The sequence below is a fragment of the Cellulosimicrobium sp. NPDC030954 genome, from assembly GCF_055571305.1.
In genome coordinates this window covers 738,934-794,998 of record NZ_JBVIFN010000001.1, presented here as the reverse complement: position 1 = coordinate 794,998, position 56,065 = coordinate 738,934, and the positions used below count along the sequence as shown (strand labels likewise).

At 71.6% G+C, this 56,065-nt stretch carries 61 protein-coding genes and 1 tRNA gene (1 of these 62 cut by a window edge); 12 read left to right on the top strand and 50 right to left on the bottom strand.

All coding sequences use genetic code 11. From position 1 onward, the window contains the following. The 42 genes from rplQ to ACZ402_RS03145 all read right to left on the bottom strand — a co-directional run. A protein-coding gene (gene rplQ / locus ACZ402_RS03350) for a 50S ribosomal protein L17 (RefSeq protein ID WP_253050813.1) crosses the window boundary here: on the bottom strand, positions 1-277 show its start. It extends 287 nt beyond the left edge of the window; only the first 277 of its 564 coding nucleotides appear in the window; the start codon lies at positions 275-277; the stop codon falls past the left edge of the window. Positions 278-351: 74 nt separating this feature from the next. Further along, complete coding sequence (locus ACZ402_RS03345; RefSeq protein WP_253050812.1) at positions 352-1,368, bottom strand: DNA-directed RNA polymerase subunit alpha; 1,017 nt, start codon at positions 1,366-1,368, stop codon at positions 352-354. 217 nt (positions 1,369-1,585) lie between these two features. Then, positions 1,586-1,990: a 30S ribosomal protein S11 gene (rpsK, locus tag ACZ402_RS03340; RefSeq protein ID WP_021479759.1), complete on the bottom strand. Its 405-nt coding sequence runs from the start codon at positions 1,988-1,990 to the stop codon at positions 1,586-1,588. Positions 1,991-2,103: 113 nt separating this feature from the next. Then, positions 2,104-2,478: a 30S ribosomal protein S13 gene (rpsM, locus tag ACZ402_RS03335; RefSeq protein ID WP_021479758.1), complete on the bottom strand. Its 375-nt coding sequence runs from the start codon at positions 2,476-2,478 to the stop codon at positions 2,104-2,106. Between the two features lie 237 nt (positions 2,479-2,715). Continuing rightward, positions 2,716-2,829, bottom strand: coding sequence for a 50S ribosomal protein L36 (gene rpmJ, locus ACZ402_RS03330; RefSeq protein ID WP_009740505.1), 114 nt, complete (start codon positions 2,827-2,829; stop codon positions 2,716-2,718). 95 nt (positions 2,830-2,924) lie between these two features. Then, the gene (gene infA / locus ACZ402_RS03325; RefSeq protein ID WP_012867920.1) at positions 2,925-3,146 is read right to left on the bottom strand and encodes a translation initiation factor IF-1; all 222 of its coding nucleotides are present in this window, start codon (positions 3,144-3,146) and stop codon (positions 2,925-2,927) included. 314 nt (positions 3,147-3,460) lie between these two features. Beyond that, positions 3,461-4,297 carry a type I methionyl aminopeptidase gene (gene map / locus ACZ402_RS03320; protein ID WP_375822260.1) on the bottom strand — a complete coding sequence of 279 codons (837 nt, stop codon included), beginning with the start codon at positions 4,295-4,297 and terminating at the stop codon, positions 3,461-3,463. Positions 4,298-4,337: 40 nt separating this feature from the next. Beyond that, positions 4,338-4,949 carry an adenylate kinase gene (locus tag ACZ402_RS03315; RefSeq protein WP_375822261.1) on the bottom strand — a complete coding sequence of 204 codons (612 nt, stop codon included), beginning with the start codon at positions 4,947-4,949 and terminating at the stop codon, positions 4,338-4,340. Beyond that, the gene (secY, locus tag ACZ402_RS03310; RefSeq protein WP_375822262.1) at positions 4,946-6,244 is read right to left on the bottom strand and encodes a preprotein translocase subunit SecY; all 1,299 of its coding nucleotides are present in this window, start codon (positions 6,242-6,244) and stop codon (positions 4,946-4,948) included. The genes ACZ402_RS03315 and secY overlap by 4 nt, the downstream gene beginning before the upstream one ends. Positions 6,245-6,553: 309 nt before the next feature. After that, positions 6,554-7,120 carry a 50S ribosomal protein L15 gene (gene rplO / locus ACZ402_RS03305; RefSeq protein ID WP_253050809.1) on the bottom strand — a complete coding sequence of 189 codons (567 nt, stop codon included), beginning with the start codon at positions 7,118-7,120 and terminating at the stop codon, positions 6,554-6,556. Between the two features lie 2 nt (positions 7,121-7,122). Continuing rightward, positions 7,123-7,305: a 50S ribosomal protein L30 gene (gene rpmD / locus ACZ402_RS03300; protein ID WP_021480439.1), complete on the bottom strand. Its 183-nt coding sequence runs from the start codon at positions 7,303-7,305 to the stop codon at positions 7,123-7,125. Next, the gene (gene rpsE, locus ACZ402_RS03295) at positions 7,305-7,961 is read right to left on the bottom strand and encodes a 30S ribosomal protein S5 (RefSeq protein WP_021480438.1); all 657 of its coding nucleotides are present in this window, start codon (positions 7,959-7,961) and stop codon (positions 7,305-7,307) included. Before rpsE ends, rpmD begins: the two co-directional genes overlap by 1 nt. Before the next feature lie 40 nt (positions 7,962-8,001). Next, the gene (gene rplR / locus ACZ402_RS03290) at positions 8,002-8,373 is read right to left on the bottom strand and encodes a 50S ribosomal protein L18 (protein WP_154799240.1); all 372 of its coding nucleotides are present in this window, start codon (positions 8,371-8,373) and stop codon (positions 8,002-8,004) included. Positions 8,374-8,375: 2 nt separating this feature from the next. Next, positions 8,376-8,912: a 50S ribosomal protein L6 gene (gene rplF / locus ACZ402_RS03285; protein ID WP_375822263.1), complete on the bottom strand. Its 537-nt coding sequence runs from the start codon at positions 8,910-8,912 to the stop codon at positions 8,376-8,378. A gap of 19 nt (positions 8,913-8,931) precedes the next feature. Further along, positions 8,932-9,330, bottom strand: a complete 399-nt coding sequence (rpsH, locus tag ACZ402_RS03280; RefSeq protein ID WP_087471318.1) for a 30S ribosomal protein S8 — start codon at positions 9,328-9,330, stop codon at positions 8,932-8,934. An 82-nt stretch (positions 9,331-9,412) separates the two neighbouring features. Next, positions 9,413-9,598, bottom strand: coding sequence for a type Z 30S ribosomal protein S14 (locus ACZ402_RS03275; RefSeq protein WP_021480434.1), 186 nt, complete (start codon positions 9,596-9,598; stop codon positions 9,413-9,415). A 1-nt stretch (position 9,599) separates the two neighbouring features. Further along, a complete protein-coding gene (rplE, locus tag ACZ402_RS03270; protein ID WP_087471317.1) occupies positions 9,600-10,169 on the bottom strand; it encodes a 50S ribosomal protein L5 in 570 nt (189 codons plus the stop codon). Next, positions 10,169-10,510, bottom strand: coding sequence for a 50S ribosomal protein L24 (gene rplX / locus ACZ402_RS03265; RefSeq protein ID WP_087471316.1), 342 nt, complete (start codon positions 10,508-10,510; stop codon positions 10,169-10,171). The genes rplE and rplX overlap by 1 nt, the downstream gene beginning before the upstream one ends. 2 nt (positions 10,511-10,512) lie before the next feature. After that, positions 10,513-10,881 (bottom strand): 50S ribosomal protein L14, encoded by a 369-nt coding sequence (rplN, locus tag ACZ402_RS03260; RefSeq protein ID WP_021480431.1) that lies wholly within the window; start codon positions 10,879-10,881, stop codon positions 10,513-10,515. Positions 10,882-11,087: 206 nt separating this feature from the next. Continuing rightward, positions 11,088-11,378, bottom strand: a complete 291-nt coding sequence (gene rpsQ / locus ACZ402_RS03255) for a 30S ribosomal protein S17 (protein WP_375822264.1) — start codon at positions 11,376-11,378, stop codon at positions 11,088-11,090. An 11-nt stretch (positions 11,379-11,389) separates the two neighbouring features. Continuing rightward, positions 11,390-11,626, bottom strand: a complete 237-nt coding sequence (gene rpmC / locus ACZ402_RS03250; RefSeq protein WP_021480429.1) for a 50S ribosomal protein L29 — start codon at positions 11,624-11,626, stop codon at positions 11,390-11,392. Next, complete coding sequence (rplP, locus tag ACZ402_RS03245) at positions 11,626-12,045, bottom strand: 50S ribosomal protein L16 (RefSeq protein ID WP_047233815.1); 420 nt, start codon at positions 12,043-12,045, stop codon at positions 11,626-11,628. Before rplP ends, rpmC begins: the two co-directional genes overlap by 1 nt. A gap of 3 nt (positions 12,046-12,048) precedes the next feature. Beyond that, a complete protein-coding gene (rpsC, locus tag ACZ402_RS03240) occupies positions 12,049-12,894 on the bottom strand; it encodes a 30S ribosomal protein S3 (RefSeq protein ID WP_375822265.1) in 846 nt (281 codons plus the stop codon). Beyond that, the gene (rplV, locus tag ACZ402_RS03235; RefSeq protein WP_021479879.1) at positions 12,894-13,265 is read right to left on the bottom strand and encodes a 50S ribosomal protein L22; all 372 of its coding nucleotides are present in this window, start codon (positions 13,263-13,265) and stop codon (positions 12,894-12,896) included. The genes rpsC and rplV overlap by 1 nt, the downstream gene beginning before the upstream one ends. Positions 13,266-13,323: 58 nt before the next feature. Continuing rightward, a complete protein-coding gene (gene rpsS, locus ACZ402_RS03230) occupies positions 13,324-13,605 on the bottom strand; it encodes a 30S ribosomal protein S19 (RefSeq protein WP_021479878.1) in 282 nt (93 codons plus the stop codon). Between the two features lie 15 nt (positions 13,606-13,620). Continuing rightward, a complete protein-coding gene (rplB, locus tag ACZ402_RS03225) occupies positions 13,621-14,457 on the bottom strand; it encodes a 50S ribosomal protein L2 (protein WP_047233812.1) in 837 nt (278 codons plus the stop codon). Between the two features lie 31 nt (positions 14,458-14,488). After that, positions 14,489-14,779 carry a 50S ribosomal protein L23 gene (gene rplW / locus ACZ402_RS03220; protein ID WP_021479876.1) on the bottom strand — a complete coding sequence of 97 codons (291 nt, stop codon included), beginning with the start codon at positions 14,777-14,779 and terminating at the stop codon, positions 14,489-14,491. Next, positions 14,776-15,480 (bottom strand): 50S ribosomal protein L4, encoded by a 705-nt coding sequence (gene rplD / locus ACZ402_RS03215; protein WP_047233829.1) that lies wholly within the window; start codon positions 15,478-15,480, stop codon positions 14,776-14,778. The genes rplW and rplD overlap by 4 nt, the downstream gene beginning before the upstream one ends. Positions 15,481-15,485: 5 nt before the next feature. Further along, a complete protein-coding gene (rplC, locus tag ACZ402_RS03210; protein ID WP_375822266.1) occupies positions 15,486-16,148 on the bottom strand; it encodes a 50S ribosomal protein L3 in 663 nt (220 codons plus the stop codon). 14 nt (positions 16,149-16,162) lie between these two features. Continuing rightward, entirely contained in the window at positions 16,163-16,471 is a 309-nt protein-coding gene (gene rpsJ / locus ACZ402_RS03205) for a 30S ribosomal protein S10 (protein WP_012867945.1), read from the bottom strand. Positions 16,472-16,987: 516 nt separating this feature from the next. Next, the gene (gene tuf / locus ACZ402_RS03200) at positions 16,988-18,184 is read right to left on the bottom strand and encodes an elongation factor Tu (protein WP_375822267.1); all 1,197 of its coding nucleotides are present in this window, start codon (positions 18,182-18,184) and stop codon (positions 16,988-16,990) included. A 127-nt stretch (positions 18,185-18,311) separates the two neighbouring features. Then, the gene (gene fusA, locus ACZ402_RS03195; protein ID WP_375822268.1) at positions 18,312-20,414 is read right to left on the bottom strand and encodes an elongation factor G; all 2,103 of its coding nucleotides are present in this window, start codon (positions 20,412-20,414) and stop codon (positions 18,312-18,314) included. 117 nt (positions 20,415-20,531) lie between these two features. Next, positions 20,532-21,002, bottom strand: coding sequence for a 30S ribosomal protein S7 (gene rpsG / locus ACZ402_RS03190; protein ID WP_047233808.1), 471 nt, complete (start codon positions 21,000-21,002; stop codon positions 20,532-20,534). After that, positions 21,002-21,376 carry a 30S ribosomal protein S12 gene (rpsL, locus tag ACZ402_RS03185; RefSeq protein WP_021479869.1) on the bottom strand — a complete coding sequence of 125 codons (375 nt, stop codon included), beginning with the start codon at positions 21,374-21,376 and terminating at the stop codon, positions 21,002-21,004. The genes rpsG and rpsL overlap by 1 nt, the downstream gene beginning before the upstream one ends. 456 nt (positions 21,377-21,832) lie before the next feature. Next, positions 21,833-25,714 (bottom strand): DNA-directed RNA polymerase subunit beta', encoded by a 3,882-nt coding sequence (locus ACZ402_RS03180; protein WP_375822269.1) that lies wholly within the window; start codon positions 25,712-25,714, stop codon positions 21,833-21,835. A 115-nt stretch (positions 25,715-25,829) separates the two neighbouring features. Continuing rightward, a complete protein-coding gene (gene rpoB / locus ACZ402_RS03175; RefSeq protein ID WP_375822270.1) occupies positions 25,830-29,342 on the bottom strand; it encodes a DNA-directed RNA polymerase subunit beta in 3,513 nt (1,170 codons plus the stop codon). Positions 29,343-29,866: 524 nt separating this feature from the next. Continuing rightward, on the bottom strand, positions 29,867-30,256 hold the full coding sequence (gene rplL, locus ACZ402_RS03170; protein WP_021483444.1) for a 50S ribosomal protein L7/L12: 390 nt from the start codon (positions 30,254-30,256) through the stop codon (positions 29,867-29,869). 114 nt (positions 30,257-30,370) lie between these two features. Further along, positions 30,371-30,901 (bottom strand): 50S ribosomal protein L10, encoded by a 531-nt coding sequence (gene rplJ, locus ACZ402_RS03165; protein WP_021483443.1) that lies wholly within the window; start codon positions 30,899-30,901, stop codon positions 30,371-30,373. A gap of 286 nt (positions 30,902-31,187) precedes the next feature. Then, positions 31,188-33,755: a CHAT domain-containing protein gene (locus ACZ402_RS03160; RefSeq protein WP_375822271.1), complete on the bottom strand. Its 2,568-nt coding sequence runs from the start codon at positions 33,753-33,755 to the stop codon at positions 31,188-31,190. Between the two features lie 8 nt (positions 33,756-33,763). Continuing rightward, on the bottom strand, positions 33,764-35,569 hold the full coding sequence (locus ACZ402_RS03155) for a S8/S53 family peptidase (protein ID WP_375822272.1): 1,806 nt from the start codon (positions 35,567-35,569) through the stop codon (positions 33,764-33,766). 143 nt (positions 35,570-35,712) lie between these two features. Continuing rightward, entirely contained in the window at positions 35,713-36,210 is a 498-nt protein-coding gene (locus tag ACZ402_RS03150; RefSeq protein ID WP_375822273.1) for a hypothetical protein, read from the bottom strand. After that, positions 36,207-36,842, bottom strand: coding sequence for an RNA polymerase sigma factor (locus ACZ402_RS03145; RefSeq protein WP_047233802.1), 636 nt, complete (start codon positions 36,840-36,842; stop codon positions 36,207-36,209). The genes ACZ402_RS03150 and ACZ402_RS03145 overlap by 4 nt, the downstream gene beginning before the upstream one ends. 453 nt (positions 36,843-37,295) lie before the next feature. Here ACZ402_RS03145 and ACZ402_RS03140 point away from each other — a divergent pair, with 453 nt between their 5' ends. After that, positions 37,296-38,591 (top strand): glycosyl hydrolase family 18 protein, encoded by a 1,296-nt coding sequence (locus tag ACZ402_RS03140; RefSeq protein WP_375822274.1) that lies wholly within the window; start codon positions 37,296-37,298, stop codon positions 38,589-38,591. A gap of 99 nt (positions 38,592-38,690) precedes the next feature. On the opposite strand, the gene rplA is transcribed toward ACZ402_RS03140, so the two are convergent. The 5 genes from rplA to ACZ402_RS03115 form a co-directional block, all read right to left on the bottom strand. Beyond that, a complete protein-coding gene (gene rplA / locus ACZ402_RS03135) occupies positions 38,691-39,407 on the bottom strand; it encodes a 50S ribosomal protein L1 (RefSeq protein WP_047233800.1) in 717 nt (238 codons plus the stop codon). A 164-nt stretch (positions 39,408-39,571) separates the two neighbouring features. Next, positions 39,572-40,003 (bottom strand): 50S ribosomal protein L11, encoded by a 432-nt coding sequence (rplK, locus tag ACZ402_RS03130; RefSeq protein ID WP_047233799.1) that lies wholly within the window; start codon positions 40,001-40,003, stop codon positions 39,572-39,574. A gap of 96 nt (positions 40,004-40,099) precedes the next feature. Beyond that, positions 40,100-40,927: a transcription termination/antitermination protein NusG gene (gene nusG / locus ACZ402_RS03125; RefSeq protein WP_375822275.1), complete on the bottom strand. Its 828-nt coding sequence runs from the start codon at positions 40,925-40,927 to the stop codon at positions 40,100-40,102. A 116-nt stretch (positions 40,928-41,043) separates the two neighbouring features. Then, a complete protein-coding gene (gene secE, locus ACZ402_RS03120) occupies positions 41,044-41,271 on the bottom strand; it encodes a preprotein translocase subunit SecE (RefSeq protein WP_253055143.1) in 228 nt (75 codons plus the stop codon). Between the two features lie 160 nt (positions 41,272-41,431). Next, a tRNA-Trp gene (locus tag ACZ402_RS03115) sits at positions 41,432-41,504 on the bottom strand. Between the two features lie 206 nt (positions 41,505-41,710). Between ACZ402_RS03115 and ACZ402_RS03110 the strand changes: the two genes are divergently transcribed. From ACZ402_RS03110 to ACZ402_RS03075, 8 genes are all read left to right on the top strand, one after another. Then, positions 41,711-42,727, top strand: coding sequence for an ABC transporter ATP-binding protein (locus tag ACZ402_RS03110; protein WP_375822276.1), 1,017 nt, complete (start codon positions 41,711-41,713; stop codon positions 42,725-42,727). Continuing rightward, entirely contained in the window at positions 42,724-43,596 is an 873-nt protein-coding gene (locus ACZ402_RS03105; protein ID WP_375822277.1) for an ABC transporter permease, read from the top strand. The genes ACZ402_RS03110 and ACZ402_RS03105 overlap by 4 nt, the downstream gene beginning before the upstream one ends. Next, positions 43,583-44,896: a sensor histidine kinase gene (locus tag ACZ402_RS03100; protein WP_375822278.1), complete on the top strand. Its 1,314-nt coding sequence runs from the start codon at positions 43,583-43,585 to the stop codon at positions 44,894-44,896. The genes ACZ402_RS03105 and ACZ402_RS03100 overlap by 14 nt, the downstream gene beginning before the upstream one ends. After that, positions 44,893-45,564: a response regulator gene (locus tag ACZ402_RS03095; protein ID WP_375822279.1), complete on the top strand. Its 672-nt coding sequence runs from the start codon at positions 44,893-44,895 to the stop codon at positions 45,562-45,564. Before ACZ402_RS03100 ends, ACZ402_RS03095 begins: the two co-directional genes overlap by 4 nt. A gap of 101 nt (positions 45,565-45,665) precedes the next feature. After that, positions 45,666-46,685, top strand: a complete 1,020-nt coding sequence (locus tag ACZ402_RS03090) for an adenosine deaminase (protein WP_375822280.1) — start codon at positions 45,666-45,668, stop codon at positions 46,683-46,685. A 54-nt stretch (positions 46,686-46,739) separates the two neighbouring features. Next, positions 46,740-47,057, top strand: coding sequence for a hypothetical protein (locus ACZ402_RS03085; RefSeq protein WP_375822281.1), 318 nt, complete (start codon positions 46,740-46,742; stop codon positions 47,055-47,057). Then, positions 47,054-48,742 carry a sensor histidine kinase gene (locus tag ACZ402_RS03080; protein WP_375822282.1) on the top strand — a complete coding sequence of 563 codons (1,689 nt, stop codon included), beginning with the start codon at positions 47,054-47,056 and terminating at the stop codon, positions 48,740-48,742. Before ACZ402_RS03085 ends, ACZ402_RS03080 begins: the two co-directional genes overlap by 4 nt. Further along, complete coding sequence (locus tag ACZ402_RS03075) at positions 48,739-49,407, top strand: response regulator transcription factor (protein WP_375822283.1); 669 nt, start codon at positions 48,739-48,741, stop codon at positions 49,405-49,407. Before ACZ402_RS03080 ends, ACZ402_RS03075 begins: the two co-directional genes overlap by 4 nt. A gap of 176 nt (positions 49,408-49,583) precedes the next feature. Here the strand turns inward: ACZ402_RS03075 and ACZ402_RS03070 are convergent, their stop codons facing one another. Both ACZ402_RS03070 and ACZ402_RS03065 read right to left on the bottom strand, forming a co-directional pair. Then, complete coding sequence (locus tag ACZ402_RS03070; protein ID WP_375822284.1) at positions 49,584-49,988, bottom strand: hypothetical protein; 405 nt, start codon at positions 49,986-49,988, stop codon at positions 49,584-49,586. A 64-nt stretch (positions 49,989-50,052) separates the two neighbouring features. Further along, positions 50,053-51,414 carry a phosphotransferase family protein gene (locus tag ACZ402_RS03065; RefSeq protein WP_375822285.1) on the bottom strand — a complete coding sequence of 454 codons (1,362 nt, stop codon included), beginning with the start codon at positions 51,412-51,414 and terminating at the stop codon, positions 50,053-50,055. Between the two features lie 129 nt (positions 51,415-51,543). Here ACZ402_RS03065 and ACZ402_RS03060 point away from each other — a divergent pair, with 129 nt between their 5' ends. From ACZ402_RS03060 to ACZ402_RS03050, 3 genes are all read left to right on the top strand, one after another. Further along, entirely contained in the window at positions 51,544-52,509 is a 966-nt protein-coding gene (locus tag ACZ402_RS03060; RefSeq protein ID WP_375822286.1) for a hypothetical protein, read from the top strand. Then, positions 52,496-52,897 carry a GntR family transcriptional regulator gene (locus ACZ402_RS03055; RefSeq protein ID WP_375822287.1) on the top strand — a complete coding sequence of 134 codons (402 nt, stop codon included), beginning with the start codon at positions 52,496-52,498 and terminating at the stop codon, positions 52,895-52,897. Before ACZ402_RS03060 ends, ACZ402_RS03055 begins: the two co-directional genes overlap by 14 nt. 270 nt (positions 52,898-53,167) lie before the next feature. After that, the gene (locus ACZ402_RS03050) at positions 53,168-54,178 is read left to right on the top strand and encodes a L,D-transpeptidase family protein (RefSeq protein WP_375822288.1); all 1,011 of its coding nucleotides are present in this window, start codon (positions 53,168-53,170) and stop codon (positions 54,176-54,178) included. An 80-nt stretch (positions 54,179-54,258) separates the two neighbouring features. On the opposite strand, the gene ACZ402_RS03045 is transcribed toward ACZ402_RS03050, so the two are convergent. Beyond that, positions 54,259-55,503 carry a UDP-N-acetylmuramate dehydrogenase gene (locus ACZ402_RS03045; RefSeq protein ID WP_375822738.1) on the bottom strand — a complete coding sequence of 415 codons (1,245 nt, stop codon included), beginning with the start codon at positions 55,501-55,503 and terminating at the stop codon, positions 54,259-54,261. Between the last annotated feature and the right edge of the window lie 562 nt (positions 55,504-56,065).

The following is a 56,065-nucleotide window of genomic DNA, read 5'->3' as shown; positions in this document are numbered from 1 at the left end:
CGCCCTCACGCTCCGCCATCTGCGGGGCGATCTCGGTGAACAGCGTGTGCACCACGGACTTGTCGCGCACGACGCGCAGGACGCGACGACGCGCGTGCAGGTCGCCACGCTTGGCGAACGTGATGAGGCGCTCGGCCACCGGGCGCAGGCGCTTCGCCTTGGTCTCGGTGGTCGTGATGCGGCCGTGCTCGAAGAGCTGGGTGGACAGGTTCGCGAGCATCAGGCGCTCGTGAGCCGGTCCGCTGCCGAGCCGGGGGCCCTTGGCGGGGGTAGGCATGGGATGTGCTCCTTGGGAAGTGTTCGCGCCGCAGGTGCGGACCCGGACGCGCTGAGGTGTCTAGAGCCGCAGGCTCAGTACTGCTGCTCGGTGTCCGAGAACGTCGCCTCGTCGTCGCCGTCGTAGTACGCGGCGGCCGACGGGTCGAAGTCGAGCGGCGAGTCCTTGAGGGACAGGCCGAGCTCGGCGAGCTTCTCCTTCACCTCGTTGATGGACTTCGCACCGAAGTTGCGGATGTCCAGCAGGTCCGCCTCGCTGCGTGCGACGAGCTCGCCCACCTGGTGGATGCCCTCGCGCTTGAGGCAGTTGTACGAGCGGATCGTGAGGTTGAGCTCCTCGATCGGCAGCGCCAGGTCCGCGGCGAGAGCCGCGTCCGTCGGCGACGGTCCGATCTCGATGCCCTCGGCCTCGACGTTGAGCTCACGGGCCAGGCCGAAGAGCTCCACCAGCGTCTTGCCGGCCGACGCGAGCGCGTCGCGCGGCGAGATCGCCGGCTTCGTCTCGACGTCCACGACCAGCTTGTCGAAGTCCGTGCGCTGCTCGACACGCGTCGCCTCGACCTTGTAGGTCACCTTGAGGACCGGCGAGTAGATCGAGTCGACCGGGATGCGCCCGATCTCGGCGTCGAACGACTTGTTCTGCGAGGCCGAGACGTACCCACGGCCGCGCTCGACGGTCAGCTCGATCTCGAGCTTGCCCTTGTCGTTGAGCGTGGCGATGTGCAGCTCGGGGTTGTGGACCTCCACACCCGCGGGCGGGACGATGTCCGCCGCGGTGACCGCACCAGCACCCTGCTTGCGCAGGTACATCACGACGGGCTCGTCGTTCTCCGAGGAGACGACGAGGTTCTTGATGTTGAGGATGACCTCGGTCACGTCCTCCTTCACACCCGGCACGGTGGTGAACTCGTGGAGCACACCGTCGATGCGGATGGAGGTGACCGCCGCGCCCGGGATGGACGACAGCAGCGTGCGACGCAGCGAGTTGCCGAGCGTGTAGCCGAAGCCGGGCTCCAGCGGCTCGATGGAGAAGCGCGAACGGTTCTCCGAGATGACCTCTTCGGTCAAGGTGGGGCGCTGTGCGATCAGCACTGGTGGTTTCCTTTCGGTGAGCGTCCGCCATATGACGCTGCACGGTTCAAGGCGAGGTGCGTGCCTGCGGCACGCGGCCCCGGCCGGGACTCTGTCCACCCGGCCAGGAAGGGTGCGTCGACCCCGTCAGGAGGCGGCTGCCCCGTGACGGGCGCCGTCGACGGGCTCGGCCGGTCGGTGACCGGGCGGCCCGTCGACGGCACGCCGACGACGAGGGTCAGACGCGACGACGCTTGGGCGGGCGGCACCCGTTGTGCGCCTGCGGCGTGACGTCCTGGATCGAGCCGACCTCGAGGCCGGCCGACTGCAGCGAGCGGATCGCCGTCTCGCGACCCGAGCCCGGGCCCTTGACGAAGACGTCGACCTTCTTCATGCCGTGCTCCTGCGCCTTGCGGGCAGCGGCCTCGGCCGCGAGGCCGGCGGCGAAGGGGGTCGACTTGCGCGAGCCCTTGAAGCCGACGTCGCCGCCGGAGGCCCACGCGATCACGGCGCCCGACGGGTCCGTGATCGACACGATCGTGTTGTTGAACGTGCTCTTGATGTGCGCCTGGCCGGCGGGGACGTTCTTCTTGTCCTTGCGACGAGGCTTGCGCCCAGCGGCGGCGCGAGTCTTGGGAGGCATCTTTCGTTTCTCTCCTGGTCTGAGGTGGTCTGACCGCGGGGATCTCCGACCGGGACGACGTGGACCGTGCGGCCGACGTCAGCTCCCGAGCGGGGCCCGCCCTGCGGACTGGCTCAGCGGGCCTTCTTCTTGCCGGCCACGGTGCGCTTGGGTCCCTTGCGCGTACGCGCGTTGGTCTTGGTGCGCTGGCCGCGCACGGGCAGGCCGCGGCGGTGACGCAGGCCCTGGTAGGTGCCGATCTCGACCTTGCGGCGGATGTCGGCGGCCACCTCACGACGGAGGTCACCCTCGAGCTTGTAGTTGCCCTCGAGGTAGTCGCGGAGCGCGACGAGCTCGGCGTCGCCGAGGTCCTTCACGCGCGCGTCCGGGCTGATGCCGGTCGCGGCCAGCGTCTGCTGGGCGCGGGTACGGCCGACGCCGTAGATGTAGGTGAGCGCGACCTCGAGCCGCTTGTCGCGGGGGAGGTCGACGCCGATGAGACGTGCCATGTGCCTTTCGGCTCCTCGTGCTTCGTCGGAGGTCTGTCGCACCGCCCTCCCACGGGGAGCTCCGTGGGCCCCGGCCTCCGAGCCGGGGGTTCCCCTGCCTGTGGCGTTCTCCTCCCGGACTCGCGTCCGGGGTGCCGAGCAGGTTCGTGGTGGTGCGCTGGTGGTCGTCCGTCGTCGTGACGGGCGACCTGGTGACCGCGGTCCCGAGGGACCGTCACCCGTGGCGCAGGCGCGGGCTCAGCCCTGGCGCTGCTTGTGCCGCAGGTTCTCGCAGATCACCATGACGCGACCGTGCCGGCGGATCACCTTGCACTTGTCGCAGATCTTCTTGACGCTGGGCTTGACCTTCATCTTCGTTCCCTCAGTGGTGCCCCGCTCCGGGCGCGACCGACGAGCGGTCCCGGGATCCGGGTGGCGAGGCGGGTGAGTGGGTGGACGCGTGGCGACTACTTGTAGCGGTAGACGATCCGGCCGCGGGACAGGTCGTACGGGCTCAGCTCGACCACGACCCGGTCCTCGGGGAGGATCCGGATGTAGTGCTGGCGCATCTTGCCCGAGATGTGCGCGAGAACCTTGTGACCGTTGGCCAGCTCCACGCGGAACATCGCGTTCGGCAGGGCCTCGACCACGCTGCCCTCGATCTCGATGACACCGTCCTTCTTTGCCATGTCCTCCGCTAACTCTCGTCTGAACTGCTGGTACTCCCGCGCACGCCCGACCCGAGGGTCGTCCGTTCGAGGGAGGTGCGTGGAGCCGCGTGCGGGGTCGGTCGCCCGGGTCCCGAGGGACGGGGGCCGGTCGAACGACGTGCACGGACTACACCCGACGGACCATCCTACGGCATCCGGCAAGAGTCGCGAAACCGTGGCGGGCGCCGGAGGTCGTGCGACGCGTCACTCCCCGCCGTGCGCCGAGCCGGGCAGGTGCCCGTGCGGACGCCGGGCCGCGCAGGCGCGGGGCAGGTGCCGGACGGGTCGAGGCGTCAGGCCGCCAGGGGCGCGACGCGGACGCCGAGCTCCGCGAGCTCGGCCGCGCCGCCGTCGGGGGCGGTGAGCACCCAGATCCCCTCGTCGAGGATCGCGACGCTGTGCTCCCAGTGCGCGGCACGGGCGCCGTCGTCGGTCACGACCGTCCAGTCGTCCTCGCAGACCTCGGTGAACCGGTCGCCGAGCGTGAGCATCGGCTCGATCGCGAGGCACATGCCCGGGCGCAGCCGCGGGCCCTTCTCGCGCGTGCGGTAGTTCGGGACGTCGGGCGGCTGGTGCATCGCGGAGCCGATCCCGTGGCCCACGTACTCCTCGACGATCCCGTAGGAGACGCCGTCGGACTCCCCCGAGACCCGGACCGAGTCCTCGATCGCGGCACCCACGTCGCCGAGCCGCTCGCTCGTCGCGAGCGCGGCGATGCCCGCCCACATCGCACGGCGCGTGGCCTCCACGAGCGCCTCGTCCCGCGGCTCGCCCTCGCCGAGCACGAACGAGACGGCCGAGTCGCCGTGCCAGCCGTCGACGATCGCCCCGCAGTCGACGGAGACGATGTCGCCCGGGCGCAGCTCGCGCGGACCGGGGATGCCGTGCACGACCTCGTCGTTCACCGACACGCACAGCGACGCCGGGTAGCCCTCGTAGCCGAGGAACGACGGCGTCGCACCGGCGTCGGCGATCACCGCGGCGGCGAGCGCGTCCAGGTCGGCCGTCGTCATGCCCGGGCGGACGGCCTCACGGACCGTCTCGAGCGCCCGCGCGACCACGAGGCCAGCGCTGCGCATGGACCGGACCTGGTCGTGCGTCTTGTACTCGATGCGCTCGCGACCGAACACCCTGCTGCTCCTCAGAACCTGACGGACGAACTCGCGGCGCTCAGCCGACGAGCGCGGTCAGCGCCGAGACGATGCGTCCGGTGATCTCGTCGACGTCGCCGATGCCGTCGACACGGACGAGCAGGCCGCGCGCGTCGTAGGCCGACGTGAGCGGCGCCGTCTGCTCGGCGTAGATGTCGAGGCGGCGCGCGATGGCCTCCTCGGTGTCGTCCTCACGACCCTCGATCTCCGCGCGCTTCGCCAGGCGGGCGAGGAGCTCGTCGCGGTCCGCCGTGAGCTCCACGACGCCGTCGAGGGAGACACCGAGGTCGGCGAGGATCGCGTCCAGCTCGACGACCTGGGCCGCGTTGCGCGGGTAGCCGTCGAGGATGAACCCCTGCGCCGCGTCCTCCTGGACGAGGCGGTCGCGCACCATCGCGTTCGTCACCGAGTCGGGGACCAGGTCGCCCTTCGCGGTGTACTCCTGCGCGAGCCTGCCGAGCTCCGTGCCGCCCTTGATGTTCGCCCGGAAGATGTCTCCGGTCGAGATCGCGGGGATGGCGAGCTGCTCGGCGAGCCGGGCGGCCTGGGTCCCCTTGCCCGCGCCCTGCGGGCCCATGATGACGAGGCGCGCGGGACGCGAGGTGGACTGGCCGTCGGTGGCGTTGCTCAACGGAGGAACCCTTCGTAGTGGCGCTGCTGCAGCTGGGAGTTGATCTGCTTGACCGTCTCCAGGCCGACACCGACGACGATGATGATCGACGAGCCGCCGAACGGGATGTTCGTGCTCACGCCGAGCCCGATGAGGACCAGCGTCGGCAGCAGGGCGACGAGCGCGAGGTAGATGGAGCCCGCGGAGGTGATGCGGGTGATGACGTAGTCGAGGTACTCGGCGGTCGGCCGGCCGGCACGGATGCCGGGGATGAAGCCGCCGTACTTCTTCATGTTGTCCGCGACCTCGTCCGGGTTGAACGTGATCGACGTGTAGAAGAAGCAGAAGAAGATGATCATCAGCACGTACAGCGCGATGTGCAGCGGCGCGGCCGGGTCGGCCAGGTTCGTGCTGACCCAGATGACCCAGTCGGCGCTCTGGTCGCCGAACTGCGCGATGAGACCCGGGACCGCGAGCAGCGAGGCCGCGAAGATCACCGGGATGACGTTGGCCATGTTGATCTTGATCGGGATGTACGTGCTCGAGCCGCCGTACATGCGACGCCCGACCATCCGCTTGGCGTACTGGACCGGCACGCGGCGCTGCGACTGCTCGACGAACACGACCAGGCCGATGACGACCACGATGACCGCGATCATGATGATGAAGTTCGTCGCGCCGTTCGCGCCACCGGCGATCGACCACAGGGCGGTCGGGAAGCTCGCGGCGATCGACGTGAAGATGAGGAGCGACATGCCGTTGCCCACGCCGCGCTCGGTGATGAGCTCACCGAGCCACATGATGAGGCCGGTGCCGGCCGTCATGGTGATGACCATGAGCGCCATCGTCAGGAAGCTGCCGTCGGGGATCACGTCCACCGAGCAGCCCTGGAAGAGCAGGCCGTTGCGCGCCGTCGTGATGACGGTCGTCGACTGGAGGATGGCGAGCGCGATCGTCAGGTAGCGCGTGTACTGCGTGAGCTTCGCCTGGCCCGACTGGCCCTCCTTGTGGAGCGCCTCGAAGCGAGGGATCACGACGCGCAGCAGCTGGACGATGATGCTCGCGGTGATGTACGGCATGATGCCGAGCGCGAAGATCGACAGCTGGAGCAGGGCGCCACCGCTGAAGAGGTTGACGAGGCCGAGCAGGTCGTTGCCCTCGGCGGTCTCCTCGATGCACTGCTGCACGTTGGGGTAGTCCACACCCGGTGTGGGGATGAACGACCCCACCCGGAAGATCGCCATGATCGCGATCGTGAACAGCAGCTTGCGCCGCAGGTCGGGCGTCCGGAAAGCCCGGGCGAATGCGCTGAGCACCTATCCTCCTGGCCCGCCGAGGCGGGATGTCGTGTCGCCGGGAGGCCCGGCGAGGTGTGACGCACGGCACGGGCGCCAAGAGGCACCCTAGCCGTAGCGCCGCGTCGAACGGCAAGTCGGTCCCGACGACCGGACGGACCGACCGTGGACCTGAGAGTGACGGCGGTCACCCCGGGGTGCGGGGAGACAACCGTCGGAGAGTCTAAACCGTGGCGCGCTGCCGGACGGACCACGGGTCGTGCGGGAGGGCCTCCCCAGACGCGGACAGGGCCGACGGCGCGAGCGCGCCACCGGCCCTGTCCGGGGGTGTCAGTCCTCCGAGACCGAACCGCCGGCCGCGAGGATCTTCTCGCGAGCGGCGCCCGAGAGGGCGTCGACCGCGACCTCGAGCTTGACGGTGATCTCGCCCGTGCCGAGCACCTTGACGAGCTGGCCCTTGCGGACCGCGCCCTTCGCGACGAGGTCCTCGACGGTGACCTGGCCACCCTCGGGGTACAGCGCCGCGAGCTTGTCCAGGTTCACGACCTGGTACTCGGTGCGGAACGGGTTCTTGAAGCCGCGCAGCTTCGGGAGGCGCATGTGCAGAGGCATCTGCCCGCCCTCGAAGCGCTCGGGAACCTGGTAACGAGCCTTCGTACCCTTGGTACCGCGGCCCGCCGTCTTGCCCTTCGACGCCTCACCACGACCCACGCGGGTCTTGGCCTTCTTGGCGCCGGGAGCCGGACGCAGGTGGTGGATCTTGAGCGTGCCGCCGGCACCCTCGGTCTGCTTGCCCGACTGCTTCTCGGCAGTCGCGGCCTCCGCCTTCGCGGGGGCCTTCGCAGCAGCCTTCTTCTTGGGAGCCTCGGCGGTCTCCTTGGTGGCCTTCTCAGCCATGGTCACTCGACCTCCTCAACGGTGACGAGGTGCGCCACCGTCGCGACCATGCCGCGGATCTCCGGGCGGTCCTCCTTCACGGCGGTGTCGCCGATCCGCTTGAGGCCCAGAGTGCGCAGCGTGTCGCGCTGGTTCTGCTTGCCGCCGATGGCGGACTTCGTCTGGGTCACCTTGAGCCTGGCCATCAGGCGTTCACCCCCGCAGCACGGGCACGCAGGAGCGCGGCCGGGGCCACGTCCTCGAGCGGGAGACCACGACGCGCGGCGACAGCCTCAGGCTGCTCCAGGTTGCGCAGGGCCTCGACGGTCGCGTGCACGATGTTGATCGCGTTCGACGAGCCGAGCGACTTGCTCAGCACGTCGTGGATGCCGGCGCACTCCAGCACGGCGCGCACCGGACCACCGGCGATCACACCGGTACCCGGAGCGGCCGGACGGAGGAAGACGACGCCGGCGGCGGCCTCACCCTGGATGGGGTGCGGGATGGTGCCCTGGATGCGCGGGACCTTGAAGAAGTTCTTCTTGGCCTCCTCGACACCCTTGGCGATCGCCGCGGGCACCTCCTTCGCCTTGCCGTAGCCGACACCGACGGTGCCGTCGCCGTCGCCCACCACGACGAGCGCGGTGAAGCTGAAGCGGCGGCCGCCCTTGACGACCTTGGAGACGCGGTTGATGGTGACGACGCGCTCGACGAAGGCGTTCTTCTCGGCTGCGTCGCCACGGCGACCGTCGCGACGGTCACCGCGACGGTCGTCGCGGCGCCCCCCGCGCGCGTTCTGGTCGCTCGACTCGTTGGCGGCACCCGTGGGGGCGCCGGTGTTGCTGCGCTGCCCTGCAGCCATCAGAGAATCCTTTGCTTCCGTGTGGGGATGGTCGGCGTCGTCACAGGGACAGACCGCCCTCGCGAGCGCCGTCGGCGACCGCAGCGACCCGACCGTGGTACTTGTTGCCGCCACGGTCGAAGACGACCGCGTCGACGCCCTTGGCCTTCGCGCGCTCGGCGACGAGCTCGCCGACCTTGCGGGCCTTGGCGCTCTTGTCGCCGTCGAGCGCACGCAGGTCCGCCTCGAGCGACGAGGCCGACGCGAGCGTCTGACCGATCGTGTCGTCCACGACCTGGGCCGTGATGTGGCGCGTGGAGCGCGTCACCACGAGGCGCGGACGAGCGGCGGTCCCCTTGATCTTCTTGCGCAGGCGGAGGTGGCGGCGCTGACGCGCGACGGCCTTGCCCTTGCCGAGAACCTTCAGAGCCATCGTTACTTACCAGCCTTTCCAGCCTTGCGGCGGACGACCTCGCCGGCGTAACGCACACCCTTGCCCTTGTACGGCTCGGGCTTGCGGATCTTGCGGATGTTCGCTGCGATCTCGCCGACCTGCTGCTTGTCGATGCCGGAGACCGAGAACTTCGTCGGGCTCTCGACCGCGAACGTGATGCCCGCGGGCGGCGTCACGACGACCGGGTGGCTGAAGCCGAGGGCGAACTCGAGGTCCGAGCCCTTGGCGGTCACGCGGTAACCGGTGCCGACGATCTCGAGCTTCTTCTCGTAGCCCTGCGTCACGCCCTGGACGAGGTTCGCCAGGAGGGTGCGGGTGAGGCCGTGCAGCGCGCGGGACTCGCGCTCGTCGTCCGGGCGCGACACCACGAGGGTGCCGTCCTCCTGAGCGACCTGGATGGGGGCGGGCACGTGGTGCTCGAGGGAACCCTTGGGGCCCTTCACGGTCACGAGCGCACCGCTGATGGTGACGTCCACTCCGGCGGGAACCGGAACGGGGATCTTGCCGATTCGAGACATGGCGTATCTCCTTTCCGGATTACCAGACGTAGGCGAGGACTTCGCCGCCCACGCCCTTCTTGGCGGCCTGCTTGTCGGTGAGCAGGCCGGAGGACGTGGACAGGATCGCCACGCCCAGGCCGCCGAGAACCTTCGGCAGCTCGGTGGACTTGGCGTACTTGCGCAGGCCCGGCTTGGACACGCGGCGCACGCCGGCGAGGCTGCGCTCACGGTTCGGGCCGAACTTCAGCTGGATGGTGAGGTTCTTGCCCACCGTCGCGTCCTCGACGCTCCAGCCGGAGATGTAGCCCTCGGCCTGGAGGATCTCGGCAATGTGCGACTTCAGCTTCGAGTACGGCATGGTCACCGTCTCGTGGTAAGCCGAGTTCGCGTTCCGCAGACGCGTCAGCATGTCTGCGATCGGGTCGGTCATCGTCATCGGGCTCTAGCCCTTCCTCGACGTGGTATCCGGGCGGGAGCGCGCCGTGCGGCGCGCCCCGCCAGGACCTACGACGTAGTTGTTACCAGCTGCTCTTGGTGACGCCGGGAAGCTCGCCACGGTGGGCCATCTCGCGCACGCAGATGCGGCACAGGCCGAACTTGCGGTACACGGAGTGCGGGCGACCGCACTTCTGGCACCGGGTGTAGGCGCGGACCGCGAACTTGGGCTTGGCGGCCGCCTTGTTGATCAGGGCCTTCTTCGCCATGTCAGTTCTCCTTGAAGGGGAAGCCGAGACGGCGCAGCAGGGAGCGGCCCTCGTCATCGGTCGTCGCCGTGGTCACGATCGTGATGTCCATACCGCGGACACGGTCGATCTTGTCCTGGTCGATCTCGTGGAACATCGACTGCTCCGTGAGGCCGAACGTGTAGTTGCCGTGCCCGTCGAACTGCTTGGGCGACAGGCCGCGGAAGTCGCGGATGCGCGGCAGGGCGATCGACAGGAGACGGTCCAGGAACTCCCACATGCGGTCGCCGCGCAGCGTGACGTGCGCGCCGATCGGCATGCCCTCGCGCAGCTTGAACTGCGCGATGGACTTGCGGGCCTTGGTCACCTGCGGCTTCTGGCCGGTGATCGCGGACAGGTCGCGGATGGCGCCCTCGATGAGCTTCGAGTCCTTGGCGGCGTCACCGACACCCATGTTCACGACGATCTTCGTGACGCGGGCGACCTGGTTGACGTTCTCGTGCCCGAACTCCTCGCGCAGACCGGCGACGATCTCCTCGCGGTAGCGCTGCTTCAGACGGGGCACCTCGGGGGCGACGATCTCGGTGCTCATCAGATGTCCTTCCCGGAGCGCTTGGCGACACGCACGCGCACGGTGCGCTTGCGGCCGTCACGCTCGACCTCTTCGGTGCGGTACCCGACGCGGGTGCCCTTCTTGGTCTCCGGGTCGACGACCATCACGTTGCTGATGTGGATCGGGGCCTCGACGGTCTCGATCCCACCGGTCCGCGTGCCGCGCTGCGACTGGCCGACCTTGGTGTGCTTGGTGATGCGCTGGACGCCCTCGACGATGACGCGGTCACGGTCGGTGAGCACCTCGAGGACGCGGCCCTGCTTGCCCTTGTCCTTGCCGGCGATGACGACGACGAGGTCGCCCTTCTTGATCTTGGCCATGGTCAGAGCACCTCCGGAGCCAGCGAGATGATCTTCATGAACCGCTTGTCGCGCAGCTCGCGCCCGACCGGGCCGAAGATGCGCGTCCCGCGCGGCTCGCCGTCGTTCTTGAGGATCACGGCGGCGTTCTCGTCGAACTTGATGTAGGAACCGTCCGGACGACGGCGCTCCTTGGCGGTACGGACGACGACGGCCTTGACCACGTCGCCCTTCTTCACGTTGCCGCCCGGGATCGCGTCCTTGACGGTTGCGACGATGACGTCGCCGATTCCGGCGTAGCGACGGCCCGAGCCACCGAGAACGCGGATGCAAAGGATCTCCTTGGCACCCGTGTTGTCGGCGACACGAAGTCGCGACTCCTGCTGGATCATGTAATGAACTCCTGTCGTCGAGCCGGTTCTCGCGCGAGGCGAGCCTTGCCGAACGGGTAGCTGTCAGTGCCGGGTCCCTCGCGGGTGAACCGGCCAGGCCCGGGCGGTGGACCCGCCCGACCTGTCCTCACTGGTTGCCGCACCGCGGTGCGGCACGAGAGCGGTCGTGACGAGCGAGCCGGGGCCCGCCCGTCACGACCGGTGGATCACTTGGCCTTCTCGAGGATCTCCGCGAGGCGCCACCGCTTGGTCGCGGACAGCGGGCGGGTCTCCATGATGAGCACCAGGTCGCCCACGCCGGCAGAGTTCTGCTCGTCGTGCACCTTGACCTTGCTCGTGCGGCGGATGACCTTGCCGTAGAGCGGGTGCTTGACCCGGTCCTCGACCTCGACCACCACGGTCTTGTCCATCTTGTCGCTCACGACGTAGCCGCGGCGCGTCTTGCGGTGCGCGCGCTCCTCGGCCGCCTCGGGCGCGTTCGTTGCGTTCTCGCTCATTCCAGCCTCACTCACTCGGCGCTCGGCGCGGTACGGATGCCGAGCTCGCGCTCACGCAGGATCGTGTAGATCCGCGCGATGTCGCGGCGGACGGCCTTGAGGCGCCCGTGGCTCTCCAGCTGGCCGGTGGCCGACTGGAAGCGGAGGTTGAAGAGCTCCTCCTTGACCTTCTTGAGCTCGGCGACGAGCGTCTCGTCGTCCATGGCGTCGAGGTCGACGGGGGCGAGCCCCTTCGTTCCGATTGCCATCAGTTGCCACCACCCTCGCGCACCACGAAACGGCACTTCATCGGGAGCTTGTGGATCGCGCGGCGCATGGCCTCGCGAGCCAGGTCCTCCGGGACACCGGCCAGCTCGAAGACGATGCGGCCGGGCTTGACATTGGCGACCCACCACTCGGGCGAACCCTTACCGGAACCCATGCGGGTCTCGGCGGGCTTCTTGGTCAGGGGACGGTCCGGGTAGATGTTGATCCAGACCTTGCCGCCACGCTTGATGTGGCGGGTCATCGCGATACGAGCAGCCTCGATCTGACGGTTGGTGACGTACGCCGGCTCGAGAGCCTGGATGCCGTACTCGCCGAACGCGATCTGCGTGCCACCCTTCGCCGCGCCGGAGCGCGACGGGTGGTGCTGCTTGCGGTGCTTGAGCCTGCGCGGGATCAGCATGACTCAGGCCTCCGTTCCAGTCTCAGGGGCCTTCGCCTCCGCGGCAGGAGCGGACTGCTCAGCCGCGGCCGGCGCCTCGGACCCGGAGGTCCGCTCGCCCGAACGCTCGGGACGACGGCCACCACCACGACGGTCGCCGCCACGCTCACCGCGCGGGCCGCCACGGCCCTGGCGCGGAGCGGCCGTGGCCTGCTGCGCGGCGAACTCCTTCTCGGTGACGTCGCCCTTGTAGATCCAGACCTTCACGCCGATGCGGCCGAAGGTCGTGCGGGCCTCGAAGAAGCCGTAGTCGATGTATGCGCGGAGCGTGTGCAGCGGCACACGACCCTCGCGGTAGAACTCCGACCGGCTCATCTCCGCGCCGCCGAGGCGGCCGGAGACCTGCACGCGGATGCCCTTGGCACCGGCGCGCTGGGCCGACTGGATGCCCTTGCGCATCGCACGACGGAACGAGACGCGGCTCGCGAGCTGCTCGGCGATGCCCTGGGCGACGAGCTGCGCGTCCGTCTCGGCGTTCTTCACCTCGAGGATGTTGAGCTGCACCTGCTTGCCGGTGAGCTTCTCGAGCTCGCCGCGGATGCGGTCCGCCTCGGCGCCGCGGCGACCGATGACGATGCCGGGGCGCGCCGTGTGGATGTCCACGCGGACGCGGTCACGGGTGCGCTCGATCTCGACCTTGGAGATGCCTGCGCGCTCGAGACCGGTGCTCATGAGCTTGCGGATCTGGACGTCCTCGCGGACGTAGTCGCGGTACCGCTGTCCGGGCTTGGTGCTGTCGGCGAACCAGCGCGACCGGTGGTCGGTGGTGATGCCGAGGCGGTACCCGTGCGGGTGAACCTTCTGTCCCACTATCGGGCACTTCCCTTCGTGTTCTCACGCGGAGCGACGACCACGGTGATGTGGCTGGTGCGCTTGAGGATGCGGTTCGCACGGCCCTGGGCCCGCGGGCGGAAACGCTTGAGGGTCGGGCCCTCGTCGACGAACGCCTCACGCACGACGAGCTCCTGCTCCTCGAACGCCTCGCTCGCACGGTCTGCCTTCACCCGGGCGTTCGCGATGGCGCTCTCCACGACCTTGCGGACGGGCTCGCTCGCCGCCTGCGGTGCGAACTTCAGCACCGCGACGGCCTCGGAGGCCTGCTTGCCACGGATGAGGTCCACGACGCGCCGGGCCTTCTGGGGCGTGACACGGACGAACCGCGCCTGCGCCTTGGCTTCCATTGCTGTCCTGCCTTCTTGTCTCTTGACCGTCCAGGTCGTCACCAGACTGACCCGGGGGTCAGCGGCGACGACCCTTCTTGTCGTCCTTCACGTGGCCGCGGAAGGTCCGCGTGGGAGCGAACTCGCCGAGCTTGTGGCCGACCATCGACTCGGTGACGAACACCGGCGTGTGCTTGCGACCGTCGTGCACGGCGAACGTGTGACCGAGGAAGTCGGGCGTGATGACCGACCGACGGGACCAGGTCTTGATGACGTTCTTGGTCCCCTTCTCGTTCTGAGCGTCCACCTTCTTCTGCAGGTGGTCGTCGACGAAGGGGCCCTTCTTCAGGCTACGAGGCATGTCTCCAGGCTCCTATCAGCGCTTCTTGCCGGTACGGCGACGACGCACGATCAGCTTGTCGCTCGGCTTGTTGGGACGGCGGGTACGACCCTCCGGCTGGCCCCACGGGCTCACCGGGTGGCGACCACCGGAGGTCTTGCCCTCACCACCACCGTGCGGGTGGTCGATCGGGTTCATGGCGACACCACGGACGGTCGGGCGCTTGCCCTTCCAGCGCATGCGGCCGGCCTTGCCCCAGTTGATGTTCGACTGCTCGGCGTTGCCCACCTCGCCGACCGTCGCGCGGCAGCGCAGGTCGACGTTGCGGATCTCGCCGGAGGGCATGCGCAGCTGCGCGTACGGCCCGTCCTTGGCGACGAGCTGCACCGACGCACCGGCCGAGCGGGCGATCTTCGCGCCGCCACCGGGCTTGAGCTCGATGGCGTGGATGACCGTACCGGTCGGGATGTTGCGCAGCGGCAGGTTGTTGCCGGGCTTGATGTCCGCGCCCGCGCCGTTCTCGACGACGTCGCCCTGCTTGAGCTTCGCCGGCGCGATGATGTAGCGCTTCTCGCCGTCCGCGTAGTGCAGGAGCGCGATGCGCGCCGTGCGGTTGGGGTCGTACTCGATGTGCGCGACCTTGGCGGGCACGCCGTCCTTGTCGTGACGACGGAAGTCGATCACGCGGTACGCACGCTTGTGGCCACCACCCTTGTGACGGGTGGTGATCCGGCCGGAGCTGTTGCGGCCGCCGCTCTTCGAGAGCGGGCGGACCAGAGACTTCTCCGGCTGCGAGCGCGTGATCTCGGCGAAGTCGGCGACGCTCGCGCCGCGGCGGCCGGGCGTCGTCGGCTTGTACTTACGGATTCCCATGGGGATCTGTCCTCAATCTGCTCTCGTCGGCTCAGCCGAAGATGTCGATCGTGCCCTCGCGGAGGGTGACGATCGCACGCTTGGTGTCCTTGCGCTTGCCCAGGCCGAAACGCGTGCGACGCGTCTTGCCCTTGCGGTTGATCGTGTTCACCGAGGCCACCTTGACCGAGAAGATCTGCTCGACGGCGATCTTGATCTCGGTCTTGTTGGCCCGCGGGTCGACGACGAACGTGTACTTGCCCTCGTCGAGCAGGCCGTAGCTCTTCTCGGAGACGACCGGCGCGAGGATCACGTCACGGGGGTCCTTGGTCACGGTGGTCACTTCGCGGCCTCCTCGGCAGCAGTCTCGTCCGCCTCGGTGGAGGTGGCGACGGCCTTCGCGGAGCGACCCGTGGCCGGGCCCGCCAGGAACGCGTCGAGCGCGCCCTGCGTGAAGACGACGTCGTCGGAGACGAGCACGTCGTAGGTGTTGAGCTGGTCGGCCACCAGGAGGTGGACCTGCTCGACGTTCCGCAGCGACTTGATCGTCAGCTCGTCGCCACGCTCGGTGACGACGAGGACGTGCTTGCGCTCGGAGAGCTTGGCGAGCGTCGAGACGGCGGTCTTGGTCGACGGCAGGCCGTCGACGCCGAAGCCGGTCACGACGTGGACACGGCCGTTGCGGGCGCGGTCCGAGAGGGCACCGCGGAGCGCGGCGGCCTTCATCTTCTTGGGCGTCCGCTGGTCGTACGAGCGCGGCGTCGGGCCGTGGACGGTGCCACCGCCGGCGAACTGCGGCGCACGGGTCGAACCCTGGCGGGCGCGGCCGGTGCCCTTCTGCTTGTACGGCTTGCGACCACCACCGCGGACCTCGCCGCGGCTCTTGGTGTCGTGGGTGCCCTGGCGTGCAGCGGCACGCTGGGCGACGACGACCTGGTGGATCAACGGGACGTTGAGCTCGACGTCGAACACCTCGGCGGGGAGCTCGGCGGTGCCGGCCTTCTTGCCCTTGGGGTCCAGCACGTCAACGGTCAGAGCGGACATGGTGTTCACGCTCCCTTCGCGGCGCTGCGCACGAGGACGACGCCGCCCTTGGGGCCGGGAACCGCGCCCTTGACGAGCAGCAGACCCTTCTCGGCGTCGACCGCGTGGACGGTCAGGTTCTGGGTGGTCTGGCGGGCGTTGCCCATGCGACCGGCCATGCGCAGGCCCTTGAACACGCGCGACGGGGTCGAGGCCCCACCGATCGAGCCCGGCTTGCGGTGGTTGCGGTGCGCACCGTGCGAGGCGCCCACGCCGGCAAAGCCGTGGCGCTTCATGACACCGGCGGTGCCCTTGCCCTTGGTCGTGCCCACGACGTCGACCACGGCGCCGGCCTCGAAGGCCTCCGCGGTGATCTCCTGGCCGAGCGAGTACTCGGCGGCGTCGGTGGTGCGGACCTCGGCGACGTGACGGCGCGGCGTGACGCCGGCCTTCTCGAAGTGGCCCTTGAGCGGCTTCGTGACCTTGCGCGGGTCGATCTGGCCGTAGGCGAGCTGCACGGCGGCGTACCCGTCGGCGTCGGCCGTGCGCACCTGCGTCACGACGTTCGTCCCGACGGCGACGACGGTCACGGGCACGAGGCGACCGGCCTCGTCCCAGAGCTGCGTCATCCCGAGCTTCGTGCCGAGCACCGCGGTGACCGGGCGCGCGTTCTGCTGGGGAATAGTCATGATGTCCTCCAGCCTCAGAGCTTGATCTCGATGTTCACGTCCGCAGGCAGGTCGAGACGCATGAGCGAGTCGACGGCCTTCGGCGTGGGATCGATGATGTCGATCAGCCGCTTGTGCGTGCGCATCTCGAAGTGCTCGCGGCTGTCCTTGTACTTGTGAGGCGACCGGATGACGCAGAAGACGTTCTTCTCCGTCGGCAGCGGCACCGGACCCACGACCGTTGCACCAGCGCGCGTCACCGTGTCGACGATCTTGCGCGCCGAGCTGTCGATGACCTCGTGGTCGTAGGACTTGAGCCGGATGCGGATCTTCTGTCCCGCCATGGCGTCGTCTGACTCTCTCTCTCGAACCGCTAGCTGTCCGACCCCCGCGCTCGGGCGTGTCGCGTAGTCGCGACGCACCTGGGCGCACGCGCCGAGAGACGCAGGGCCGTTGGATATGTGGACCGGCGTCCGCACCGTGCTGACGCACGGCTCCGCGGAGCGGACCACAACGTTTGTGCGAGCCTGGCCGGAACGTGTGTTCCGCGGGGTACTCGATCCATGGCGACAGAGAGCTCAACCCGCAGACCCGGGACGAGGTCCCGGGGTCCTGGCCCTCCTCGGGAGGACCGGTTCAACACACTGTTCGACACGTGAAAGAGCGCACCCGTAACAGGCAACCTGAACAGTCTGCCACACGAAGGCCGCCCGGGCCAAGTCGAGACCGGGGCGGGTGCTGTGACGGTCACCGCAGGGGTGACCGCGGCGTCACCGCACAGGGCGGCGGACCGCAGGCCGAAGGCCCGGCCCCGCGGACGGGACCGGGCCTTCGACGAGTGCTGCGGAGGCAGCGTCAGATCACTTGATGATCTTGGTGACGCGGCCCGAGCCGACGGTGCGGCCACCCTCACGGATGGCGAAGCCGAGGCCCTCCTCCATGGCGATCGGCTGGATGAGCTCGACCGTCATCTCGGTGTTGTCGCCGGGCATGACCATCTCGGTGCCCTCGGGCAGCGTGATGACGCCGGTGACGTCCGTGGTCCGGAAGTAGAACTGCGGACGGTAGTTCGAGTAGAACGGGTTGTGGCGGCCACCCTCGTCCTTGCCCAGGATGTAGACCTGCGCCTCGAAGTTGGTGTGCGGGGTGATCGAGCCCGGCTTGACGACGACCTGGCCGCGCTCGACGTCCTCGCGCTTGATGCCGCGCAGGAGCAGACCGGTGTTGTCGCCGGCCTGAGCCTGGTCCATCTGCTTGTGGAACGTCTCGATGCCCGTGACCGTGGTCTTCTGGGGCGAGCGGATGCCGACGATCTCGACGTCCGAGTTGAGGTCGAGCGTGCCACGCTCCACCTTGCCGGTGACGACGGTGCCACGACCGGTGATCGTGAAGACGTCCTCGACGGGCATGAGGAACGGCTTGTCGAGCTCGCGGACGGGCTCCGGGACGTTCTCGTCCACGGCCTCCATGAGCTCGATGATCTTCGCGGTCCACTCGGGGTCGCCCTCGAGCGCCTTGAGACCCGACACGCGCACGACCGGCGCGTTGTCGCCGTCGAACTCCTGCGAGGAGAGGAGCTCGCGCACCTCCATCTCGACGAGCTCGAGGATCTCCTCGTCGTCGACCATGTCGGACTTGTTCAGCGCGACGAGCAGGTACGGCACGCCGACCTGGCGGGCGAGCAGGACGTGCTCGCGCGTCTGGGCCATCGGGCCGTCGGTCGCGGCGACCACCAGGATCGCGCCGTCCATCTGGGCGGCACCGGTGATCATGTTCTTGATGTAGTCGGCGTGACCCGGGGCGTCGACGTGCGCGTAGTGGCGCTTCGGCGTCTCGTACTCGATGTGCGCGATGTTGATCGTGATACCGCGCTGCTTCTCCTCGGGAGCCGCGTCGATCTCGTCGAAGTTGCGCTGCGTGTTCGCCGGCAGGTCCGGGTACGTGTCCGCGAGCGTCTTCGAGATCGCCGCCGTGAGCGTCGTCTTACCGTGGTCGACGTGACCGATGGTGCCGACGTTGACGTGCGGCTTGGTCCGCTCGAACTTGGCCTTAGCCACTGGGGTCCTCCTGGGACTTGGGTAGATGTGCCGAACGTTGCGAATGTCGACCGAGAGATCTTACATCCGCGGGGCGTTGCGGTTTCCTACAGGTTGATGGTTGTGCGGGTCTTCGACCTGTGGGGACTCACTCGCCCCGGGTCTTCTTGATGATCTCTTCGGCAACGTTCCGAGGAACCTCGGCGTAGCTGTCGAACTGCATCGAGTACACCGCGCGACCCTGGGTCTTGGACCGGAGGTCACCGATGTACCCGAACATCTCTGACAACGGTACTTGTGCCCGGACGACCTTCACACCCGTCGCGTCCTCCATGGACTGGATCATTCCACGACGTGAGTTCAGGTCGCCGATGACGTCGCCCATGTACTCCTCGGGCGTACGCACCTCGACCGCCATCACCGGCTCCAGCAGAACCGGGTCCGCCCGCTTGACGCCCTCCTTGAGGACCATCGAGCCGGCGATCTTGAACGCCATCTCCGAGGAGTCGACCTCGTGGTAGGCGCCGTCGAGCAGGGTCGCCTTGACCCCGACCAGCGGGAAGCCGGCGAGCACGCCGAGCTCCATCGCGGACTGGATGCCGGCGTCGACGCTCGGGATGTACTCGCGCGGGATGCGACCACCGGTGACGGCGTTGGAGAACTCGTAGAGCTCGCCCTCGGCCGTGTCGAGCGGCTCGAAGGTCACCTGGACCTTCGCGAACTGCCCGGACCCACCGGTCTGCTTCTTGTGCGTGTAGTCGATCTTCTCCGCCTTGCGACGGATCGTCTCGCGGTACGCGACCTGCGGCTTGCCGACGTTCGCCTCGACCTTGAACTCGCGACGCATGCGGTCGACGAGGATGTCGAGGTGGAGCTCGCCCATGCCGCCGATGACGGTCTGGCCGGTCTCGTCGTCCAGCTTGACGCGGAAGGTCGGGTCCTCCTCGGCGAGCTTCTGGATCGCCGTGGAGAGCTTCTCCTGGTCGGCCTTCGTCTTCGGCTCGATCGCGACGTCGATGACGGGCTCCGGGAAGCTCATCGACTCGAGGATCACCGGGTTCGCCATGTCGCTCAGCGTGTCACCGGTGGTCGTGTCCTTGAGGCCGATGACCGCGTAGATGTGACCGGCGCTCGCCTCGTCGACCGGGTTCTCCTTGTTGGAGTGCATCTGGAAGATCTTGCCGACGCGCTCCTTCTTGCCCTTGGTCGAGTTCGCGACCTGCTGGCCGGGCTCGACGCGGCCCGAGTACACGCGCACGTACGTGAGCTTGCCGAAGAACGGGTGCGCCGCCACCTTGAACGCGAGCGCGGAGAACGGCTCCGAGGCGTCGGGGTGACGCTGGACGACCTTCTCCTCGTCCTTCGGGTCGTGACCGTCGATGGCCGGCACGTCGAGGGGCGACGGCAGGTAGTCGATGACCGCGTCGAGCATGGGCTGGACGCCCTTGTTCTTGAACGCGGAGCCGCACAGGACCGGGAACGCCTCGCCCGCGATGACGAGCTTGCGGATGCCGGCCTTGAGCTCGGCGATCGTCAGCTCCTCGCCGCCGAGGTACTTCTCGAGCAGCTCCTCGTCGGCCTCGGCGACGGCCTCGACGAGCTCGCTGCGGTACTGCTGGGCCTTCTCGACCAGGTCCGCGGGGATCTCCTCGGTGTCGTACGCCTCGCCGAGCTGGGTCTCCCCGTGCCAGACGAGCGCCTTCATCTCGAGCAGGTCCACGACACCGGTGAAGTCGCTCTCGGCCCCGATCGGGAGCTGGATGACCAGCGGCTTCGCCTTGAGGCGGTTGATGATCGTGTCGACGGTGAAGTAGAAGTCCGCGCCGAGCTTGTCCATCTTGTTGACGAAGCAGATGCGCGGGACGTTGTACTTGTCCGCCTGGCGCCACACCGTCTCCGACTGCGGCTCGACACCCTCCTTGCCGTCGAAGACGGCGACGGCGCCGTCGAGCACGCGCAGGGAGCGCTCGACCTCGACCGTGAAGTCGACGTGGCCGGGCGTGTCGATGATGTTGATCTGGTTCTTGTTCCAGTAGCACGAGACGGCGGCGGACGTGATCGTGATGCCGCGCTCCTTCTCCTGCTCCATCCAGTCGGTCGTGGACGCGCCGTCGTGCGTCTCGCCGAGCTTGTAGTTCACACCCGTGTAGAACAGGATGCGCTCGGTGGTCGTGGTCTTCCCGGCATCGATGTGGGCCATGATGCCGATGTTGCGGACCTTGCTCAGGTCGGTCAGCACGTCAAGTGCCACGGTCTGCTTCCCTCGTTAGATGGGTTGAGTCGGGGGCGCTGCTCGGACCGGGATGACCGGCCTCGGACCCGCCGACAGCCCCGGGGACGCTCCGGTCCCCGGGGCCCGTCGTGCGGACTACCAGCGGTAGTGGGCGAAGGCCTTGTTGGACTCCGCCATCTTGTGCATGTCCTCGCGGCGCTTGACCGCGGCGCCGAGGCCGTTGCTGGCGTCGAGGATCTCGTTCATGAGGCGCTCCGTCATCGACTTCTCGCGACGCGCGCGCGAGTAGTCCGTGAGCCAGCGCAGCGCGAGCGTCGTGGCGCGCGCGGGGCGCACCTCGACCGGCACCTGGTAGGTCGCACCACCGACGCGGCGCGAGCGGACCTCGAGCGCGGGGCGGACGTTCTCGAGCGCACGCTTGAGGACGACGACGGGGTCGCCGTCCGTCTTCGCCCGGACGCCCTCGAGGGCGCCGTAGACGATCGACTCGGCGGTGGACTTCTTGCCGTCGAGCAGCACCTTGTTGATGAGCTGCGTGACGACGGGCGACCCGTAGACGGGGTCGACGATGAGCGGCCGCTTCGGGGCCGGGCCCTTGCGAGGCATCAGCTCTTCTCCTTCTTGGCGCCGTAGCGGGAGCGGGCCTGCTTGCGGTTCTTCACGCCCTGCGTGTCGAGCGCGCCGCGCACGATCTTGTAGCGCACACCCGGGAGGTCCTTCACACGACCGCCGCGCACGAGCACGATGGAGTGCTCCTGGAGGTTGTGGCCGACGCCGGGGATGTAGGCCGTGACCTCGACCTGGGAGGAGAGCTTCACGCGAGCGACCTTGCGCAGCGCGGAGTTCGGCTTCTTCGGGGTGGTGGTGTACACGCGCGTGCACACACCGCGCCGCTGCGGGGAACCCTTGAGGGCGGGGGTCTTCGACTTCCCCACCTTCGAGGTCCGCCCCTTGCGGACGAGCTGCTGGATCGTAGGCACTACGTCTCCGTGTCTTCTCGAGCTACCGGGGCTATCCCCGATGGTGGTCGTGCTGGCTGCTGGAGCCGATCGCACGAGGCACCCGCAGCGCGAGACACGCTGCAGCAGCCACCTACCACCGGCTCGATGGTCCGTCCCCCGCCTGCGGGCACGAGGGCGCCGCGAGGACCGGGATCCGGAGTGCCCGGGCACTCACATCGGCCCGTCCGGAGCCCGCTGCGCGGAGGTGGGAGCGATCGCTCGCTGACACCGCCCCGCCAGGGACATCACGGAGGGCCCGACGGCGCGGGCACGGTTTACCAGGTTACCCGCCCCTCGACAAGTAGTCAAAGGAGCAGGTCACCGCCCGCCGGAGGCGGGCGGTGCACTCCCCCAGGACGCCGGACGGGTGCCGCGCCCGCGCCCCGCACCGAGGTGCGGGGCGCCGGCGGGCACCCGTCCGGCAGCGAAGTGACGTCAGCGGTAGTCGCCGAAGTCCAGGTCCTCGAGCGGGATCGCCTCGCCGGAGCCCATGCCGAGCGCCGGGAAGTCGATCTCGTCGTAGCCGAAGCTCGGGTAGAGCTCCGTCTTCGCCTGCTCGGTCGGCTCGACCTGGACCTTGGTGTACCGGGGCAGACCGGTACCGGCCGGGATGAGCTTACCGATGATGACGTTCTCCTTGAGGCCGAGGAGCGGGTCGCGACGACCGCTCATCGACGCCTCGGTGAGCACGCGCGTCGTCTCCTGGAAGGAGGCCGCCGACAGCCACGAGTCCGTCGCGAGCGACGCCTTCGTGATGCCCATCAGCTCGGGACGGCCGGAGGCCGGCTGGCCACCCTCCGCCACCGCGCGACGGTTCGCGTCCTCGAAGCGGCCGCGCTCGGCGAGCTCGCCCGGCAGGAGGTGCGAGTCGCCCGAGTCGAGCACGGTCACGCGACGCAGCATCTGCCGCACGATGACCTCGATGTGCTTGTCGTGGATGTCCACGCCCTGGGAGCGGTAGACCTCCTGGACCTCGTCCACCAGGTGCTTCTGCGTGGCGCGCGGGCCGAGGATGCGCAGGACCTTCTTGGGGTCCACCGCACCCTGGACGAGCTGCGTGCCGACCGCGACGTGGTCGCCGTCCTGCACGAGCAGGCGGGCACGCTTGGTCACCGGGTACGCGATCTCCTCCGAGCCGTCGTCCGGCGTGAGGACGAGACGGCGCGAGCGCTCCGCGTCGTCGATCGCGATGCGGCCCGAGAACTCCGCGATGGGCGCCTCACCCTTGGGGGTGCGGGCCTCGAAGAGCTCCGTGACACGCGGCAGACCCTGCGTGATGTCGTCCGCGGACGCCACACCACCGGTGTGGAACGTACGCATCGTCAACTGGGTGCCGGGCTCACCGATCGACTGGGCGGCGATGATGCCGACGGCCTCGCCGATGTCGACGAGCTTGCCCGTGGCGAGCGAGCGCCCGTAGCACTTGGCGCACGTGCCGACGCGCGACTCGCACGTGAGGACCGAGCGGACCTTGGCCTCACGGACGCCCGCGGAGACCGCGGCGTCGATGAGGACGTCGCCCGCGTCGTCGCCGGCCTTGCCGACGACGTTCCCGTCCGGGTCGACCAGGTCGGCCGCGAGGGTGCGCGAGTAGACGCTCGTCTCCACCTTCGGGTGACGCACGAGCTTGCCCGCGAGCTCCTCCGCGATCGGCAGCGTCAGGCCGCGCTCCGTGCCGCAGTCCTCCTCGCGGACGATGACGTCCTGCGACACGTCCACGAGACGACGCGTGAGGTAGCCCGAGTCGGCGGTCCGCAGCGCGGTGTCCGCCAGACCCTTGCGGGCCCCGTGCGTCGCGATGAAGTACTCGAGGACGGACAGGCCCTCGCGGTAGTTGGACTTGATCGGGCGCGGGATGATCTCGCCCTTCGGGTTCGCCACGAGGCCGCGCATGCCGGCGATCTGGCGGACCTGCATCCAGTTACCACGAGCACCGGAGCCGACCATGCGGTACACGGTGTTGCGGTCGTTCGCCTCGAGGTTCTCGCGCATGACGGAGGCGACCTTGTCCGTCGCCTGGGTCCAGATCTCGATGAGCTCCTGACGGCGCTCGTCGTCCGTGATGAGACCACGGTCGTACTGCTGCTGGACCTTGAGCGCGCGCTCCTCGTGCTGCTCGAGGATCTCCGCCTTCGCCGCCGGGGTGGCGACGTCGGAGATCGCGATCGTGACGCCCGAGCGGGTCGCCCAGCGGAAGCCGGCGGCCTTCAGCGCGTCGAGCGACGCCGCGACCTCGACCTTCGGGTAGCGCTCCGCGAGCTCGTTGACGATCGCCGAGAGGCGCTTCTTGTCGACCACCGAGTTCACGTACGGGTAGTCGACGGGGAGCGTCTCGTTGAACAGCGCGCGACCGAGCGTGGTGTCGAAGAGGATCGGCTGACCCTCCTCCCAGCCCTCGGGAGCCTCGAAGCCGGAGACCGGCGGGACGAGGTCCGTCGTGCGGATCTTCACCTGGGCGTTGAGGTCCAGGGTGCCCTGGTCGAACGCCATGATCGCCTCGGCCACCGAGCCGAACGCGCGGCCCTCGCCCTCGGCGCCCTCGCGGTCGCTCGTCAGGTGGTACAGACCGATGATCATGTCCTGCGAGGGCATGGTCACCGGACGGCCGTCCGACGGCTTGAGGATGTTGTTGCTCGAGAGCATGAGGATGCGGGCCTCGGCCTGCGCCTCCGCGCTCAGGGGCAGGTGGACGGCCATCTGGTCGCCGTCGAAGTCCGCGTTGAACGCGGCGCAGACGAGCGGGTGCAGGTGGATCGCCTTGCCCTCGACGAGCTGCGGCTCGAACGCCTGGATGCCCAGGCGGTGCAGCGTCGGCGCACGGTTGAGCAGCACGGGGTGCTCCGTGATGACCTCTTCGAGCACGTCCCACACGACCGGGCGGGCACGCTCGACCATGCGCTTGGCGCTCTTGATGTTCTGCGCGTGGTTGAGGTCCACGAGCCGCTTCATGACGAACGGCTTGAACAGCTCGAGCGCCATCTGCTTCGGCAGGCCGCACTGGTGCAGCTTGAGCTGCGGGCCGACGACGATGACCGAACGGCCCGAGTAGTCGACGCGCTTGCCGAGCAGGTTCTGACGGAAACGACCCTGCTTGCCCTTGAGCATGTCCGAGATGGACTTGAGCGGGCGGTTGCCCGGGCCCGTGACCGGACGACCACGACGGCCGTTGTCGAACAGCGAGTCGACGGCCTCCTGGAGCATCCGCTTCTCGTTGTTGACGATGATCTCCGGCGCGCCCAGGTCGAGCAGACGCTTGAGGCGGTTGTTCCGGTTGATCACGCGGCGGTACAGGTCGTTCAGGTCGCTCGTCGCGAAGCGGCCACCGTCGAGCTGCACCATCGGGCGCAGGTCCGGCGGGATGACCGGGACGGCGTCGAGCACCATGCCCGTGGGCGAGTTCGTCGTGGTGAGGAACGCGTTGACGACCTTGAGGCGCTTGAGGGCACGCGTCTTGCGCTGCCCCTTGCCCGAGCGGATGGTCTCGCGCAGGGACTCGGCCTCCGCCTCCAGGTCGAAGTCCTGGAGACGCTTCTGGATCGCCGCGGCGCCCATCGAGCCCTCGAAGTAGGTGCCGTAGCGGTCCTGGAGGGCGCGGTACAGCATCTCGTCGCCCTCGAGGTCGGCGACCTTGAGGTTCTTGAAGCGGTCCCACACCTGGTCGAGGCGGTCGAGCTGGGCGTCCGCGCGCTTGCGGATCTGCGCCATCTCGCGCTCGGCCGAGTCGCGGACCTTGCGGCGCGCGTCGGCCTTGGCACCCTCGGCCTCGAGCTCGGCCAGGTCGGCCTCGAGCTTCTGCGCGCGGGAGTTGATGTCGTTGTCGCGGGCGTCCGCGATCTCCTTCTTCTCCAGGTCGATCTCGTTCTGGAGGTTGGGGAGGTCTTCCTGGCGACCCTCGTCGTCGACCGACGTGATCATGTACGCCGCGAAGTAGATGACCTTCTCCAGGTCCTTCGGGGCGAGGTCGAGCAGGTAGCCGAGGCGCGACGGCACACCCTTGAAGAACCAGATGTGCGTGACGGGCGCGGCGAGCTCGATGTGGCCCATGCGCTCACGACGCACCTTCGAGCGCGTCACCTCGACGCCGCAGCGCTCGCAGATGATGCCCTTGAAGCGCACGCGCTTGTACTTGCCGCAGTAGCACTCCCAGTCCCGGGTGGGGCCGAAGATCTTCTCGCAGAAGAGGCCGTCCTTCTCGGGCTTGAGGGTGCGGTAGTTGATGGTCTCGGGCTTCTTCACCTCTCCGTGCGACCACGCACGGATGTCGTCGGCCGTGGCCAGGCCGATACGCAGCTCGTCGAAGACGTTGACGTCGAGCAAGTTGTCCTACTTCCTTCGTCTGCCGGGACCGGCCGGGGCCGGTGCCGACGCCATAAAGACGGTTGGTGCGGGGTCGTCGGCGGGAGCGGGGTGACCCGCTCCCGCCTGCCCGAGATCAGATCTCGTCGACGCTGGACGCCGCGTTGGGGCGGCGCGACAGGTCGATGCCGAGCTCTTCTGCTGCGCGGTACACGTCGTCGTCCGACTCCCGCATCTCGATGGACACGCCGTCGCTCGAGAGCACCTCGACGTTCAGGCACAGCGACTGCATCTCCTTGAGGAGGACCTTGAAGGACTCCGGGATGCCCGAGTCGGGGATGTTCTCGCCCTTGACGATCGCCTCGTAGACCTTGACGCGGCCGGGGACGTCGTCCGACTTGATGGTGAGGAGCTCCTGGAGCGTGTAGGCCGCGCCGTACGCCTCGAGGGCCCACACTTCCATCTCGCCGAAGCGCTGACCGCCGAACTGCGCCTTACCACCCAGCGGCTGCTGCGTGATCATCGAGTACGGGCCGGTCGAGCGCGCGTGGATCTTGTCGTCGACCAGGTGGTGGAGCTTGAGGATGTACATGTAGCCCACCGACACGGCCTCGGGGAACGGCTCGCCGGAGCGGCCGTCGAAGAGGCGCGCCTTGCCGTCGGCGCCGACCATGCGGTCGCCGTCGCGGTTCGGGATCGTCGTCGAGAGCAGGCCCGTGAGCGCGTCCTCGTGGACGCCGTCGAACACCGGGGTGGCGACAGGGCGACCGGGCTCGGACGTCGCGGCGATCTCCGGGACGTTCTCCCGCCAGGAGAGGTCCTTGCCGTCGGCGAGGGAGATGTCCCAGCCCTGCTTCGCGACCCACCCGAGGTGCGTCTCGAGGACCTGGCCGACGTTCATACGACCGGGGACGCCCAGCGGGTTGAGGACGACGTCGACCGGCGTCCCGTCCGCGAGGAACGGCATGTCCTCGACGGGCAGGATCTTGGAGATGACGCCCTTGTTGCCGTGACGGCCGGCCAGCTTGTCGCCGTCCGTGATCTTGCGGCGCTGCGCGATGTAGACGCGCACGAGCTGGTTCACGCCCGCGGGCAGCTCGTCGCCGTCCTCGCGGTTGAACTCGCGCACGCCGATGACCGTGCCGGACTCGCCGTGGGGCACCTTGAGGGACGTGTCGCGCACCTCGCGCGCCTTCTCGCCGAAGATCGCGCGGAGCAGGCGCTCCTCCGGGGTCAGCTCGGTCTCGCCCTTCGGGGTGACCTTGCCGACCAGGACGTCGCCCGCGCCGACCTCGGCGCCGATGCGGATGATGCCGCGCTCGTCGAGGTCCGCGAGCACGTCCTCGGAAACGTTCGGGATGTCCCGCGTGATCTCCTCCGGGCCGAGCTTGGTGTCGCGCGCGTCGACCTCGTGCTCCTCGATGTGGATCGAGGAGAGCACGTCGTCCTGCACGAGACGCTGGCTGAGGATGATCGCGTCCTCGTAGTTGTGGCCCTCCCACGACATGAACGCCACGAGGAGGTTGCGGCCGAGCGCGAGCTCGCCCTCGTCGGTCGCCGGGCCGTCCGCGAGGACGGAGCCGGGCTCGACGCGCTGGCCCTCGTCGACGAGCACGCGCTGGTTGTAGCTCGTGCCCTGGTTGGAGCGGCGGAACTTCGCGATGCGGTAGCTGCCGGTCGTGCCGTCGTCGTTCGCGACGAGCACGAGGTCGGCCGAGACCTCGGTGACGACACCGGGCTTCGACGCGACGACGACGTCGCCCGCGTCGACGGCCGCGCGCCACTCCATGCCGGTCCCGACGAGCGGGGCCTCGGAGCGCACCAGCGGCACGGCCTGGCGCTGCATGTTCGCGCCCATGAGGGCGCGGTTCGCGTCGTCGTGCTCGAGGAACGGGATGAGCGCCGTCGCGACCGAGACCATCTGGCGCGGCGAGACGTCCATGTAGTCGACCTGCGCGCCGGGCACGATCTCGACCTCGCCACCCTTGGTGCGCACGAGCACGCGCTCGTCCGCGAAGGAGCCGTCGGCGTTGAGCACCTGGTTCGCCTGCGCGATGACGTGACGGTCCTCGTCGTCGGCCGTGAGGTAGACGACCTCGTCCGTGACCTTGCCCGCCGACACCTTGCGGTACGGCGTCTCGATGAAGCCGAACGGGTTGATCCGCCCGTACGACGCGAGCGAGCCGATCAGACCGATGTTCGGACCCTCAGGGGTCTCGATCGGGCACATGCGGCCGTAGTGCGACGGGTGGACGTCACGGACCTCCATGCCGGCGCGGTCGCGCGACAGACCACCCGGGCCGAGGGCCGAGAGACGACGCTTGTGCGTCAGGCCCGCGAGCGGGTTGTTCTGGTCCATGAACTGCGAGAGCTGCGACGTGCCGAAGAACTCGCGGATGGACGCCACGACCGGGCGGATGTTGATGAGCGTCTGCGGCGTGATCGCCTCGACGTCCTGCGTCGTCATGCGCTCGCGCACGACGCGCTCCATCCGGGACAGGCCCGTGCGGACCTGGTTCTGGATGAGCTCGCCGACGGCGCGGATGCGACGGTTGCCGAAGTGGTCGATGTCGTCCGTCTCGACGCGCACCTCGACGGCCTCGCCGTTCCGGGTGCCCGGGATGGACGCGTGGTCGGCGTGCAGGGCCGCGAGGTACTTGATCGTCGCGACGACGTCCGAGACGGAGAGCGTGGAGTCCGTGAGCGGCGCGTCGATGCCGAGCTTCTTGTTCGCCTTGTAGCGGCCGACCTTCGCGAGGTCGTAGCGCTTCGGGTTGAAGTAGAAGTTCTCGAGCAGCGCGCGGCCGGCCTCGACGGTCGGCGGCTCGCCCGGGCGGATCTTGCGGTACAGGTCGACGAGGGCCTCGTCCTGGGTGTGGACGTGGTCCTTCTCGAGCGTGTCGAGCACCGACGGGAAGTCGGCGAACTGCTCGCGGATCTCCGACTCGGTCAGGCCGAGCGCCTTGAGCAGCACCGTGACGGACTGCTTGCGCTTGCGGTCGACGCGCACGCCGACGGCGTCGCGCTTGTCGATCTCGAACTCGAGCCAGGCGCCGCGCGACGGGATGATCTTCGCGGAGAAGATGTCCTTGTCGCTCGTCTTGTCGGCCGCGCGCTCGAAGTAGACGCCGGGCGAGCGGACGAGCTGGGAGACGACGACGCGCTCGGTGCCGTTGATGATGAAGGTGCCGCGCTCGGTCATGAGCGGGAAGTCGCCCATGAAGACCGTCTGGCTCTTGATCTCACCGGTGTTGTAGTTGACGAACTCCGCGGTGACGAAGAGCGGCGCGGCGTACGTGAAGTCCTTCTCCTTGCACTCGTCGGCCGTGTACTTCGGCGGCTCGAATCGGTGGTTGGAGAACGACAGCGACATCGAGGACCCGAAGTCCTCGATCGGGGAGATCTCCTCGAAGATCTCCTCGAGACCCGACGTCGAGGGCACGTCCTGGCGGCCGGCCGCGGCCGCGGCGGCGACACGCGCCTGCCACGCCTCGTTGCCGAGGAGCCAGTCGAAGCTCTCGGTCTGGAGGCCCAGCAGGTCGGGGACCTCGAGGGGCTCGTAGATCTTGGCGAAGGAGAGGCGACGCGATGCGGTGCGGTTCGCGATGGCGTCGGCGGTCGGAGCAGAAGGGGTGCGCGAGGCAGCCAAGAGGGGTCCTTCCCTGCAGATCGAAAGAACGCTGCACCGCCGGGCTGGACACGATCACCGCCGCCACGACACCTCGCGGACGCGCACGTACGTCGACAAGGGGGTCGGGGGTATTTGAGATCGGGGGCACAGGACAGCGCAAAGCGTGAGCATAGCCCACAACGCATCGCAACACAACCCCGGGGCGTGCGGACCCCGCCCGGAACCGGACGCCTGAGCGTCCCACCGGTACTCGCGCGGGCCTCGTCGCCCGCCTCCGACCCGTCTCGCGGGTCGCGAACCTGCTGCCGTCGACCTCGCTGTCCTGCGTCGTCGACCCGCACATGGTGGCACACTCGTGGCCGTTCCGTGAAGCCGGTGCGCCCGCCCGGGCGCCCGACGCCGTGCACGCCCAGCGCTGCGCCGCGCTCCCCCGCCCGCTCACGCCGTCGGGCGGCGAGAACGACGACGAGGCCCGCACCCCGGGTGGGGTGCGGGCCTCGTGCGGCGTGCTGACCGGTCCCGTCAGGACGGGACCGGCGAGATCACTTGAGGGTGACCGTGGCGCCGGCGCCCTCGAGGGCAGCCTTGGCCTTCTCGGCCGTCTCCTTGTTCGCGCCCTCCAGGACCGGCTTCGGGGCACCGTCCACGAGGTCCTTGGCCTCCTTCAGGCCGAGGGACGTGAGCGCGCGCACCTCCTTGATGACCTGGATCTTCTTGTCGCCGGCGGCCTCGAGGATGACGTCGAACTCGTCCTTCTCCTCCTCGGCCGGGGCGTCGCCCGAGCCACCCGCGGGGGCGGCGACCGCGACGGCGGCGGGGGCGGCGGCGGTGACCTCAAAGGTCTCCTCGAAGGCCTTCACGAACTCGTTGAGCTCGATGAGGGTGAGCTCCTTGAACTGCTCGATGAGCTCGTCGGTGCTGAGCTTCGCCATGATGGCGTTCCTTTCGGTCGGTGCTCGGCAGCGGCCCGGTGCGGGCCTGCCAGAAGCGGGGTGTGTGCTTGCGCTGCGTGGATCACGGGACCGGGGCGAGCCCCGGGCGCGGGATCAGGCGGCAGCGCCCTCCGATTCCTGCTTCTGACGCAGGGCATCGATGACGCGGGCGGCCTGGGCGGTGTTCGCGGTGAAGACGTAGGCAGCCTGGAAGAGCTTGGCCTTCATCGCGCCGGCCGCCTTGGCCAGCAGGACCTCGCGGGACTCGAGGTCCGCGAGCTTCGTGACCTCCGCGGCGGTCAGGGGGCGCCCGTCGAGGACACCGCCCTTGATGACCAGCGCGGGGTTCGCCTTGGCGAAGTCACGCAGACCCTTGGCAGCCTCGACCGGGTCCCCGGTGACGAAGGCGATTGCCGACGGGCCCTGCAGGTCGGCGTCGAGTCCCTCGACACCGGCCTCCTTGGCCGCGATGGCGGTCAGCGTGTTCTTCACCACGGCGTAGGTTGCGTTGCCGCTGAGCGACCGACGCAGCTGCTTGAGCTGCGCGACGGTGAGCCCGCGGTACTCGGTCAGCACGGCAGCGTTCGAGTCGCGGAACTTGTCCGAGATCTCGGCGACTGCGGCTGCCTTGTCCGGCCTCGCCATGGCAATCCTTCCGGTGGTGGTACCACCGGCGTCCGTCCCGGAACGAGAAAGAGCCCCGCGCAGGCGCGGGGCTCGTGGTCGCACGCGCGGCGGGGCCGGGCGGACGTCGTCGATTCGCTACCTGCGCTGGCCTCCACCTCGTGGTGGGACTTCGGTCCGTCACGTCCTGCAGACGGAGTCTGCGGGCAGCGTCGGACGACCGGCGGTCTTGGGTACACGCTCATCGTACGGGACGACGGCGTGTGCTCCAAACCGCGGCCGCCACGTCGGGCGCTCCCCCTCGCGGTCAGAGCACCAGCGGCCCGAAGCACACGAGCGGGACGGGCTCGGGCTCGTCCGCGACCGCGCGGGCGAGCGCCGTCCCCGGCATGGCGCCGTCACGCAGCTCGGCGTGGAGCGAGGGCATGACGCGCGCGGCGACGTCGTCGCGCAGCGGGGCGACGCTCGCGACCACCGCTCGCGCGCCCAGCCGCAGCAGCACGCTCGTCAGGCCGAGGGACTCGCCGCCGATGCGCGGCGTCGAGAGCCCCACCTCGCACGCCGAGAGGACCACGACCACACCGTGCAGGTCGATCCCGTCCAGCTCGTGCGCGAACAGCGGGCCGTCGGCGAGCCGCAGCGAGGAGAAGAGCGGGTTGTCGGTCTCGTGCGTCCCGTGCGCCGCGAGGTGGACCACCCCGGCGCTCCGGAGGCCCTCGACCACCGCCTCGCACGTGGCGTCCTCGCCCGCGAGGGCCTCGGAGCCCTCCCAGACCGACGCGACGAGCTTGGCCTCGGCGCCCGAGAACCGCAGCCCGGGGCCAGCGACGACGAGCGCCTCGTCGGCACGCCGCGTCGGGTCCCCGACCCGCAGGTCCACCCACGAGTTCGCCCACGTCCGCCGGCCCCGCCGCGAGGGCAGCGAGGCCCACGGGAGCGCGAGCAGCAGGTCGCGCGCGGCGAGGTGCAGGTCGCCGTCGGCCCCCAGGGGAACGACGAGGGCGTCGTCGAGCGCGGTCAGGGCGCGGGTGAGCGACCCGACGGCCGCCTCCCGCATCGGGACGGGGATGAGCACGTTCGAGAGCACCGCGAAGTCGGCCCGGGCGCGGCGCACCTGCTCCGCGACCGTCGCGCGCGGGGCGAGCCGCACGAGCCGCGTCCCCGCCGCGGACACGCGGACGGCGAGCACGTCGTCGCCCTCGACCACGAGGTCGGCGACGACGGCGTCGGAGCCCGCCGCGGCGAGGGCGGCCCGGAGCCGGCGCTCCGTCGTGGCCAGCGGGGTGGCTGCCTCTCCCCCGTGCTGCCAGGCGCGGCGCCGCGCGTCGTCCTGCAGCCGACGCGCCGACCGCAGGTGGTCCTGGCGACGGGCGAGGTGCGAGGGGTCCGAGGGCGCGCCGAGCGCGCGGGCGGCCTCGACCTCGCGGCGCGCCGCGGCGAGGAGGTCCGCGAGGACCGGGTCCGACGGCGGTCGCACGCGGCCGGTGCCCGCGAACGCCGCGCGACCCCGCTCGACCGCGTCGAAGATCGTCCCCGGGCGCCGCGTCCGCAGCGCCGCCTCCACGTCCACGTTGCCGAGCCGGACCCCGTGCACGGCCGACGCCGTCACCGCGTCCACGGAGCCGAGCCGCGCGCGGTGCTCGGCGAGGGCCGACTGCCCGCGCCGCACGGCCCGCACGCCGCCACGGCGGTCCCCGGCCGCGAACGCGAGCTGGGCGAGCACGGCCTCGTGCTGCAGCCGCACGGGCAGCGGGGCGCGGTCGAGCCGCCCGGGAACCTGCGCCAGGACGTCCTGTGCGGCGGGCACGTCCCCCGCGGTCACGAGCCACTCGGCGGCGAGGAGCTGGGCCGGGATCGTCACGCCGAGGCCGGCAGCTCCGCCGAGCGCCTCGCCCTCGCGCGCGAGGTCGAGCGCCCAGCCGGCGTGCCGCCGTGCCGTCGTCCGCGTCACGCCGTCCGACCGGTGCTCCGCGAGCGCCGCCTGCAGCTCGGCGACGCGGGCGCGCAGCATCCACGGGGCGTTCCCCAGCCGGTCGAACCGGCGCGACGCCGACCGGGCCAGTCGGCGGGCGTCGGCGTAGCGGCGCAGGCCGAGCACGACGCGCGACCGCACCAGCTCGACCTCGGCGAGGTCGCGCAGCATGCGGTAGCGCGAGAGGTGCTCGCGCGCCTCGCGCAGCGCGTCGTCGGCCTCGGTCAGCAGCCCGGCGTCGAGCAGCACCTGGGCGCGGTCGATCAGGCCGACCGCGGCGTGCCGGTCCGGCGCCTGGTCAGCGGCCTCGTCCATCGCACGCAGCGCGACCGGGAGATCGCCACGGAGGTACTCCGCGTACCCGAGGTTGTGGCGCGCCTTGGAGACGAGGAGGTCGTCCCCGAGCGCGACGCCCCGGCGCACGGCGTCGTCCAGGTCGCGGCTCGCTCCCTCGGCGTCGCCGAGCTCGAGCCGCAGCGACCCGAGGTTCAGCATGAGCACCGCGGCGTCGAGCGGGCGCGCGTCGTCGACGCCCGTGGCCGCCTCCTCCATCTCGACGAGCGCCTCCCGCACGTCGCCCGTCCGCAGCCGGAGGAGCCCGCGCTGGGCGCGCACGACGAACTGCAGGTCGTACATGCCCAGGGCGGCCCCGCGCTCCTCGAGGAGCGCGAGCCGCCCGAGCGCGTCATCCAGCGACCCGGACAGCTCGAACTCCGCGACGGCGCGACTCATGCCTGCCCGGGCGGCCACGTACACGGCCTCGCGAGTCGCCCCGTCCCCCTGCGCCTCGACCTCGGCGACGATCTCCTCGAAGGCACGGATCGCGCGCCGGTGGCGCCCACGGGCGTTCGTCGCCTGTGCGGCCGCCAGGCGGGACTCGAGCACCGCCTGGTTGCTGACCACTCATCACCTCATGCGTCGTCACCCGGGGTCGGGACCAGACCCGTCGCCAGGGTAATGGACGGCCACAGCCAGGCGCAGCGCTCGGGCGCACCCCGGCCCGGGTCCACCACACCGGGCGCGGTCGGATCGTCGGCGATGCGGTCGAGCAGCGTGGCCGCCAGCTCACCGGCGAGCACAGGTGCGGCGAAGGACGTCCCGCTCCACGTGGCGAACCCGCCCTGGAAGCCCTCAGGGTCGATCGTCGCGCGGAATCCCGGGCCCCACAGCTCGCGCACGTGCCGGGACGGCGCGACAGCGCCGTCGATGGTCCGCGGGATGGTCGAGACCAACGAGGCACCGGGCCGGGTGCACGTGATCCACGGACCGTCGTTGCTGAAGAGCGACACCGTCCCGTCCGGGTTCTGGGCTCCTACGGCGAGCACCGGCGGCTCGTCCTCGGGGAGAGCGACCCCGTCGAACGGGACGGGCGGGCTCACCTTCCGGTCGATGCGCGGGGCGAACGCGGCCGGGTAGGTCGGCCGGGTCTGCCCGTCGTTGCCCGACGAGACGACGACGATGACCCCGTAGCGACGGAGCGCTCGGATGAGCGCTCCGAACGGGGCGTCGAAGTCGGCGTCCTCGGGACGCTCGTGGTAGTAGCCGAGCGAGAGCACCAGGACGTCGATCGGCGCGTAGCCGTCGCGGCCCGTCAGCCCGAGGACGTGCCAGAGCAGCAGCCTCCGCAGCGAGCGGAGGAGCTCCCGCTCGGGGACGACCCCCGACCCTCCGTAGAGACGCGGGGCGAGGATGACGGCGTCCGGGCAGAGCTGGTGGACGAGGCCCGCGATGAAGGTCCCGTGCCCGGCCACGGCATCGAGCGGCCCGGTGAGCGGCGAGACCGAGACGCCTCCGATCTCGGGATCCTCGTACGGGTACTCCGTCGGGGGGAGGGTGGAGAGGGGCTGCCCGAGGAGCTCCGGGTCGCGCACGACGACCGTCCCCCGCGTCTCCAGGTCGTCGTCGAACCACGGGTGCTCGCCCACGCCGGTGTCGAGCACCGCGACGACAGGACGCCGCACCCCGTCGCCCGACACGTAGGGGTTCGCGCCGGCGGGAAGCCTGCGCCGCGGCACCGGGCCGATCCAGCTCACCGGTGTCCGTCCGCCGGATCCCGGCACGGCGTACTCCGCGGTCCCCGCACCGAGCGACTGCGTGTACGGCAACGGCTGCGTGTACGGCAACGGCTGGGTGTACGGCAACGGCTGCGTGTACGGCAACGGCTGCGTGTACGGCAGCGGCTGCGTGTACGGGAACGGCTGTGTGTAGGGCTGGCCGCCGATGAACGGCGTCGGCGCGATCATGTGGTCCAGAGCGAGCCGCGGGCTGCACCCGTCGTCGGGGCACAGCCGCCCGCGCAGCTCCTCGATCAGCCCCCAGGCGTCGGGGAGCGCGCCCTGGCGGTCGTCGCGGTAGTGCAGACGCACGGAGTAGCCGAAGGTCTTGAGCAGGTCGCGCGTCGTCTCGGGGTCGAGGTCGGCCTCGCGTACGAGCTCGGCGTCCTCGATGCTCTCCTCCTGCACCTCGACCCGCAGCCCCCGGTCGGCCGCCGCGCGCTCGAGCCACCGGAGCGAGCGGTTGCCCTCGCGGTCGAACGGCGACTCGGGGATGAGGATGCGGTCCCCGACGTACCACGTCGGGTGCGGGGACTGCTTTCCCGCGCGGCGCGGTGCGCTGACCGGGTCGATCGTGCGCGTGCGCCACTGGAGCCGGTTCGGCCTGTCGCCGTAGTAGCCGGGGCCGGTCACGTCGACGGGGGGTTCGGGGGTCTCGCTCACGTGCTCCTCCTCGAGGGATGTCGTTCAGTCGGTGCCGCGGGCGTCGACGTCGACGGGCGCGGCGCGCGCACGGGTGCGCGGAAGGGGTGGGGTCGAGACGGCGTCGTGCCGCGGGCGAGAGGTCGCCCGCGGCACGAGGAGGGCTACAGCTCGACGACCGGCGTGCTCACGGCGCCGCCGGCACCGTCGGCACGGCGCACGACGAGGCTCGCCGGGCCGCGGTCCACGGCGTCGAAGACGAAGCGGCCGTCGTCGTCGCTCGTCGTCTCGCTCACGGACCCGGGGCGGTGCAGCTCGACGCGCAGCGCCGTCGCCGGGGCGGCCCAGCCGTCGATGCGGATGCGGCCGTCGTCGGTCGGCGAGAGCGAGATCATGACCGTGACGGACTCGGACGTGAACGTGATGGTGCGCGCCTCGACGGGAGGTGCGTCGCCCCGCACGGACATCTCCGGGACCTGGACGTACTCCAGCTCCATGACCTCGGCCTCGAGACCCGCGAGGGTGATCGCGAACAGCGACCGCTCCACGAGGCCGTCGGGCACGGGGTCGATCTCCTCGGCGATGCGCGCCAGCTCCGCGAGCAGCGCGAGGTCGACGGCGTCGAGCGGCTCGTCGGGGCTGTGCGCCGGCTCGGTGCTCATGATGCTTCCCACGATTCCCCCTGGTCGTCGATGATGTCGCGCAGCTTGGCGAGGCAGCGGCCGCGCGTGGAGCCGATGCTCCCGACGGGCATGCCGATCGCGGCCGAGATGGCCTTGTAGTCGGGTCGGTCGGCGAGCGACACGAGCCGCAGGAGCCGCCGGCAGCGGTCCGGCAGCTGGTCCAGCGCGGCCCACAGCGTGCGGTCGCGCTCGTTGCGGAGCACCTCGACGTCAGGCGTCGGGTCTCCCGAGGGCAGCTCCGGCACGCCCTCGTCCGTGTCGTCGGGGAGCTCGGTGCGGCGCTTCGCCTCGTCCCGGTGCTTGCGCACGGCCTCCCACGCGGCGCGCTTGGCCGTGATGAGCAGCCACTTCAGGACCGCGTGCGGCTCCTTGATCGTCATCGCGTTGCGCACGAGGGCGACCCACACGGTCTGGACGATGTCGTCGGCCTGCTCGCGCTCGACGCCCTGGGCGCGCACCGTGTGCCACAGCAGCGGCGTCGCCTCGCGGACGAACTCGCCGAGGGCGTGGGGGCGACCGTCCCGGTACTCGAGGAGCGCGAACGCACCCCGGTCCCCCAGGCTCAAGCCGGGTTCGTCGGTGTCGGCCACCTCGTCGGTCGTTCTCGTCATGGGGGGCACCGTCCTCGGCGCGCTCGTCCGGTCAGGCATCAGCGGGGGGTCCCCGGAAGCGCCTGATTCTAGGGCCGGGCCGGTGGGGTCGACAACCATCGTCACTGGTCACACCCCTCCTGGCTCGTGCGGCTGCGTCCCATCTCGCTCCTTCGACACGCGAGTCGGAGCGTCGGGCCGACACTCCTCCACCCGGACAAGAGGGCCGGGCCGCCCGTCTGATACATCCGTCGCCCACGGGTCTGCGCGACGCCGCCCACGCGCTCAGGATCGCCGTCCGGCGGGGTCGCCGTCTAGGTGTTCCCCCGTATGCGAGGCCCGGGAACTGCCGGGGAATCCCTCATGCCGCGGCGCGGCGCGGGCTCCTAGCGTGCAGACGACCCCTGCACCCACCGCGGGTGCGGACCGGCGGGGCGCGACGTCGCGGCCCGCCCGAGCACGAGGAGCACTTCCGTGAGAACAGTCCTCTCCGGCCGCACGCGCGGCCGCACGGGGCGCGCGCTGCGCGCCCTCGCCACCGTCGTCGCTGCGGCGGCCGTCGCCGCGGGCGGCGCCCTCGCCGCCGCGCCCGCGACCGCGGCGCCCGCGCCGGCCGTCGCTGCACCCGCCGCCGCGGCCGCGGGCAGCACGCAGTGGCTCACCGGCTATTGGCACAACTTCGACAACGGCTCGGTGACGATGCGCCTGTCGGAGATCCCGCAGGCGTACAACCTCGTCGCGATCGCCTTCGCCGACAACCTGACCGGCACGCCGGGCGGCATCACGTTCAACCTCTCCAGCGCGGAGCTGGGCGGCTACACGGAGGCGCAGTTCAAGGCCGACATCGCGACGATCCGCTCGCAGGGCCGCAAGGTCGTGCTCTCCGTCGGCGGCGAGAAGGGCAACGTCATCGTCTCCAACGCGACGGAGGCCAAGAACTTCGCGGACACCGCGTACGGGCTCATGCAGAAGTACGGCTTCGACGGCGTCGACATCGACCTCGAGCACGGCATCAACGCGACCTACATGTCGAGCGCGCTGCACCAGCTCTCCGCGAAGGCCGGCCCGAACCTCATCCTCACCATGGCGCCGCAGACGATCGACTACCAGGCGACGAGCATGGGGTACTACCAGCTCACCCTGGCGATCAAGGACATCCTCACGATCGTCAACACCCAGTACTACAACTCGGGCTCGATGATGGGCTGCAACCAGCAGGTCTACTCGCAGGGCACGGTTGACTTCCTCACCGCGCTGTCCTGCATCCAGCTCGAGATGGGCCTGCGCCCCGACCAGGTCGGCATCGGCGTGCCCGCGGTCCAGAAGGCCGCGGGCGGCGGCTACCAGCCGCTCGCCAACGTCGTGAAGGCCGTCGACTGCCTCGAGGTCGGCACCGGCTGCGGCGCCTTCAAGCCCGCGAAGCCGTACGGCAAGATCGGCGGCGTCATGACCTGGTCGATCAACTGGGACAAGACGAACAGCTACCAGGTCGCGTCCGTCATCGGCTCGCGCCTCGCGAGCGGCCCGACCACGCCGACGGACCCCACGGACCCGACAGACCCCACCGACCCCACCGACCCAACGGACCCGACCGACCCCACGGACCCGGGCACCTGCCCCGCCCCGGCGTGGTCCGCCTCGGCCGTGTACACGGGCGGCAACCGCGTCTCGTTCCAGGGCCACACCTACGAGGCGAAGTGGTGGACGACGAACGAGAACCCGACGCAGAGCGGGCAGTGGGGCGTCTGGAAGGACCTCGGCGCCTGCTGACCCGGTCCTCCTCCTGAGACGACGACGGCGCGGCACCCTCGCAGGGTGCCGCGCCGTCGTGCGTGGTGCGGGTGTGGACCACCCGCGGGAGGACTGCCGTCAGGCGGCGTCGTCCTCGAGCAGCTTCGTCGTCTTGGACTGGTCCAGCGGGATGCCGGGGCCCATCGTCGTCGTCAGCGTGGCCTTGGTGATGTAGCGGCCCTTCGAGGACGACGGCTTGAGACGCAGGACCTCTTCGAGGGCCGCCGCGTAGTTCTCCACGAGCGCCTTCTCGTCGAACGAGACCTTGCCGATGATGAAGTGCAGGTTCGCGTGCTTGTCGACGCGGAACTCGATCTTGCCGCCCTTGATGTCGGACACGGCCTTCGCCACGTCCATCGTCACGGTGCCGGTCTTCGGGTTCGGCATGAGACCACGGGGACCGAGCACCTTGCCCAGGCGGCCGACCTTGCCCATGAGGTCGGGCGTCGCCACGGCGGCGTCGAAGTCGGTGTAGCCACCGGCGACCTTCTCGATGAGGTCGTCGCCGCCGACCTCGTCGGCACCGGCCGCACGGGCCTCCTCCGCCTTCGCGGCGTTCGCGAAGACGATGACGCGGGCCGTCTTGCCCGTGCCGTGGGGCAGGTTGACCGTGCCACGGACCATCTGGTCCGCCTTGCGCGGGTCGACACCCAGGCGGAACACGACCTCGACGGTCGCGTCGTACTTCACGGTCGACGTCTCCTTGGCGAGACGGACCGCCTCGAGCGGCGCGTAGAGACGCTCGCGGTCGATCTTCTCCTCGGCGTTGCGGTACGCCTTGCTGCGCGTTGCCATCTGCTTCTCCTTCTGCAGTCGTGGTCTGCGGGTCCGCGCGGACCCTGCCACCGTCGTCCGCGAGGTGCGGATCGACGTCGTGCCCGAGGCCGGCACGCGGTGCGTGCCGGCCTCGGTACGTCGTCCGGGGCGCCTCGGGCGCCCGGGACAGACGTGGTCTGTCGTCAGCCCTCGACGGTGATACCCATCGAGCGGGCCGTGCCGGCGATGATCTTCGACGCGGCGTCGAGGTCGTTCGCGTTGAGGTCCTCGAGCTTGGTCTGGGCGATCTCGCGCACCTGGTCGGCGGTGATCTTCGCGACCTTGACGGTGTGCGGCGTGGCCGAGCCCTTCTGCACGCCCGCGGCCTTCTTGATGAGCTCCGCAGCCGGCGGGGTCTTCGTCACGAACGTGAACGAACGGTCCTCGTAGACCGTGATCTCCACGGGGATGACGTTGCCGCGCTGCGACTCGGTCGCCGCGTTGTAGGCCTTGCAGAACTCCATGATGTTCACGCCGTGCTGACCGAGCGCGGGGCCGATCGGCGGGGCGGGCGTCGCCGCACCGGCCTGGATCTGGAGCTTGATGAGGCCGGAGACCTTCTTCTTGGGAGGCATGACTCTTCCCTGACTTTCTTCTCGTGGACCGACGCCGTGGGCGATGACCCGGTTGCAGTGCTGCGCTCACGCGAGGCGGCTCGGGCCGCCCCGACGTCAGATCTTGGCGACCTGGTTGAACGACAGCTCGACCGGGGTCTCCCGGCCGAAGATGGAGACGAGGACCTTGAGCTTCTGGTTCTCGACGTTGATCTCGGAGATCGTGGCCGGCAGCGTGTCGAACGGGCCGTCCGTGACGGTGACCGACTCGCCGACCGTGAAGTCGACCTCGACCGGAGCCTTCGCGGCGGCCTGGGCGGGCTTTCCGGGCTCCGGGGCGGGGGCCAGCATCGGCGCGAGCATCGAGAAGACCTCGTCGAGCGTCAGCGGCACGGGCTGGTGGGTGTGGCCGACGAAGCCGGTGACACCGGGCGTGTGGCGCACGGCGCCCCACGACTCGTCGGTGAGGTCCATGCGGACGAGGACGTAGCCCGGGATGCGCACGCGTCGGACGATCTTCTTCTGCGCGTTCTTGATCTCGGCCACCTCCTCCATGGGGACCTCGATCTGGAAGATGTAGTCCTCCATGTTCAGGCTCTGGATACGGTTCTCCAGGTTGGCCTTCACACGGTTCTCGTAGCCCGCGTAGGAGTGGATGACGTACCAGTCGCCGAGCTGCGTGCGCAGCGTGCGCTTGAACTCCGCGACCGGGTCCTCGATGACGTCGCCGTCCTCGTCGACCGGGCGCTCGTCCTCCGACACGTCCTCGTCCGCCTCGTCGTCCGACGCGTCCTCGTCCGCCTCGTCGTCCGTGGCGTCCGCGTCGACCGTCTCGTCAGCCTCGTCGACCGCCGGGACGTCCGTGGTCTCCTCGACGTCGTCCTGGGCACCCTCGGGCTGCGTCGGGTCGACGTTCTCCGTCTGGTCCAGCGACTCCTGGGACACGAACGAACCTGCTTTCTGACGAACTGCTCGATGACTTCTTCTGGAAGCGCCGACGGCGCCCCGAGGGGCGCCGGCTGCCGTGGTGAGGCCCGGCACGACCGGGCGGAGGTGGCTCGCTAGCCGAAGACCCACATGACGGCCTTGCCGATCCCGAGGTCGAGCACGGTCACGAAGGCCATGACCACGACCACGAAGACCAGGACGACCGTCGTGTAGGTGATGAGCTCCGAACGGGTCGGCGTGACGACCTTGCGGAGCTCGGCGACCACCTGGCGCACGAAAAGGGCGATGCGCGCGAAGATGTTGGGCTTCTTGTCCGCGGACGGACGGCCCTTCTTCTTCACCTCGTCGGCGCGTGCGCCGCCTGCACCCACGGCCTCTGACGGCGATTCGCTCACTCGTTCTTCCCCATCGCTCACGTACGGGACCTGCTCGAACCCTCGGTGCGGCCCGGTGCCGGGCCGCGCGTGGTTCCGGGGAAGGTCCCGCAAGAGCCACGCCGTGCAGGGTAGACAGGACTCGAACCTGCAACCTGCGGTTTTGGAGACCGCTGCGCTACCAATTGCGCCACTACCCTTCGTGCTCGACGACGCCGTACGAGCCCCCGGCCCCGGGACGAAACACGTCTCACGGGCGCGGACCAGCGTGGCGGGCGTCAACCACCGAGGGATCACTGTACGCGACGCGAGGCCCCTGGTCGAACCGCCGTCCACCGATCGGTGGACACGAGGTCCGGACGAACGGCCGTCGCGCGCGGCGGGGCCCCGTCGACAGGCTGGTCCCATGACGACGACACCCCTCCCCACCGGCTCCCCCGCCGCGGGCGCCCGGCACAGCGGCCCGGCCGTCGAGGTCCGCGGCCTGCGCAAGAGCTACGGCGCCAAGCAGGCGGTCGACGGCGTCGACCTGCGGGTCGAGCGCGGCGAGATCTTCGCCGTCCTCGGCCCCAACGGCGCCGGCAAGACGACGACCGTCGAGATCCTCGAGGGCTTCCGGCGGCGCGACGCGGGCGAGGTCCGCGTGCTCGGCGAGGACCCGCAGACCGCGGGTCGCGCCTGGCGCTCGCGCATCGGCGTCGTGCTCCAGGACTCGCGGGACCAGGCCGAGCTCACGGTCGCCGAGATCGTCCGGCACTTCGCCACGTTCTACCCGGCGCCGCGCGACCCGGACGAGGTGATCGACGCCGTCGGGCTGCGGGAGAAGGCCCGGACCCGCACGCGCCAGCTCTCCGGCGGCCAGCGGCGGCGCCTGGACGTCGCGCTCGGCATCGTGGGGCGCCCGGAGCTGCTGTTCCTCGACGAGCCGACGACCGGGTTCGACCCGCAGGCCCGCCGCGCGTTCTGGGCGCTGGTCCGCTCGCTGCGCGCGGACGGCACGACGATCCTGCTCACCACGCACTACCTGGACGAGGCCGCGCACCTGGCCGACCGCGCGGCCGTGGTGCGCGCGGGCCAGGTCGTCGCGCTCGACGCGCCCGACCGCCTCGGCGGCCCGGACGCGCGCCGCCCGGAGGTCCGCTGGCTCGACGACGGCACGTGGCGGTCGGAGCGCACCGACTCCCCCACCGCGCTGGTCGCGTCCCTCGCCGCGCGGTACGCCGGACCCGACGGCGAGGTCCCCGGCCTCGCGGTGACCCGCCCGAGCCTGGAGGACGTCTACCTCGAGCTCATCGGCGAGCCGGCCACGGCACCCGACTCCGTACCTGCCGGCACGACCCCACCCGGTCCCCTCGACGCGCGCGCCGAGGACCCCACGCCCGACGGCACGACCGCCGTCGTCCCCGAGGAGGCCCGCAAGTGACCACCGCCCCGACCGCCGCCCGGTCCACGCGCTCCGCCCGACCCGCCGCCCTGCCCGGCGCCGGCCGGCTGGGGGTCGAGCGCACCCGCGCCGAGCTGCGCGCGTTCTTCCGCGAGCGCGACGCCGTGATCTTCATCTTCACGTACCCGCTCATCATGCTCGCGATCTTCGCGACGGTGTTCGACGGCCAGGACCAGGGCACAGCCGGCTACTCCGTGCCGTTCGCGCAGTACTTCCTGCCCGGCATGATCGCGACCGGCGTCATGCTCACGAGCTTCCAGTCGCTCGCGATCTCGATCGCGGTCGAGCGTGACGACGGCTCGCTCAAGCGGCTGCGCTCCACCCCGCTGCCGCCGTCCGCGTACTTCTACGGCAAGGTCGGGCTCGTCCTGCTGACGTCGGTCGTGCAGACCGCGCTGCTCCTCCTGCTCGCCGCGACCGTCTACGACGTCCCCATGCCGTGGGAGATGTCCGACGGCGGCGCGCGCCTCGCGACCTTCGCGTGGGTCTTCGTGCTCGGGTGTGCCGCGGGCGCGGTGTGCGGCGTGGCGTTCTCGTCGCTGCCGCGGTCCGGCAAGTCCGCGACGGCGGTCGTCACGCCCGTCGTGCTCGTGCTGCAGTTCATCTCCGGGGTGTTCTTCGCATTCTTCGCGCTGCCGTCCTGGATGCAGACCGTCGCGTCGCTCTTCCCCCTCAAGTGGATGGCGCAGGGCATGCGCTCGGTGTTCCTCCCGGAGCAGGCGGCGGCGCTCGAGCCGTCGGGGTCGTGGCAGCACGGCGCGACCGCTGCTGTACTGGTCGCATGGCTGGTCGTGGGGCTCGTGGTCGGTGCACGCTCGTTCCGGTGGCGGCGCCGTGACGACGGCTGAGACGCCGTCGCCGGGCGGGGTGGTCGACGGGAGTTCCGCCGACGCCGCGACCGCCGAGCTCGACGGCACGTGGGCCCGCGACGTGCGCTGGTGGGACGTGGCGTTCTACGTCATCGTCGTGCTCAGCGCGCTCGCGCTGCTCGCGGCGGGCGTCAGCGGGAGGGCGCTGCTCGTGTCCCTGGCGGCGGTCGCGACGATCCTCGTGGCCTACCTCGCCTGGGGGCGGCGGGCGGCGCGCACCCGCGACCAGGTGCCGGCCCACCTCTACCTCGTCCTCGCGATCGCGTGCACGCTCGTCGTCGTCGGGCAGGACGCGCTCGGCACGCTCCTGCTGTTCGCGGTCTTCACGCAGATCTGGATGCTGTCGGAGCACCTGTGGGCCCAGGTCGTGCTGTGCGTCGCGCTCGCGGCCGGCACGGCGCTCGCGCTCGCGTTCGACCCGCAGACGGGGCGGGTCGAGCCCGAGGAGCTCGCGAGCGCCGCGCCCCAGATGGGCGTCGCCCTGGCGTTCGCGCTGAGCCTCGGGCTGTGGACCGCGCACACGCTGCGGCAGTCGGAGCGCCACGCGCGGCTCGTCGACGAGCTGCGCGCCACGCAGGCCGAGCTCGGCCGGGCCTCGCACGAGGCGGGCGTGCTCGCCGAGCGCGAGCGCGTCGCCCAGGAGATCCACGACACGCTCGCCCAAGGGTTCACGAGCGTGGTCATGCTCGCCCAGGCCGCGAGCGCCGACCTCGACCGGGGCGCCCCCGACGCGGCGCGCGAACGCCTGACCCTCGTGGAGTCGACGGCGCGGGACAACCTCGCGGAGGCCCGCGCCCTCGTCGCCGCCTCCGCCCCCGCCCCGCTCCAGGGCGGCACGCTCAGCGAGGCGCTGCGCCGGCTCGCGGGCCGCTTCGCGGAGGAGACCGGGACGCGCGTCGAGCTCACCGCCCCGCAGGCCCCTCGTCTGTCGAGCGCGGACGACGTCGTGCTGCTGCGCTCCGCCCAGGAGGCGCTCACGAACGTCCGGCGGCACGCGGCCGCGTCCGCCGTGCGCGTCGACCTCCGGCAGGACCACGCGGGGACGGTGCTCGAGGTGACCGACGACGGACGCGGCCTGCCCGCGGACGCGTCGGGGTTCACGGAGGGCTACGGGCTGCGGGGCATGCGGGAGCGCGCGGCTGCGGAGGGCGGGAGCCTCGAGGTGGGGCCGGCTCCCGGCGGCGGGACGCGCGTCGCGGTCCGCCTGCCCGCCGGCGCGTCGCCGGACGGACCGGCCACGAGCACGCGCGCGACGACGCGGGCGGGAGACGTGCGATGAACCCGGCGGGGGTCGGCGTCGTCCGGGTGCTCGTCGTGGACGACCACCCCGTCGTGCGCTCGGGGATCACCGGCATGCTGGCCGCCGAGCCCGACCTGGAGGTCGTCGGCGAGGCGGGCGACGGCGAGCAGGCGGTGGCGCTCGCCCGCGAGCTGGCGCCCGACGTGGTGCTCATGGACCTGCGCATGCCCGTGCTCGACGGGGTCGGCGCGACGGCTGCCATCGTCGGCGCGCCCGGCCGGGGCGCGGGGCGCGGCGGCGCGGCGGGCGCCCCGCGCGTCGTCGTGCTCACGACGTACGAGACCGACGCGGACATCCTGCGCGCGGTCGAGGCCGGGGCGACCGGCTACCTGCTCAAGGACACGCCGCGGGACGAGCTCGTGGCCGGGGTGCGTGCGGCGGCGCGCGGGCAGACCGTGCTCGCGCCGAGCGTCGCGACCCGGCTCGTCACGTCGGTCCGCGGCGCGGACCGGCTCACGGACCGGGAGATCGAGGTGCTGCGGCTCGTCGCGCGCGGGTTGTCGAACGCGGCCGTCGGGAGCGAGCTGTTCATCACGGAGGCGACCGTGAAGACCCACCTGCTCCGCGCGTTCGCCAAGCTCGGCGTGGACGACCGGACCGCCGCGGTCACGGTCGCCATGCAGCGCGGGTTCCTCACCGGGACCTGACCGGCGTCCGGTGTGACGGGGCCCGTACGGGGGGCGGGCTGCCGTCGGGACCCTGCCCCGTGCGCGACGCGCGGGTCGGGTCCGCGTGACAGACTCCCCGTGTGCGAGACCTGGCGACGCTTCCCAAGGCCCACCTGCACCTGCACTTCACCGGGTCGATGCGCCCGGAGACGCTGCGCGACCTCGCCGCGCAGTACGGCGTGCGGCTCCCCCACGCGCTCGTCGACGGCGACCCGCTCCGGCTCCCGCCCACCGAGCGGGGGTGGTTCCGGTTCCAGCGCCTCTACGACGCCGCGCGCGCGTGCGTGCGCTCCGAGGCCGACATGCGCCGCATCGTGCTCGAGGCCGCGCAGGACGACGCCGCGGAGGGGTCGGGCCGCCTCGAGATCCAGGTGGACCCGACGTCGTACGCGCCGTTCGTCGGCGGCATCACCCCGGCCGTGGAGATCGTGCTCGACGCGGCGCGGTCCGCGAGCGCCGCGACGGGGACGGAGGTCGCGGTGGTCGTCGCGGCGTCGCGCATGCGGCACCCGCTGGACGCGCGCACGCTCGCGCGCCTCGCGGCGCAGTACGCGGGCGAGGGGGCCGGGGAGGTCGTGGGGTTCGGCCTGAGCAACGACGAGCGCCGCGGGGACACGGCGGAGTTCGCGCGCGCGTTCGCCATCGCGCGGCGGGCCGGGCTCGCGTCCGTGCCGCACGGAGGCGAGCTGCTGGGGCCGGCGCACGTGCACGAGGTGGTGCGCGAGCTCGTCCCGGACCGCCTCGGCCACGGCGTGCGGTCCGCGGAGGACCGGCGCGTGCTGGACGACGTCGTGGACCGCGGGATCGCGCTCGAGGTGTGCCCCGCGTCGAACGTCTCCCTCGGGGTCTACGAGGACGCCGGGCAGGTGCCCCTCGGTGCGCTGGTCGACGCCGGGGCCCGCGTCGCGCTCGGCGCGGACGACCCCCTCCTCTTCGGGTCCCGCCTCGTGGCGCAGTACGAGACGGCGCGGCACGAGCACGGCTTCTCCGACGACGAGCTCGCCGCGCTGGCGCGGTCGTCGATCCGGGCGAGCCGGGCGTCGTCGGGCACGAAGGAGCGCCTGCTGGCCGGCGTCGACGACTGGCTCGCGGGAGCCTGACCGGCCGCCTCCCCTTCTCATGTGCGTCTCATCCTGCTCTCGGATACTGGGGCCATGACTCGCCGGACCGTCGCGTGGCTCGTGGGGGCGCTCGTGCTCGTCCTCGGGGGCGCGGCCGCCGCGGGTGCGCTCGCCGCGCGCCCGCAGGACCGTGAGGTCGGGGGCGCCGTGGTCGTGACGCCCGCCCCCGCCCCGCCGACGACCACGCCCGCCCCCTCGCCGACCGCCTCCGACGACGACCACGACGGGGACGGGGACGATGACGACGATGACGACGATGACGACGACGAGGACCGCGTGACGCCCGCCCCGCCGTCGAGCGGCGACGACGATGACGACGACCGCAGCGGCTCCGACCGGGGCGACGGGTGAGCCCCCGGACGCGCCGCGCGGGGCTGACCGTCCGCACCCGCATGCTCGCGGCGTTCCTCGGGCTCTCCGCCCTCGCGCTCCTCCTCGCCGGCGGCGCCGCCTGGTTCCTGCAGCGCGGGCAGATCGACGCGCGCATCGACGAGAGCCTGACCCGGAGCGCGAACGAGCTCGCGCAGCTCGCGGAGTCCGGGGTGAACCCCGTCACGGGCGAGCCCTTCACGTCCGCCGAGGACGTCGTCGTCGCCTCGATCCAGCTCACGGTCCCCGCGCACAACGAGGGCATCCTCGGGCTCCGCGAGGGCCGCACGCCGCTCGTCTCGCAGCAGGAGGTGCGGCTGCGGCTCGAGGACGACCCCGAGCTCGTCGCCGCGCTCTCGCCGCTCGTGGCGGGCGACGACGTCGTGCTGCGCTCGCCGCGGACCGCGACGGCCGACTACCGCGCCCTCGTCGCCCCGGTCCGCTCCGTCGGCGGCACGGGTGCGTCCGGCCAGGCGCCCGCGGCCCTCGTGCTCGCCTACGACCGCTCGGCCGAGCACGCCGAGTTCGCGCAGGTCTTCCGGACCTACGCGGTCGTGGCGCTCGGCGCCCTCGTGCTTATCGGCGTCGTGGGGTGGGTCGTCGCGGGGCGCCTCCTCCAGCCGATCCGCACGCTCTCGCGCACCGCGCAGGACATCGGCGAGACGGACCTGTCCGCGCGCATCCCGGTGACCGGCAACGACGACCTCTCGGACCTGTCGCGCACGGTGAACGGCATGCTCGACCGGATCGAGGGGGCGTTCGACTCGCAGCGGCGGCTCATCGACGACGTCGGGCACGAGCTGCGCACCCCGCTCACCGTGGTCCGGGGGCACCTCGAGCTCATGGACCCGCACGACGCCTCGGACGCGTCCGAGACGCGCGACCTCGCGCTCGACGAGCTCGACCGCATGAACCGCCTCGTCGACGACCTCGTGACGCTCGCGACCGCCGGTCGTCCCGACTTCGTCCGCCCGGTCGACACGGACCTCGGCCGCCTCCTCGACGACGTGCACGACAAGGTCCGCACGCTCGGCGAGCGCCGCTGGCTCGTCGACGCCCGGGCCGACGTCGCCGTGCGTGCCGACGCGCAGCGCCTCACCCAGGCGCTCCTGCAGCTCGCCGCCAACGCGGTGAAGTTCTCGGCGCCCGGGTCCGTCGTCGCGCTCGGCTCGGCCGTGTCCGACGACGGCGCGCGCGTGCGCGTGTGGGTCCGCGACGAGGGCGTCGGGATCGCCCCCGAGCAGCAGGAGCGGATCTTCGAGCGCTTCGCCCAGGCGACCACGCCCGGCGCGGCCCACCCCGAGGGCGCCGGACTGGGGCTCGCGATCGTCGCGGCCATCGCGGAGGGGCACGGCGGCCGGGTGCTCGTCGCGTCGACGCCCGGCGTCGGGTCGACGTTCACGCTGGACCTCCCGCTCGTCCCGGTCGCCGCCGCGTCCCTCGACGCGGCCGACCCGGCGCCCGGCCCGCACGGCCCGGGGCGACGCCCCGCGCCCCCCGCGGTGGCGCCCACCGCGCCGACGGTGCCCAGCGCGCCGTCCGCCGTCACGCCTCCGCTCCCCTCGCTCCCTCCGCGGGCACCCGGGCCGCCGGCACCGCCCGTCGCGGGCCCCGACGACCGCCGTCCGCCCTCGTACCCCGCCCCCGACGGAAGGACCACCCGGTGAGCCAGATCCTCGTCGCCGAGGACGAGACCCGCATCGCGTCGTTCGTGGCCAAGGGGCTGCGCTCGGCGGGCTACGCCAGCACGACCGTCGCGACCGGCCGCGAGGCGTTCGACCTCTCCAGCACCGGCGACTTCGCGCTCCTCGTGCTCGACCTGGGCCTGCCCGACCAGGACGGCTTCACCGTGCTGCGGCGTCTGCGGGAGACGGGCAACGCGATCCCCGTCATCATCCTCACCGCGCGCACGTCGGTCACGGACACCGTCGCCGGGCTCGAGGGCGGGGCCGACGACTACATGGCCAAGCCGTTCCGGTTCGAGGAGCTGCTCGCGCGCATCCGGCTGCGCCTGCGCAGCGAGCCCGCGGGCGAGGTCACGGTGCTCACGCACGGCATCCTGAGCCTCGACCTGCGCACGCGCCGCGCGCGCACCGCCGAGCGCGAGGTCGACCTCTCGGCGCGCGAGTTCGCGCTCGCCGAGGCGTTCCTGCGCAACCCCGGCCAGGTGCTGAGCCGCGAGCAGCTCCTGTCGCGCGTGTGGGGGTACGACTTCGACCCCGGGTCGAACGTCGTCGACGTCTACGTGCGCTACCTGCGCAACAAGCTCGGGGCCGAGCACTTCGTCACCGTGCGCGGCATGGGCTACCGGCTCGCCGACGCCGCCCGCTGACCGGCCGGCCCGCTGACCTGCCGGACCGCAGACCTGCCGGACCGGCGGGCCCGGCCTGCCGACCCGGTCGGCGCAGACGCACCCCTGGCACGACGAACCCGGGCCCGCGGGTCGCGAGGTGGTCCCTCGCGACCGGCAGACCCGGGCGCGGCGCGGCAGCCCGTCGGGCGCCGAGGTCAGTCGGCCGACTGCGGCGACGGCGGCGTGACCGGGCTGGGCGGGGTGTTCGGCGTCTGCGGCGTGTTCGCCGTGTTCGCCGTGGGCGGGGTGTTGGGCGTGTTCGGGGTCTGGCTCGTCACGGCCGAGCCGGAGGTGTTCGCCGAGCCCGCGGTGCTCGGGGAGGCGGACGTGTTCGCCGTGACGGTCGTGATCGACGACCCGTTCTGGACGTCGGTCGGGCTGGGCGTCGCGGACGTGGCGGGCGCGTCGGTCGGCGTGCTCGACGACGTGCCCACCTGGACCGACGGCGAGACGGTCGCCGGCTCGGGGGCGTCGAACGCGCCCTGGGCGGTCGCCACCGTCGCTCCGAGACCGACCGCCCCGAGCGCCCCGGTGACGATCCATGCGCTGCGTGCCTTCATGATCCTTCTCCTTCGTCCGATGGTGCGCACGACCCCTCTGCCGTGCATGCTCCGAGCCTCTCGGTCACGCGTGAGATGCCGAGGAGGCGCCGATGAGAGTGCTCTCAGGAACGGGGGCGGGCTCGGCGGCGACCGTGCCGGGGGCCGCGTCCAGCAGCCCCTCCGCGACCCGCAGCCACGCATCGGCGAGGTCGCGCGACGCCGCACCGGTCGTGAGGGACAGCACGACGCCGGCCGCGCGCGCCCGCAGGGCCGCGGGGTCGACGCGCTCGTCGAACACGGCCAGGCACCGGTCGACGAGCGCCCCCACGCCCCCGTACACCGCGGGGGCGAGCGACGGGAGCACGACGAGGTGCGCGACGAGGCACGCGAGGTCGTCCACGCGGTGCCCCGGGCCGAGCGTGTCGACGTCGAGCAGGACGCCGACGCGGGCGCGTCCCCGCGAGGCAGGGGTGCCGGGTGCCGCCGGGACGTCGAGCAGGACGTTCGCCTCGTAGAAGTCGCCGTGCGTCGCGACGACCGGCCCGGGGTCGCGCGTCGCGACGGCCGTCCGGACCGCGCGGGCGACGCGGTCCACACGCGCCGGGTCCAGCGCGTGCACCGCGAGCGCCGACGCCGCGTAGTGCTCGACGCGCTCGGACCACGCGGGGCGGCGGCGCAGCGTCGTCGCGCGGGCCGGGAGGGCGTCGAGCACGCGCAGGAGCTCGCGCGGGTCGATCGCGGTCGGCTGGCCGTCCGGGCCGAGCGCCGCGAGGTGCTGCGCGAGCGACGGGCCGTGCGCCTCCTCGAGGACGACCACGCCGTCGTCGTGCCACGCGAGGCAGCGCGGGGCGTCCACGGTGGTGGACCGGAAGAGGTCGTGCCGACGGACGAGCGAGCGCGCCCGGTCGGGCCGGACGACCTTGACGTAGACCGTGCGCGCGGACGTCCGCGCGCGCAGCACCGCGCGCCGCAGCGGGCGGTAGGCGACCGTCGTCACCGACTCCACAGCCTCGCCGGGCCCGAGCGCTCCCGCCGCCGCGAGGCGGCGCGTGAGCTCGCCCGCGTCGCACGCGGCGGCGAGGCCGGGCAGCAGCGGGTCGGCGGGGTGGCGCCACACGTGCACGACGCGCGGACCGTCCGCGAGGCGGACGACCCCCGCCCCGACCGCGTCGGGCGAGAGAGGGGCCGTCGTGGCGAGCAGGTACTCGGCGGCGTCCGCCGCGGCGGTGCCCCCGCCCGGCCCGGCCGCGAGCGCGCGGCGGGCGACGACGTCGTACCCGACGGTGACCTCTGCGCCGGGGCGCGCGTGCACCTGGTGGACGCGCCACGTGTCGAGGCTCGCGCCGTCGGCGCCCAGCGCCACGGCGAGCAGCTCTCCCGCCTCGGGGGCGGTGAGCAGGTCGAGCCAGGCGCGCTGGTCGGGCGCGGGAGGGGCGAGCGTCATGGCCCCAGGCAACCTCGCGCGCGTGGCTCGCGGGTGAGACCGGGATGAGAGACCTCTCATCCGGGCGCGCCGGTCCGGGATCCGCGGGGTCTTGACGGGCCGAGGCGCGCGTGCCATTGTACTGATGTGTTGATACAAACGTCGGAAGGTCCGCAGGGCGCCGACCTCTTCCTCCCCGCGGCGTACGACCTCGCGTGGACCGGCGCGGTCCTCGCCGTCCTGGTGGCGCTCGGCGTCGCGGTGGTGCTCGCCGTGCGCGCCGCGACGCGCGCGCCCGAGCCGTGGCTCCAGGGGCTCGCCACGGAGGACCCGGTGCGCCGCGCCGCCCGGCGGCACGCGACGACCGTGAGCGTCGCCGCGGTGACGGCCGCGCTCCTCGTCGGCGCCGTCGTCGCCCAGGCCGCCGCGACCTCCGTCGGGGGCCTCGCCGAGGGCGTGCTCGTGGGCCTCTCCCCCGCGGTCGTCGGGCTCACGTTCCTCGGCGCGCACGCCGTCGGGGAACGCACCTGGCCGCGCCAGCGGACCTCGGTCCGCGCGGCCACGCTGCGGCCACGGACCGTCGCGGACGTCGCGCCCCGCGGCCTGCGTCGCCTCACCTGGTCGCTCGGGACGCTCGTCGTGCTGCTCGCGGTCGTCGGCGCGCTCACGGCGAGCGACGACGGGCGGTCCGTGACCCGCGTCCTCGGCGACTCGACCTCGACCGCGAGCCCCTACCCCGGCGCGTTCTACGGCGCGTGGCTCGCGCTCGCGGCCGTGCTGGTCGTCACGGGCGCCGAGGGGGTGCTGCGCCTCGTCGCCCGCCGCCCGGCGGTCGCGCAGGTCGACGAGGCGTGGGACGTCGGCCTGCGCCGCGCGTCCGCGCACCGGGTCCTGCGGGGCGCGCAGCTCGCGCTCGGGCTGACGGCCGCGGGGATGCTCGGCATCGGCGCGAACGCCGCGGCGCGGGTGGGCTATCCGGGGGCGGTCGTCCTCGTCGTCGTCGCGGTCGGGCTGGCGCTCGCGGCGATCGCCGTCGTCGTGCGGGCCGCCCCGGACCCGGACGCCTGGGCGGACGCCCACGCGAGCGCGGCGGGGCGCGGCCATGCCGCCGGCTGAGCTGCGCGTCGAGATCGACCTGCGGTCGGGGCTCGCGCCGTACGAGCAGATCCGGTCGCAGGTCGTCGCGCACGTCGCCGCCGGTCGCCTGCGCGTCGGCGACCGCCTGCCGACGATCCGCGCGCTCGCCACGGACCTCGGGCTCGCGCCCGGGACCGTGGCGCGCGCGTACCGCGAGCTCGAGGCGGCCGGGGTCGTCACGACGCGGCGGCGCGCCGGGACGGTCGTGGCCGACGGCGTCTCCGCGAGCGACGTCGCCGCGCGCCACGCCGCGCACGAGCTCGTCCGCGCCGGACGCGAGGCCGGCCTGTCCGACGACGCGATCCTCGACGTCGTGCGCGGGGCGCTGCTGCACGAGCCGCCCGGGTCGGGGGACGCCCGACGCTGAACGACGCTGGACGCCGCTGGACGGTGCTGGGCGACCCGGCGCTGGACGGGGCGCCGACCGGGCGCTGGACGGGCGAACGCCCTCGGTCGCGGTCCCGCGGTCGGCGGACGGAGGACGCGGCCGAGCCCGTCCGGCCCGCGCCCGACCCGTCGCCGCGTCACGACAGGGTCACGATCCGCCGACAGACGCCCGGCACGGACGTCCGAGGCACCGGCCGGGCGCATGATGGTGCTCCGCGGCGGACGCCGCGGCACACGTGAGGGGGAACAGGTGGACGGAGCTTCCGCGAGCGCGCGGACGGGCGCTGCGACGCGCACGACGGCGGGGGACGCGGCGTGCGCCGCTCCCGCGGCCGCGGGGCGCGGACCGGGCCGACGTCGGCGCGGTGCCGGCGCGGCGTCGCTCGCCGTCGTCGCCACGCTGGTCGCGGCGCTGGCGCTCGCAGGCTGCCAGGCCGGGCTGCCCGACCTCGAGCCCGGCCGGACGCCGTCGGCCACCGCGGACGTGCCCGTGACGACGGAGCCCGCGAGCCCGAGCCCCACGGACACGGAGACCACGCCCGAGCCGCCGGAGACGCCGACGACCGAGCCCACGCCCACCGAGACTCCCGCCCCCGAGCCGAGCACGCCCCCGCCCGCGCCGGAGCCGACCCCCGAGCCGCCGCCCGCACCCGTCGAGCCGGAGGAGCTCGCGCGCGGCGCGACCGGCGAGCGCGTCGTCGCGCTGCAGCAGCGCCTCGCCGACCTCGGCTACTTCATCGGCGCGCCCGACGGCGACTTCGGCGGCGGCACGCAGCAGGCCGTGTGGGCGCTGCAGAAGGCCGCCGGACTCTCGCGCGACGGCGTCGTGGGCCCCGCGACGCAGGCCGCGCTCGACCAGGGCGTCACGCCGCAGCCGCGCAGCGGGTCGGGCAAGGTCATCGAGATCGACCTCGACCGCCAGCTCCTGCTCGCCGTCGAGGACGGTCGCGTCGTCACGGTCGTCAACGCGTCGTCGGGCAACGGCGAGTCGTACGAGGCCAAGGGCCGGACCTACCGCGCGGGCACGCCGCGCGGAGAGTTCCGCGTCGGCCGGCAGGTCGACGGCAACCACTCGTCGAGCCTCGAGCTCGGCGACATGTGGCGTCCCAAGTTCTTCACCGGCGGCATCGCGGTGCACGGCTCGGGCTCTATCCCGCCGTGGCCCGCGTCGCACGGGTGCGTGCGCGTCGCGAACTCGGCGATGAACTGGCTCTGGGACACCTGGCACGCCGACCCGGGCACCCCGGTCCTCGTCTACTGACCTACCCGTTGTGGGCATGGAATGGGCCCGGTTCCGAGGTCGGAACCGGGCCCATTCCATGCCCACAACCGGTGGGTCGGTCAGAGGGAGACGCCGACGAGGACGGGCTCCGGGACCAGGTCGACGCCGAACGCCTCGCGCACGCCGTCGCGGACCGCGCGCGCGAGCTCGACCAGGTCCTCCGCGCTCGCGCCGCCACGGTTGGTGAGCGCCAGGGTGTGCCGGGTCGACAGCCGCGCGAGGCTCGACGGACCGTGGACGCCGAAGCCCTTGGTGAACCCCGCGTGCTCGATGAGCCACGCCGCGGACGTCTTGACGAGCGTCGGGTCGACCTCGCCCAGGCTCGGGCCCGTCGTGCGGGACGGCGTCGCCGAGCGCACCGGGTAGCGCGGGGCCTCCGCCGGGAGGAGGTCGGCCTGCGCCGCCGCGACCACGGGGTTCGTGAAGAACGACCCGGCGCTCCAGCGGTCGTGGTCCGGACCCGTCTCCCCGGGCACGGCGTCGTCGGGCGACGCGGGCGCGACGTCCGGGCCGACGCCGTCGAGCAGCATGCCCTTGCGCGCCCGCAGTGTCAGGACCGCCTCGCGCACGTCCGCGCTCGGGGCCCGGTCGCCGACCTGCACGCCGAGCGTCCGGGCGAGCTCCGGGTACGCGACCGGGGCGGACAGCGAGCCGAGCCGGGACTGGAAGCCGACGTCGAGCACCACGTAGCGCGGCGACGGGTACCACGGGCCGTCCGCCTCGCCGTCACCGCTCACCGCGGCGTGCATGCTGCGCTTCAGCAGCGACGTGCGGTACCCGAACGCGAGCTCGCCCAGCGCCAGGGTGCGCACGCGCGACCGCCGGCGGTCCCACACCCGCACGGTCGAGATCACCCCCGCGACCTCCTGGCCGTACGCGCCGATGTTCTGCACGGGCGCGGCACCGACCGTGCCCGGGATGCCGGAGAGCGCCTCGACGCCCACCCACTCCTCCGCGACCGCGCGCGCGACCAGCTCGTCCCAGTCCTGCCCGGCAGGGGCGTGGAAGCTCGCACCGCCGCACGAGTCCTCGGCGTCCACGGTGATCCCGCGCCGCAGGTCGCGCACGACGACCCCGCCGAAGCCCTCGTCACCGACGAGCAGGTTCGAGCCGCCGCCGATCACGAGGAGCGGCTCCCCGGCGTCGTCCGCGGCCTGCACCGTCTCCAGCAGCTCCGCCTCGCTGTGCGCCTCGACGTACCGGTCCGCCGGACCGCCCACCCGCAGGGTGGTCAGCTCCGCCAACGAGGGCGCGCCGACGGCGTCGGGCCGCAGGCCCGGCGCGGTCCGGACGATCTCGGGCAGGTCGCGGTCGACGGGGGTGAGGGGTTCGCACGTCACCGCCCCAGCGTAGTTCGCCCCCGCCCCGACCCGCCGCCGCCACCGTTCGCCCGATCGGACTCAGGCCCGCGGGCTCGGTCCGCGGCGCGCACGGACTCTGCCGCCTGCGGGGTGGGGTCCGGGCGCAGCGGCACCACGACACAGCGGCGTCGGCGCCGAAGCCGAAGCCGAAGCCGACGCCGACGCCGACGCCGACGCCGACGCCAGTCTCGTGCACCGACCGCATGCAGCGGGAACCGTGCGGTCGAAGCTGACACCGCGGGTAGTCGCCCCAGGCAGCCCAGACCAGGCCGAGACACCGTAGGGCGGGGTGGGTGGTGGTGCCGCGTCGTGGCGGGCCTGGACGAGGGATCGTCCGGAGTGAGCTCGCGAACGCAGGACGATCCCGACCGAGAACACGGGAGCCGCGAGGAACGAGCGGCGGATGGTAGACGCGGCACCACCACCCCCCCCCCCCCCCCCACCCCCCCCCCCCCCCGCGGGCCATTACACCGCGCTAACCCCCCAAAACACGGGGCGACATGGC

Coding starts and splice junctions, on each gene's coding strand:
- rpsK (WP_021479759.1), bottom strand. CDS start 1,990: ATGCCTCCCAAGACTCGCGCCGCCGCTGGGCGCAAGCCTCGTCGCAAG.
- rpsM (WP_021479758.1), bottom strand. CDS start 2,478: ATGGCACGTCTCATCGGCGTCGACCTCCCCCGCGACAAGCGGCTCGAG.
- rpmJ (WP_009740505.1), bottom strand. CDS start 2,829: ATGAAGGTCAAGCCCAGCGTCAAGAAGATCTGCGACAAGTGCAAGGTG.
- infA (WP_012867920.1), bottom strand. CDS start 3,146: ATGGCAAAGAAGGACGGTGTCATCGAGATCGAGGGCAGCGTGGTCGAG.
- rplO (WP_253050809.1), bottom strand. CDS start 7,120: ATGGCTGAGAAGGCCACCAAGGAGACCGCCGAGGCTCCCAAGAAGAAG.
- rpmD (WP_021480439.1), bottom strand. CDS start 7,305: ATGGCCAGGCTCAAGGTGACCCAGACGAAGTCCGCCATCGGCGGCAAG.
- rpsE (WP_021480438.1), bottom strand. CDS start 7,961: ATGGCTGCAGGGCAGCGCAGCAACACCGGCGCCCCCACGGGTGCCGCC.
- rplR (WP_154799240.1), bottom strand. CDS start 8,373: ATGGCTCTGAAGGTTCTCGGCAAGGGCAAGGCCGTCGCGCGTCAGCGC.
- rplF (WP_375822263.1), bottom strand. CDS start 8,912: ATGTCTCGAATCGGCAAGATCCCCGTTCCGGTTCCCGCCGGAGTGGAC.
- rpsH (WP_087471318.1), bottom strand. CDS start 9,330: ATGACGATGACCGACCCGATCGCAGACATGCTGACGCGTCTGCGGAAC.
- ACZ402_RS03275 (WP_021480434.1), bottom strand. CDS start 9,598: ATGGCGAAGAAGGCCCTGATCAACAAGGCGGCCGCCAAGCCCAAGTTC.
- rplE (WP_087471317.1), bottom strand. CDS start 10,169: ATGAGCACCGAGATCGTCGCCCCCGAGGTGCCCCGTCTGAAGCAGCGC.
- rplX (WP_087471316.1), bottom strand. CDS start 10,510: ATGGCCAAGATCAAGAAGGGCGACCTCGTCGTCGTCATCGCCGGCAAG.
- rplN (WP_021480431.1), bottom strand. CDS start 10,881: ATGATCCAGCAGGAGTCGCGACTTCGTGTCGCCGACAACACGGGTGCC.
- rpsQ (WP_375822264.1), bottom strand. CDS start 11,378: ATGAGCGAGAACGCAACGAACGCGCCCGAGGCGGCCGAGGAGCGCGCG.
- rpmC (WP_021480429.1), bottom strand. CDS start 11,626: ATGGCAATCGGAACGAAGGGGCTCGCCCCCGTCGACCTCGACGCCATG.
- rplP (WP_047233815.1), bottom strand. CDS start 12,045: ATGCTGATCCCGCGCAGGCTCAAGCACCGCAAGCAGCACCACCCGTCG.
- rplV (WP_021479879.1), bottom strand. CDS start 13,265: ATGGAAGCCAAGGCGCAGGCGCGGTTCGTCCGTGTCACGCCCCAGAAG.
- rpsS (WP_021479878.1), bottom strand. CDS start 13,605: ATGCCTCGTAGCCTGAAGAAGGGCCCCTTCGTCGACGACCACCTGCAG.
- rplB (WP_047233812.1), bottom strand. CDS start 14,457: ATGGGAATCCGTAAGTACAAGCCGACGACGCCCGGCCGCCGCGGCGCG.
- rplD (WP_047233829.1), bottom strand. CDS start 15,480: ATGTCCGCTCTGACCGTTGACGTGCTGGACCCCAAGGGCAAGAAGGCC.
- rplC (WP_375822266.1), bottom strand. CDS start 16,148: ATGACTATTCCCCAGCAGAACGCGCGCCCGGTCACCGCGGTGCTCGGC.
- rpsJ (WP_012867945.1), bottom strand. CDS start 16,471: ATGGCGGGACAGAAGATCCGCATCCGGCTCAAGTCCTACGACCACGAG.
- rpsG (WP_047233808.1), bottom strand. CDS start 21,002: ATGCCTCGCAAGGGCCCGGCCCCGAAGCGGCCGCTCATCGTCGACCCC.
- rplL (WP_021483444.1), bottom strand. CDS start 30,256: ATGGCGAAGCTCAGCACCGACGAGCTCATCGAGCAGTTCAAGGAGCTC.
- rplJ (WP_021483443.1), bottom strand. CDS start 30,901: ATGGCGAGGCCGGACAAGGCAGCCGCAGTCGCCGAGATCTCGGACAAG.
- ACZ402_RS03150 (WP_375822273.1), bottom strand. CDS start 36,210: ATGAGCACCGAGCCGGCGCACAGCCCCGACGAGCCGCTCGACGCCGTC.
- ACZ402_RS03145 (WP_047233802.1), bottom strand. CDS start 36,842: ATGACGAGAACGACCGACGAGGTGGCCGACACCGACGAACCCGGCTTG.
- rplA (WP_047233800.1), bottom strand. CDS start 39,407: ATGGCAACGCGCAGCAAGGCGTACCGCAACGCCGAGGAGAAGATCGAC.
- rplK (WP_047233799.1), bottom strand. CDS start 40,003: ATGCCTCCCAAGAAGAAGGTCTCCGGCCTCATCAAGCTCCAGATCCAG.
- ACZ402_RS03110 (WP_375822276.1), top strand. CDS start 41,711: ATGACGACGACACCCCTCCCCACCGGCTCCCCCGCCGCGGGCGCCCGG.
- ACZ402_RS03095 (WP_375822279.1), top strand. CDS start 44,893: ATGAACCCGGCGGGGGTCGGCGTCGTCCGGGTGCTCGTCGTGGACGAC.
- ACZ402_RS03085 (WP_375822281.1), top strand. CDS start 46,740: ATGACTCGCCGGACCGTCGCGTGGCTCGTGGGGGCGCTCGTGCTCGTC.
- ACZ402_RS03070 (WP_375822284.1), bottom strand. CDS start 49,988: ATGAAGGCACGCAGCGCATGGATCGTCACCGGGGCGCTCGGGGCGGTC.
- ACZ402_RS03065 (WP_375822285.1), bottom strand. CDS start 51,414: ATGACGCTCGCCCCTCCCGCGCCCGACCAGCGCGCCTGGCTCGACCTG.
- ACZ402_RS03055 (WP_375822287.1), top strand. CDS start 52,496: ATGCCGCCGGCTGAGCTGCGCGTCGAGATCGACCTGCGGTCGGGGCTC.